The sequence below is a fragment of the Pseudomonas sp. GD03875 genome (assembly GCF_029840585.1).
GTDB classification, from domain to species: domain Bacteria; phylum Pseudomonadota; class Gammaproteobacteria; order Pseudomonadales; family Pseudomonadaceae; genus Aquipseudomonas; species Aquipseudomonas paralcaligenes.
This window is the reverse complement of record NZ_JAOCCV010000028.1, coordinates 1-57,671: the sequence shown is the minus strand read 5'-3', so window position 1 is coordinate 57,671 and position 57,671 is coordinate 1. Positions and strand designations below refer to the sequence as shown.

47 protein-coding genes (1 of these 47 running past the window's edge) are annotated in these 57,671 nt (G+C 64.0%); 16 read left to right on the top strand and 31 right to left on the bottom strand.

Going from position 1 to position 57,671, the window contains the following annotated elements; all coding sequences use genetic code 11:
• The 4 genes from N5D30_RS20395 to N5D30_RS20380 form a co-directional block, all read right to left on the bottom strand.
• Window positions 1-188: the start of a hypothetical protein gene (locus N5D30_RS20395; RefSeq protein ID WP_279910451.1), read on the bottom strand. 2,074 nt of this gene lie to the left of the window's left edge; the window shows 188 of its 2,262 coding nt (coding positions 1-188); its start codon is at window positions 186-188; its stop codon lies off the left edge, out of view.
• A gap of 85 nt (window positions 189-273) precedes the next feature.
• Entirely contained in the window at window positions 274-1,941 is a 1,668-nt protein-coding gene (locus tag N5D30_RS20390; protein WP_279910450.1) for a hypothetical protein, read from the bottom strand.
• Between the two features lie 178 nt (window positions 1,942-2,119).
• Window positions 2,120-3,571 (bottom strand): hypothetical protein, encoded by a 1,452-nt coding sequence (locus N5D30_RS20385; RefSeq protein WP_279910449.1) that lies wholly within the window; start codon window positions 3,569-3,571, stop codon window positions 2,120-2,122.
• Window positions 3,568-4,500, bottom strand: coding sequence for a hypothetical protein (locus N5D30_RS20380; RefSeq protein ID WP_279910448.1), 933 nt, complete (start codon window positions 4,498-4,500; stop codon window positions 3,568-3,570). Before N5D30_RS20380 ends, N5D30_RS20385 begins: the two co-directional genes overlap by 4 nt.
• A 70-nt stretch (window positions 4,501-4,570) precedes the next feature.
• Here N5D30_RS20380 and N5D30_RS20375 point away from each other — a divergent pair, with 70 nt between their 5' ends.
• Window positions 4,571-5,212, top strand: coding sequence for a hypothetical protein (locus tag N5D30_RS20375; protein ID WP_279910447.1), 642 nt, complete (start codon window positions 4,571-4,573; stop codon window positions 5,210-5,212).
• 144 nt (window positions 5,213-5,356) lie between these two features.
• Here the strand turns inward: N5D30_RS20375 and N5D30_RS20370 are convergent, their stop codons facing one another.
• The 3 genes from N5D30_RS20370 to N5D30_RS20360 form a co-directional block, all read right to left on the bottom strand.
• Entirely contained in the window at window positions 5,357-6,247 is an 891-nt protein-coding gene (locus N5D30_RS20370) for a peptidyl-prolyl cis-trans isomerase (protein WP_279910446.1), read from the bottom strand.
• A gap of 1,236 nt (window positions 6,248-7,483) precedes the next feature.
• Window positions 7,484-8,896, bottom strand: coding sequence for a hypothetical protein (locus N5D30_RS20365; RefSeq protein ID WP_279910445.1), 1,413 nt, complete (start codon window positions 8,894-8,896; stop codon window positions 7,484-7,486).
• Window positions 8,897-9,514: 618 nt separating this feature from the next.
• Entirely contained in the window at window positions 9,515-11,710 is a 2,196-nt protein-coding gene (locus tag N5D30_RS20360) for a glycosyltransferase (RefSeq protein WP_279910444.1), read from the bottom strand.
• Window positions 11,711-11,885: 175 nt separating this feature from the next.
• On the opposite strand from N5D30_RS20360, the gene N5D30_RS20355 reads away from it, so the two are divergent.
• The gene (locus N5D30_RS20355; RefSeq protein ID WP_279910442.1) at window positions 11,886-13,280 is read left to right on the top strand and encodes a 2OG-Fe(II) oxygenase; all 1,395 of its coding nucleotides are present in this window, start codon (window positions 11,886-11,888) and stop codon (window positions 13,278-13,280) included.
• A 119-nt stretch (window positions 13,281-13,399) separates the two neighbouring features.
• On the opposite strand, the gene N5D30_RS20350 is transcribed toward N5D30_RS20355, so the two are convergent.
• The 23 genes from N5D30_RS20350 to N5D30_RS20240 form a co-directional block, all read right to left on the bottom strand.
• Window positions 13,400-13,816: a hypothetical protein gene (locus N5D30_RS20350; protein WP_279910441.1), complete on the bottom strand. Its 417-nt coding sequence runs from the start codon at window positions 13,814-13,816 to the stop codon at window positions 13,400-13,402.
• A 29-nt stretch (window positions 13,817-13,845) separates the two neighbouring features.
• Window positions 13,846-16,002: a type II secretion system secretin GspD gene (gene gspD / locus N5D30_RS20345; RefSeq protein ID WP_279910440.1), complete on the bottom strand. Its 2,157-nt coding sequence runs from the start codon at window positions 16,000-16,002 to the stop codon at window positions 13,846-13,848.
• Between the two features lie 65 nt (window positions 16,003-16,067).
• A complete protein-coding gene (locus N5D30_RS20340; RefSeq protein WP_279910439.1) occupies window positions 16,068-16,574 on the bottom strand; it encodes a hypothetical protein in 507 nt (168 codons plus the stop codon).
• Entirely contained in the window at window positions 16,571-17,161 is a 591-nt protein-coding gene (gspM, locus tag N5D30_RS20335; RefSeq protein ID WP_279910438.1) for a type II secretion system protein GspM, read from the bottom strand. Before gspM ends, N5D30_RS20340 begins: the two co-directional genes overlap by 4 nt.
• Window positions 17,158-18,273 (bottom strand): PilN domain-containing protein, encoded by a 1,116-nt coding sequence (locus N5D30_RS20330; RefSeq protein WP_279910437.1) that lies wholly within the window; start codon window positions 18,271-18,273, stop codon window positions 17,158-17,160. The genes gspM and N5D30_RS20330 overlap by 4 nt, the downstream gene beginning before the upstream one ends.
• Before the next feature lie 5 nt (window positions 18,274-18,278).
• Window positions 18,279-19,100, bottom strand: coding sequence for a type II secretion system protein GspK (locus N5D30_RS20325; protein WP_279910436.1), 822 nt, complete (start codon window positions 19,098-19,100; stop codon window positions 18,279-18,281).
• Window positions 19,093-19,704: a prepilin-type N-terminal cleavage/methylation domain-containing protein gene (locus N5D30_RS20320; protein WP_279910435.1), complete on the bottom strand. Its 612-nt coding sequence runs from the start codon at window positions 19,702-19,704 to the stop codon at window positions 19,093-19,095. The genes N5D30_RS20325 and N5D30_RS20320 overlap by 8 nt, the downstream gene beginning before the upstream one ends.
• The gene (locus N5D30_RS20315; protein WP_279910434.1) at window positions 19,701-20,099 is read right to left on the bottom strand and encodes a type II secretion system protein; all 399 of its coding nucleotides are present in this window, start codon (window positions 20,097-20,099) and stop codon (window positions 19,701-19,703) included. Before N5D30_RS20315 ends, N5D30_RS20320 begins: the two co-directional genes overlap by 4 nt.
• 3 nt (window positions 20,100-20,102) lie before the next feature.
• A complete protein-coding gene (locus N5D30_RS20310) occupies window positions 20,103-20,576 on the bottom strand; it encodes a GspH/FimT family protein (protein WP_279910433.1) in 474 nt (157 codons plus the stop codon).
• On the bottom strand, window positions 20,551-20,967 hold the full coding sequence (gene gspG, locus N5D30_RS20305; RefSeq protein ID WP_279910456.1) for a type II secretion system major pseudopilin GspG: 417 nt from the start codon (window positions 20,965-20,967) through the stop codon (window positions 20,551-20,553). The genes N5D30_RS20310 and gspG overlap by 26 nt, the downstream gene beginning before the upstream one ends.
• Window positions 20,968-21,110: 143 nt before the next feature.
• On the bottom strand, window positions 21,111-22,334 hold the full coding sequence (locus N5D30_RS20300; RefSeq protein ID WP_279910432.1) for a type II secretion system F family protein: 1,224 nt from the start codon (window positions 22,332-22,334) through the stop codon (window positions 21,111-21,113).
• Between the two features lie 13 nt (window positions 22,335-22,347).
• Window positions 22,348-24,045, bottom strand: a complete 1,698-nt coding sequence (gspE, locus tag N5D30_RS20295; RefSeq protein WP_279910431.1) for a type II secretion system ATPase GspE — start codon at window positions 24,043-24,045, stop codon at window positions 22,348-22,350.
• Window positions 24,046-24,122: 77 nt separating this feature from the next.
• The gene (locus N5D30_RS20290; RefSeq protein ID WP_279910429.1) at window positions 24,123-27,431 is read right to left on the bottom strand and encodes a class I SAM-dependent methyltransferase; all 3,309 of its coding nucleotides are present in this window, start codon (window positions 27,429-27,431) and stop codon (window positions 24,123-24,125) included.
• Between the two features lie 152 nt (window positions 27,432-27,583).
• On the bottom strand, window positions 27,584-28,822 hold the full coding sequence (locus N5D30_RS20285) for an ABC transporter ATP-binding protein (RefSeq protein ID WP_279910428.1): 1,239 nt from the start codon (window positions 28,820-28,822) through the stop codon (window positions 27,584-27,586).
• On the bottom strand, window positions 28,812-29,588 hold the full coding sequence (locus tag N5D30_RS20280) for an ABC transporter permease (protein WP_279910427.1): 777 nt from the start codon (window positions 29,586-29,588) through the stop codon (window positions 28,812-28,814). Before N5D30_RS20280 ends, N5D30_RS20285 begins: the two co-directional genes overlap by 11 nt.
• A gap of 129 nt (window positions 29,589-29,717) precedes the next feature.
• Window positions 29,718-30,458 carry an RsiV family protein gene (locus N5D30_RS20275; RefSeq protein WP_279910425.1) on the bottom strand — a complete coding sequence of 247 codons (741 nt, stop codon included), beginning with the start codon at window positions 30,456-30,458 and terminating at the stop codon, window positions 29,718-29,720.
• Window positions 30,459-30,568: 110 nt separating this feature from the next.
• Window positions 30,569-31,774, bottom strand: a complete 1,206-nt coding sequence (locus N5D30_RS20270) for a DUF1302 family protein (protein ID WP_279910424.1) — start codon at window positions 31,772-31,774, stop codon at window positions 30,569-30,571.
• Window positions 31,774-32,556: an outer membrane lipoprotein-sorting protein gene (locus N5D30_RS20265; RefSeq protein ID WP_220814658.1), complete on the bottom strand. Its 783-nt coding sequence runs from the start codon at window positions 32,554-32,556 to the stop codon at window positions 31,774-31,776. Before N5D30_RS20265 ends, N5D30_RS20270 begins: the two co-directional genes overlap by 1 nt.
• An 11-nt stretch (window positions 32,557-32,567) precedes the next feature.
• Complete coding sequence (locus tag N5D30_RS20260) at window positions 32,568-33,455, bottom strand: hypothetical protein (RefSeq protein WP_279910423.1); 888 nt, start codon at window positions 33,453-33,455, stop codon at window positions 32,568-32,570.
• A complete protein-coding gene (locus N5D30_RS20255; protein WP_279910422.1) occupies window positions 33,448-35,979 on the bottom strand; it encodes an MMPL family transporter in 2,532 nt (843 codons plus the stop codon). Before N5D30_RS20255 ends, N5D30_RS20260 begins: the two co-directional genes overlap by 8 nt.
• Window positions 35,976-37,196, bottom strand: coding sequence for an acyl-CoA/acyl-ACP dehydrogenase (locus N5D30_RS20250; RefSeq protein WP_279901907.1), 1,221 nt, complete (start codon window positions 37,194-37,196; stop codon window positions 35,976-35,978). Before N5D30_RS20250 ends, N5D30_RS20255 begins: the two co-directional genes overlap by 4 nt.
• Before the next feature lie 2 nt (window positions 37,197-37,198).
• On the bottom strand, window positions 37,199-38,947 hold the full coding sequence (locus N5D30_RS20245) for a ThiF family adenylyltransferase (RefSeq protein WP_279910421.1): 1,749 nt from the start codon (window positions 38,945-38,947) through the stop codon (window positions 37,199-37,201).
• Between the two features lie 226 nt (window positions 38,948-39,173).
• Entirely contained in the window at window positions 39,174-40,052 is an 879-nt protein-coding gene (locus N5D30_RS20240) for a PAS domain S-box protein (protein ID WP_279910420.1), read from the bottom strand.
• 249 nt (window positions 40,053-40,301) lie between these two features.
• Between N5D30_RS20240 and N5D30_RS20235 the strand changes: the two genes are divergently transcribed.
• The 11 genes from N5D30_RS20235 to ispA all read left to right on the top strand — a co-directional run bounded on the left by N5D30_RS20235 (window position 40,302) and on the right by ispA (window position 50,649).
• Entirely contained in the window at window positions 40,302-40,901 is a 600-nt protein-coding gene (locus N5D30_RS20235; RefSeq protein WP_279910418.1) for an NUDIX domain-containing protein, read from the top strand.
• Entirely contained in the window at window positions 40,892-41,344 is a 453-nt protein-coding gene (locus N5D30_RS20230; RefSeq protein WP_220814666.1) for a DUF1249 domain-containing protein, read from the top strand. The genes N5D30_RS20235 and N5D30_RS20230 overlap by 10 nt, the downstream gene beginning before the upstream one ends.
• 96 nt (window positions 41,345-41,440) lie before the next feature.
• Window positions 41,441-42,256, top strand: coding sequence for a 3',5'-cyclic-AMP phosphodiesterase (gene cpdA / locus N5D30_RS20225; RefSeq protein WP_279910417.1), 816 nt, complete (start codon window positions 41,441-41,443; stop codon window positions 42,254-42,256).
• Between the two features lie 99 nt (window positions 42,257-42,355).
• Window positions 42,356-42,964 (top strand): YqiA/YcfP family alpha/beta fold hydrolase, encoded by a 609-nt coding sequence (locus tag N5D30_RS20220; protein WP_279910416.1) that lies wholly within the window; start codon window positions 42,356-42,358, stop codon window positions 42,962-42,964.
• A 19-nt stretch (window positions 42,965-42,983) separates the two neighbouring features.
• Window positions 42,984-44,882 carry a DNA topoisomerase IV subunit B gene (parE, locus tag N5D30_RS20215; RefSeq protein ID WP_279910415.1) on the top strand — a complete coding sequence of 633 codons (1,899 nt, stop codon included), beginning with the start codon at window positions 42,984-42,986 and terminating at the stop codon, window positions 44,880-44,882.
• Entirely contained in the window at window positions 44,879-45,871 is a 993-nt protein-coding gene (locus tag N5D30_RS20210; RefSeq protein ID WP_279910414.1) for an esterase-like activity of phytase family protein, read from the top strand. The genes parE and N5D30_RS20210 overlap by 4 nt, the downstream gene beginning before the upstream one ends.
• Window positions 45,872-45,906: 35 nt before the next feature.
• The gene (locus N5D30_RS20205) at window positions 45,907-46,395 is read left to right on the top strand and encodes a TIGR02281 family clan AA aspartic protease (RefSeq protein WP_220814732.1); all 489 of its coding nucleotides are present in this window, start codon (window positions 45,907-45,909) and stop codon (window positions 46,393-46,395) included.
• 13 nt (window positions 46,396-46,408) lie between these two features.
• Window positions 46,409-48,667 (top strand): DNA topoisomerase IV subunit A, encoded by a 2,259-nt coding sequence (gene parC / locus N5D30_RS20200; RefSeq protein WP_279910413.1) that lies wholly within the window; start codon window positions 46,409-46,411, stop codon window positions 48,665-48,667.
• 115 nt (window positions 48,668-48,782) lie between these two features.
• Window positions 48,783-49,496 (top strand): PqiC family protein, encoded by a 714-nt coding sequence (locus tag N5D30_RS20195; protein WP_220814671.1) that lies wholly within the window; start codon window positions 48,783-48,785, stop codon window positions 49,494-49,496.
• Window positions 49,497-49,522: 26 nt separating this feature from the next.
• Complete coding sequence (locus tag N5D30_RS20190; RefSeq protein WP_279901900.1) at window positions 49,523-49,765, top strand: exodeoxyribonuclease VII small subunit; 243 nt, start codon at window positions 49,523-49,525, stop codon at window positions 49,763-49,765.
• Window positions 49,762-50,649 carry a (2E,6E)-farnesyl diphosphate synthase gene (gene ispA, locus N5D30_RS20185; RefSeq protein WP_279901899.1) on the top strand — a complete coding sequence of 296 codons (888 nt, stop codon included), beginning with the start codon at window positions 49,762-49,764 and terminating at the stop codon, window positions 50,647-50,649. The genes N5D30_RS20190 and ispA overlap by 4 nt, the downstream gene beginning before the upstream one ends.
• Window positions 50,650-50,739: 90 nt before the next feature.
• Here ispA and N5D30_RS20180 read toward each other — a convergent pair whose 3' ends face one another.
• On the bottom strand, window positions 50,740-51,672 hold the full coding sequence (locus N5D30_RS20180; RefSeq protein ID WP_279910412.1) for a LysR family transcriptional regulator: 933 nt from the start codon (window positions 51,670-51,672) through the stop codon (window positions 50,740-50,742).
• A 164-nt stretch (window positions 51,673-51,836) separates the two neighbouring features.
• Here N5D30_RS20180 and N5D30_RS20175 point away from each other — a divergent pair, with 164 nt between their 5' ends.
• The 3 genes from N5D30_RS20175 to N5D30_RS20165 form a co-directional block, all read left to right on the top strand.
• Window positions 51,837-53,528, top strand: coding sequence for an AMP-binding protein (locus tag N5D30_RS20175; RefSeq protein ID WP_279910411.1), 1,692 nt, complete (start codon window positions 51,837-51,839; stop codon window positions 53,526-53,528).
• Window positions 53,525-56,803 (top strand): carboxyl transferase domain-containing protein, encoded by a 3,279-nt coding sequence (locus N5D30_RS20170; RefSeq protein ID WP_279910409.1) that lies wholly within the window; start codon window positions 53,525-53,527, stop codon window positions 56,801-56,803. The genes N5D30_RS20175 and N5D30_RS20170 overlap by 4 nt, the downstream gene beginning before the upstream one ends.
• A 12-nt stretch (window positions 56,804-56,815) precedes the next feature.
• The coding region (locus N5D30_RS20165) for an alpha/beta hydrolase (RefSeq protein ID WP_279910408.1) at window positions 56,816-57,671 on the top strand (856 nt) is incomplete at its 3' end.

Sequence of the window (57,671 nt, the reverse complement as noted above, 5' to 3'; positions counted from 1 at the left end):
TTGACTACGATCTCCACCGACTGCAGACCATCGGGATCGACCGCCCAACCGTTGAGAAAGATGTAGCCGTCAGCGAATTTGCCGTCGACCGGGTTATCGACATAACCCACGGCAGCGACATCTGGCTGCCCCTCCGAACAACCGGACATGACCAGGGAGAGCGCAAGGAACAGCAGAGTCTTTTTCATCACCAGCTTCTTAAAAACGAATCGAATATTCAGCCCCACGCACTGCATGGGACCGATGGCAAAGTCATACAAGCAGAGCCGCGACCTACAACCCAGGTCGCAGCAAGCAGGCGGGCTGCAGTCCTGCGATCTTCGCCGGTACGACACCCGCCTTCAGGTATCCGACGAAGCCGGCATACCGCGCATCGCGCCCATACACCTTGCGCAGATCGCTACGCCGCTTTCCGCTCAGCGCATATCCGGCGACCTGCCCCTGTTCGTCGAGCAGAAGAACCTGCGCAGGCACCTCCCCCTCGTCATCCAGCAACCAGCCTTCCACACGCTGCCAACCATCGGCCAGCACCACGGTCTGCTCGATCTGGCCCCGGCAGGTCGCGGAAGGAGAATCGGGCAAGGGTTTGCCCAGCAATTTGCCGGCCCCTTCGATCAGAGGATGGGCGAAGGCCGAAATATGCCGTCTCCTGGCCGTGGCGGAAACATTCTTCAGAACGGGCTGGAAGAAATAGATACGGGAGAAATACTCCTCGTCGTTCGCCCCGACCTGCAAGGCCAATGCCGTCACCATGCGCTCGAAGGTCTGCGGATGGGGTCGACGGGCATCCCACTGCCCCTTCACCAGCAGCAGGGGCACCAGGGCGAACAGCCACACCCACCGCCGCGAGAACATGGTGGCGCCATAGCGATGGGCAGCCAGCAACAGGAGCGCACACCACGCCAGCAGCTGTGGAGTCAGGTAACGGCTCGTCAACGCTTGTCCCGCGCCGTATTCGAGCCGCCCGGACGCCGTGCCCACCACGGTCCCGCCGATGTACAGGAGGAAGGTCAGCAACACCCATGGCCAAGGGGAAGACGAGCGTTCACGCCAGGCCAGCCAGGCGAACCACGCCGATCCCACGATCAGGGCGGCACCGGCAACCTTGGGGACGGTCAGCGGCAGCCCTTTAACCAGGAAGAACCACGGGCCGCCGAGATAGACCAGCACATACGAAATCAGATCCCATGGCCGCTGCAACAACGCGCTCGACAGAGACACATGGTTGGGCGGGTAGACGAAGTCATGGAAATAGACCCCATAGGTGAGCACGCCCAGCGCCGCCAGCACCATCACCCGCAGCCAGCCCTGGCGCAGCAGGGCAGCGAGCACCGCCATCAACGGCAACGCCAGGACGCCATTGGCCATGGTGACGCTGCTCAACACACCCAGCAGAGCGGCCAGGCAGAAATACCACCATCCATGGGCGCCCTGCGCCCTCGTCAGCACGATGAAGGCAAGCAGCGGCACCAGATAGGCGGAAAAGAACTGGCTCTGAAAGGCCCAGGTGAAGTTGCTTTGCTGAAGCCAGGAAAAGCACAGCACGGCCAGCAAGCCCAGAAGCACATGGCGCTGGTACGCCTCGGGCACCAGCTTGCGGGCGATGAAGGCGAACACCAGGAAATTCGCCAGCGCAAACAGCACATTGAGCGTGAACAGGAAAACCAGCGACGCATCGAAAACATGCACGTCGACCCAGAACAGCGCCTTCGCCAGGACCAGACGGTGCTCGTTATGCAGCTCCCAGAACACCTTCCAGCCCTCACCCGCCTCCATGCGGAAGACAGCCAGAAGATAGCCGTTCCACATGTCCCAATAAGGCACGGGCGTGTAGTTGATCCATGTTCCGTAAATGCTCATTGCGGCAAAGAACAAGCCAAAGAACGCGAAGAAGGCCGAAATCCAGTAGCCGCGCGCCCTAGGAAGCTGTGTAGCAGTCATCAAAGCAGTTCCTCGTCAGCGTGAAGGGTACGAGGAAGATCAGGAGAGAAAACGTTCTTGTGCATAAGCCATCCATGCGATGAGTCAACCGACGCCAGGTAAGGCGATGGGTCATTGAAAGCGTATTGTCCTAGAACCGTGAGCAAATAAGCCACCACACCGTCTGCAGCGGGCCAAATCAGACCCTCCGGGCCCAGCCACGTGCCATCAGCCAGAACCACCAGGCGGCGGCCACTACCTGAAAAGTCAGCCCCACGCCAAAGATCACCGCGTGCTTCGACATCTCGATATAGCCGTCGCCAAAGACCGATGAAAACAACGCATACAGGCTGGCGAACGCCCCCAGGAAAAGAACAGCCAGCGGCGCATTACCAGCAGAGATCCCGTCACGGCCACGGAAGCTCCTGAGCAGAATCAGAAATGCCAGCCCGCCGCCCAGCAAGCCCAGGCAGGTCAAGCCGACATAAAGACGAGGCGGCAATCCCGACAGCCAGGTACTCAGGGACATCGTGCGCACCAGCTCGAGCTTGCCCTGGGCTTCTTCTGCATCCCCAGGCTCTATGACGCCCAGATAATCGGGATACAGAGGCTTGGCCCCCAACGTGATGCGATACATGGGGACCAACAGTGTTCTCGGCTGCGAGACAAACAAGGCGAGCAACTTCATGCGGCTGACCTGAGCCACGGCCGGGCATGGCCTATGGCCTTCCTTGCTGAGCCAGCTGCTGCCGATATCCGCCAGGCACTCATCCGGTAGACCGAGCAGACGCAGCGCCGCTGGCTTGTCTGCAGCCGCAGGCAGGACCGCCCCGAAGAACGTATTGGTCTTGTTGGCCTGATCGATCGTGCGCATCAGCTCGGTGGACGAGGGGTTCATGAGGCTGAATGCAAAAAGCAGCCCCCCGCCAAGAGCAGCGTACAGCAGCGCCACGCGACCTATGCGCCAGCGCAACCAAACCACCAGAGCGAACAGCCATGACAACACCACTGCCATTGGCGCGTATTGCTGCTTGCTCATGCCCAACCATACGAGTGCGAACACCGACAGGCCTAGCAATCCAAGACCAGGGCGCTCACCTGACACCAGCAGGCAGACTCCGGTCGAAAGCGCCAGGAACGTGGCGACCACTACCGAGAACTCCATGTAGAGCGTGTTGGCATAGGCCAGATAGGCCCAGTCGGTGAACAGCACGGCAAAAATGACGCACAGCGGCAACCGCAGACGCCCCGCATACATCAACAACAGCAGCGTGCCGATGCAGAGAAATCCCAGCTTCCAGATGGCGACCTGCCAGAAGGAAAGTATCTCGCCGGGCTCGTGAAACAGCGTGGCGAGCCAGGGGAATACGTTATCGACAGAGCGCATGCAGACATCGGAGCGAACATCGCCATCGAACTGCAGAAAACGGGAGGGGAACAGGTAGTTGCCGTGGGTCTTGTCCACGCCGTCTATAAGCTGCCAAAGCCCCGTGCAAGACGACTGACGCAGAAAGTCGTAGCTGTTGGCATAGCCGATGAAGGGCAGCAGCAACACCTGCCAGGCCATATAGGCAACCACCAGCCCGAATATCAGCAGCGCAGCGCTATCGGCACGGGACCAGAGAAGCGGAAGCCCAAAAGTAGATCTCATTGCCGCCCAGACTCCGGAAAAAAGCCGGAGACCCAAGGCCACACATGCCAGGCTTCGGGATGCGAATCGAGAGCGACCTGCAGATGGTCGGCCAGGCGCTGCGCCAGCGTCTGTGCATCGAGGCCCATGACCGGCCCCTCAAGCCGCATATGGCGATGCCCATCGCGAGGGTCGATCATGATCGTATAGATCAGCACAGGGACACCAGCCTCGGACGCCATGCCGATTGCACCCGCGGGAAGACGAGCATCTCGCCCCAGCAAACGCACGGGCAGGCTCGACTGGCCCGGCTGCAGAGGTGCATCCGGCATGACCATGACCGCACGCCCCTCTGCCAAAAGGCGTCTGCGCATCCGTTCGATGCTACCACCGACGGCTATGGTGGGAGCTCCGCTCAGGCGGGCCACCTGGGCAATGCGACGATGCCCCATCCAGCCCACGAACCTCTCTCCCCAAGGCGCAACCTTGGGCGGCGGAGCATGCAGCCATGCAATGGGATAACCATGGTCGCGAAAAAAACGAAGCGCCCAGAAACCCTGCCCATAGTGAAAGGTCACCAGCATAGGAGCTGGCAACTCGCTCGGCGCGGGTAACGCATCCCCCGACACATGCAGATAGCGCTTCATCCAGGATCTGCCGTACTTGAGCGTCAGGAAGAAGTCGGCGATATCCGTCAATCGGTGCAAGGCTATCAGCCGCTCCGAATGCGGCCCCGAAGCCCCTCTCCACATCACCAGCGAGCCCAGGGCACTCTCCTGTTCTCTACCCTGGAACAGTGAATAACGGGTAATGAAACGCAAACCGCGAAACGCCAATGGCCAAGGCAGCAGGAAGACTAGAATCGCCACACAGACGACTTCCAGAGCGGCCTTGAATTCGCGCCCCAAACCGCTCCACGAAATAGACAAACGAACCTCACGCTCCAACATGCAATACGGGTATTGGCTCAGGGACGGGTAAAATCCAGGAAAGCATCCTTTCTTCCATGAGCATTCGATTGTGCGAATTATCCATCGACTGGCCGCCCACTGCCTAGGCTTGCTGCTGGCGACGCAGGGCAATGCCGCCTCGATCATCCCCCATGCAGAGCTTTCCTCCGAGCAGAACAGCACCATCAGCGGAGGCTCTGGAGCGCTGATGCCGGATGATGCAACGGGGCAGCGCCTGGAGTTCGAGTTCGAGTCCGCTGACTACTTCAGCCCCAAAAACATCGGTCACTTGACGATCGGTATTCGCGGCGAATCCATCGCTGTCGGCGGGAGAGGCATTGTCATGGGCAATCTCACCCAATATGGCTTTCCCGGTGGCCGCTGCCAGCAGACCAACCAGAATAATGTCGCAGCCATAGAGTCCTATTGGCCTGACAATAACTGCGTATATGGAGGAGAGACCCAATCCGCTCAACTACGGAACGGCGAACGCTACAAGGTCCGGGTGGAATCCCTCAGAAACGGACTGATCCGCTACTACCTATACCTGAGAGAAGATGAAGATTGGAGACTGATCACCAGCGCGGGGGTTCACGACGACTTCAACGATAAAGTGCAGGCGAATCTGGCAGGCTGGTGGATAGCCGAAGTATTCGGTACTCATCAATGGCGGGTGGATTTCTATGACATCCGGCATGGCGACATCTATTGATCAGTCGCTGAATCCCAAGACACAACTTGCCAGCTATTTCAAATACCTCAAAAAACGCACAAAGCACTTATCGTACTTTGTGCGTCAACCCTACAATATCCAACGCCTAACCGATAAGGCCAGGCTTGAACTCCAGCTGAGAAACTAGGGCTGGAGGCTCTTGAACAGCTCGCTCACCGCGTCGTTATCAGTTTTGATGTTCTTGGCAGAGGTGACCTCCTCGATCTTCTTCTTTCTTACGTCTGCCTCAAACTGCCCCTCAAGCACCTGAATAATCGAGGGCTTGACCTCTTCGAAAGATTTCATACCCTCTTTCTTTCGATCGACAAGTCGAATGATGTGATAGCCAAACGGGCTTTGTACCGGCTGGGAAATATCTCCCGGCGCCTTCAGAGCAAACGCAGCATCGGCGAAAGGCTTGACCATTTTCTCGCGGGGGAAGAAACCTAGATCCCCACCCAACGCGCCGCTTGAGGGGTCGTCCGACTTTTCCTTTGCGAGATCGGCGAAAGATGCACCAGCCACCAACTGCTTGTGCAGTTGCTCAGCCAGCTTCCGGGCCTCTTCAGCTGTGCGCTTATCGCCAGTAGCTATGAGGATATGCTCGGCGCGAACCTGCTCGGGCACCTTATAGCTTTCCTTTTCAGCCAAATAACGCTCCTTGGCGAGCTGTTCGAAATCGGGCTTTTTCGCGTCTTCGCCTAGGCGAACCAGATACAGATTGGCAAGAGTCCGCTCCTGCTCATACTGCAAGCGCTGGCGGGTCGCAGCATCCTGCCCGATACCCTTGGCAGCAGCCTCAGCCGCTAGTTCGCGAATGAGATAGTAATTGGCGAGGTACTCGCGATATTTCTGCTCGCTTCCCAACAACTCCGTCTTCTGGCTGTCGTTCAGTGTTCCTTCGATAAGCAACCGATACTCATCAGCCTTGATAGTCGCTTTCTCGCCACGAATTAGCACACCGGCGTCCCCCGCCAACGCCACGGCGGGGAAAACTGCAATTGTCAGGAGTGAAAGTACGGACCGCTTTAGCATGAAAACCTCTGAACAATACGAACAAAGAGAAAGATATTTATATAGATTAAACGGCACGGGCGCCCCATGACGAGACGCCCGCTCCGAAACAGCTGGGATTATTGGCTAGGCGTATTACTCAACTTGTAGGAGCAATTCCTACCCGACGAGCAACTGCTTACACTGGTAGCCGGGTTGATATGGGACACATTAATGTACATTGTGCCCGTCGTCGGCAGCTTGCAGTTACTGGCGCGCCTAGCCGGCGGCGAACTCTCGTGCGTCCAGTTCACACTAACCTCTGCAGCATAGCTGCTCATGCAGCGCCCCAAAGAACTAGAGAAGTCGCCAGGGTTCTGCGATATCGAAATGACCCTACTGTAAATTGGGCTAGTCGCACCATTGATGCTACTCAACTGGCCATATTTGCTGGAGTTATCGGCCAAAGCAGCCATATTGACTGGATAAGCAACATAATCGGGGCCGACTACCGCTTTCAGCACCTGAGTGAAAGGCCCCCAGAAGATGTCAGCTGTGTTGTCAATCGTCCCGCCAGGCGGTGTGGGCGTAGGCGTAGGACTCGGGGTTGGCGTCGGGCTCGGAGTGGGTGTCGGGCTCGGAGTGGGTGTCGGGCTCGGAGTGGGTGTCGGGCTCGGAGTTGGCGTCGGGCTAGGGGTCGGCGTTACACCCAGCTCACAGGCTGCATTGGTAACATTGACTCCGTCAATCGCCAAGGCCCCATCGGCCTGAACAGTGGCGCTTGCATAAGTACCACACACGACGTCATTTATCTTGAACTCGCCAGGCTGGGCGGCGGCGCTGCCGGCAGCAAGGTATACGACGGATACGCCCAGCAATGGCTTGATTATTCTCATCATTCCCACCTTTACATTAGAGAAGCGCCCACCCTAGTGTCGGGCCTCAACGCTCTAATAGTAACGGATTTTGCGCAGGAAAGCCCACAGGCAGAAATACTCCGAGCAAGGCTCGGATGAATGGCGCCCAAGAGAGGACAAAAGGAAGCAAGAAAGCCATCTACCGCCTGCGTGACGGAGGAGCCAAGCACTGCGAATACGCTGAATTCCCACCTGCTCGGAAATAACGACTCCATCAGGCATAGCACGGTGCAGCAACTCAGCACTGAGGGAAGAGTGCGCAGAATATCGGCGCACACAATACGCACAACCGGAGCATCAGCAAATAAAAAAGGGGGGCTTTCGCCCCCCCTCTTTGTTACTGCAAGAATACCGTCTGTGCTTATTGCACGCTAACGGTAGACTTGTGTACCCAAGCACCAGCGTAGTTGGACAGCAGGCCGCCAACATCACCGTTCTGGATAGCGGTCATGGCAAAGCCAACTACCGGCAGACCCAGAGCCGAAACAGTGCTACCGGTGATGACGTTGGAAGTCGGGCTTGCCAACAGACCGATACGCGCCCAGCCGGTTTCGTGAGATTTCAGGTCAACATCGCGGCGAACAAAGCCGGCACCGCCAAGCAGGTTGCTGGCGATAGAGCTGTTGCCGAAGCCGATGATGTTAGCTTCGTAGCACAGAGCCACACCTTCAGCTTCCGGTTGCGGCGAGAAGTCGTCGCTCTCTACGAAGCCCGGCAGCTCTTCGCGGTTCCAGTAGTTGATGGTTACAGGCTCGCAAGCCTCAGAAATGGCGCTATTCCAACCAGTGGTGAACGGCGGCTGAGCGAGATACTGCACGCCACCCGGCACAGTTACACCCGGGGTGCCATTCACGTAGTGACGCTTAGTCGGGAAGGTAACAACCCAGTCAGTCTGAGCGTTCAGGCCAGCGCCTACAGCGTAGTCGTTGGAGATGCTGGTCTTGGCCAGAATGGCGCTAACTGCATCGATACCGTTAGTGAAGGTATCGGTGGTGCCATCCGGGAAGGCAGCAAAGTCCTCAGACTGAACGAGGCTCGGCAGGGTATCGCCCGGCTTGGAGTGAGCCTGAAGAGTGTTGAACTCAGCCAGAGCAACGGCATCGAAGCCGATTTCAGTGCCAGCTTCAACGTTCACGATGTTGGCGGAACCGTACAGACCACCAGTCGGTGCAGCCAGCTGCGCCTGAGTAGCGTAGTTGGCCGGCAGCCAAGCCGGGCTAGCGCCGGTGAAGGTGGAGGTGATGAGACCGCAGTTACCCGGAACGCCAGCTGCAGTGTGCTTGATGGCACCTGCGAGTGCACCAGCGTTAGTGATCGGGGAACCCTCGAACACACCCATTTCAATGACTTCTACGTGACCAACACGGGTACGCGCCGGACCTTTTACGGAGTCACCAGCGAATACGATATCACGGAAGTTGACACCCGAAGAGCTGACGGTACCCACGGTGCAGGAAGTGTCAAAGGTCTTCAGCTTGGCGCCGTCAGCGGTACGCTCAACGATACCGGTCCATACGTCTTCCGGGGACAGGTACAGGTTGAAGTCGAGAACCTCTGCCGAGTTCATACCCTCAACGAAACGCACCTTGACGGCTTTGGTCAGGTTGGTGGTGTTGGTTACGTGGATAGCGGTGTAGTTGCCGTTATCAGCGGTGTATACCGGATACAGCAGAACCTGACCCAGACCATTCGGGTCTACGTTCACTGCGTGAGCAGATGCGGCGGCACCCAGGGTAGCGGCCAATGCAACGGCTTTTGCCAAAGACGTTTTCATTTTGCAGGGATTCCTTTTTAGCCTGATTTTGACGTGTTGTTACAGCTTTTTTGCAAGAGTGCTTACAAAGCGCAGATGAATGCTATCGAGCCACATCCCCCATTGCAAGCCCACATCGCGATTAAAGTACGAAAAATTGCGGGGTTACGTCAACATTCGCAGGCGAAGCCAAGGTCGCCCCAGAGCCCCGAACAAGGCAGGCATCAGGATCAAAGCACATTCGCACCCGAGTTTTTTCATCAAAGGCCACCTATGAAAGACTGCAAGGGAGGCGCGCGCGAGATACTGAAGCGCCACAGAGGAGCCCCCCCCCCGCAAGCCCATTCAGCGCAAAAAATTAAGGGCTTATCTTCCTGAGGATGTCTCCCCACTCAGATAAGCCCCTAACCAACACGCGTCATCAAAGCTTTAGCTGCTGCAAGTGCGCTGTAGCTCTTCTAGTATAGGCATGCCCCCTCGGCAGCACAACCCAAGAAGTGAAATTCAAGCTGACCAGCCTTTATGAGCCTCTGCACCTATGGCGCCGAGGCGCACACCTCTTCTGACCAAGCCGCCGCAGGCCAATCTCCCCCTAAACTACCGCCAGTCACTCACCCCGCGTAGTACCCACATCATCGGTCAATGCAAAGGCTCTACCGACAAGAAGCGCTTGATACGGCGCTGCATATTGTAAGGCACACACGAGAGCAAACCGGCCAGCGGCGCCCACGCTCGAGCACGCAGTGCGATGAGGAGCAGCTTGCGACGCCATCCACTCTGATCAAGTGGGACCCACGGGGATCGCCCATGACGCCCCAGAAAGCCACTCCCGAACATGGCCACGGGAGGCAGACAAGAAGCAGTCAGATTTGCCGCATAGCACTCTCTATAGAAAGGCTGCGGCTCTTCCTGCAACCAAGAAAGAGGAGGCCTTTCAAGCTCACGCAGGCACTTATCAATTTTCGCCAGCTTCTCGAGCCAGTCCTCGGTCGATGCGTCGTGCGCAGAGAGCCAAGTAAGGGGGCGCCCCTGGAGACGCTCCGGCAGCGCCCCGATGGCGCTTGCCAGAATTGGCAACCCGGCCTCCAAGGCGGCACTCAGGGTATAGCTCCATGTCTCTGGACATCGCACAGGGAACCAGACCACATGGGGACGATGGCGCTCAAGCAACTCCGCGAGCTCGGAGTCGGAATATTTGCCGAGCAACTGGACACCACCACCCAGCGGCATATGAGCACTACCCAGCAGCATGAAGCTGATGGGCAATTTCCGACCGCGAGCCAACAGGGCTACATCACGCAATACTTCCATGCCTTTTTCACGCCCGAGGGCGCCCAAGCACAGCACACGTAGCGGCTCTCCTCCACTCAAACGCGGAGCAACAGGCGCAGGATAGGCACCAAAGATCTCTCTGTCTGGATGGGCGTGATAGCTACAAACCAACGACGGCAGCGACTCTTGCAGCCGGCGCTTCATATCTTCGCTGGGTACAAAACAGCGAGCTGATCGCGCAACCAGCGCCCGCAGCACAGTCGACTGCTCTGCATCGATCATCTCATAAGCTCCAACAGGTGCAGCGGCACCGATGTACCCCCCCTGCCGGCCGGTCAACGTAGGGCTGCCCTGAATGATGGTGTAATCATGCAACGTCAGGTCGAGATCCACCCCCAGATCCCCCAAACATCCCCAAACGGAGGGATGGAATCCCAAGGCGTGATGAACATGGATGCGACAGACTCCCATGCCCCGAAGAAACGCCGTTAACTCTTTGCTTTCATCTGGCAACTTGAAAACCAGACGATCACTCCACTCACTGGCATCCAGGGCTATAGATACCCCTCTCCGCCCAGCCATCGGGCGCATTACCAGGCTCCAGGCCCTTGAGCACGAAACCCCGACCAACTCTTTAACATGCCGCTCAACTCCACCACCGATGCGATGCAGAACCTGCAGAATCACGGGCAACCCCGCAGATCTGATGGCCTGCAGCGTCAAGGCGATACGCGGAATACAAGCAGGATCAAAGCGTAACCATCTAGCTACATCTACATCAGGGCCTCCGGCCCTACCCCCCATCCACTCCAAGGTTAGGCGACCTCCCCGATCAATACCGCCCGAACCCAAGCAACCAGCAAAAGCATCACAGGCAAGCAAATGGAGCAACCCCGGCACATGCACCTGAAAACCCAAACCAGACTCGCCGCCATACCCCAGGGAGAAGGAGAAATCAGCCCCCTTCATCAAATTGATGCATTGACCAGTAAGAAACAGGCAGGGCCCCATCCCGAGCGGCACCTCAAGATGAACCCCTGCATTGACCTCAGCAGCCGCAGCACCAAAGCGTGAAGAGACATTGCTGTCACAGCTCAAGGCAGCCGGCACACCATACAGCCCTGCACGACTGGAGAAGGGCACAACAACCCCCACGCCGAAGCGAGATCTTGCCGCGATCCGCAAGCGGTTAACCAAGCCGCCAGCGCAGTCCACGCCCGCATCCAGCAGCAGAACATCTCCCTCCTCTACCGCCATCAGAATGGACCTGAGCGACTCGACGACTTCCACTCCCTTTTTCCGCTCTACCAAGCGAAAGCCAGTAGACATAATCGCCTGCTGCAAATCTTCGGACCACCCCCCCCAGGAAGAGGCGCCATACTCTAGAACAACCTCCATTGAGGACCGGGCAGTACCTTCCAAACCCAGCCGAAACCCCTCAACACATCGAATGATCTGAGCCTCCTCTCCCCAGAGAGGAACGATCACCGTCAGTACCGAATCCTGCAGTACTGTGCTGACATCCTGCGCACTCGCCGATTCGACTTGATAAGAGCTGGCCATGCATTCCCACCTAAAACATTCTTGGGGCATTGTAATGCAGAGGGCATTCGAGGTCTGTCCCGCCACCCTATGCGCGCAGACCACTGGCCGACCGACCGCAAGCCCCCCTCTCCCGTGCGAGATAATCCAGAGCGGTCTCATATATCATCGACTGTAAAATTGCGGAATTTTCCACATGCAAACGAGAGAGCTGGACAGTAGCTGGCGCGACTGGATCGACCACAACATCAGCCGTGGGTGCTCCAAGGAGGGCATTCTAGAAATCCTCATCGAGAACGGCTTTTCACCGGAGATTGCCCGCCTGGCATTGAATGCTCCGCCCCCCATCAGTCCGCCGCCTTCCGCTCCACGCACGTATGCCCCTGAAGAAACGGAACTCACCCACGCCCTCGATAAGGTTCACGTTCCCTTTGCCGAAGTGATGGACACTCAAGAGAAGGCGGAACTCATGCGCGTGAGACGCTTCCTGAGCGAAGAGGAGTGCATCGAGCTGATCCTCCTGGCCAACCAGCATCTTCGGGCCTCGACGACAACGAACGATAAAGGGGAGTACGAGGGATTCAGAACCAGTCGGACCTGTGATCTAGGCCTCATTCGGCACCCGCTGGTGGAAGATATCGAGAGGCGTATCTGCCAGGTCATGGGCATTGACCCATCATGGGCAGAACCCATACAGGCACAGCGCTACGATGTAGGGCAGCAGTTCAAAGCCCATACCGACTACTTCGAGCCCAATACAGCCGAGTTCGAAACCTATGCCAGAGGCAGAGGCCAGAGAACCTGGACCTTCATGATCTATCTCAACACCACACAGGAAGGAGGAGAGACATTCTTTACCGCGCTGGAACAGGAATTCAGGCCAAGCCAGGGCGACGCGGTAATCTGGAACAATCTGCTTGCCGACGGGACACCGAACCCCAATACGATGCACTGGGGCAAGCCTGTCGTAACCGGCTACAAAATGGTGCTCACCAAGTGGTTCCGTGACAAGGGCAATAGCCCCATGTTCACCAAGACCCCCAATGAATACCTGCATCCGTATACCAAGTCCGGCTTTCTCAAGACGAGAGTCCCAGATGCGCTGTTTGGCAGGATTCTCGAATTCTATAAGAACAATCAGGCCACAACTGTGGACGAGCGGGTGCCTGGCTTCATTGATGCGGCTGGCGGGAAACCAGCCAGCGAACTGATCCCCCTGCCGGACGAGCTGAAGCAGGATGTGCACAATACTCTGCAGCCAGTCGTAGAAGCCTGGATAGGAACTTCAGTCGTACCGACTTTCGTGTTTGGCATCCGACGCTATCTTTCAGGCGCGGTGCTCAAGATGCACAGGGATCGGGGCATCACTCATGTAGCTAGCGCTATTATCAATGTCTCTCAAGACATTCAATCCGCTTGGCCCCTAGAGATAGAAGACCATTATGGACGCCACTACCATTTGACTCTCGAACCAGGGGATATGGTCCTGTACGAGGGAGCGAGGCTTCTTCACGGACGCCCGCTCCCGCTGGAAGGCACACAGGTTTCCAATATGTTTGTGCATTACAAGATACCGACGGCGCAGCCTTGAGACACGCCCCGAATGGGAAAGCGCTCGCCTCAGTGATGCCGCCAGAACAAAAACGCCGCGACTCTGCGAATGAGTTGCGGCGTTTTGTTAACTGAACGACATCAGACACCACCAGATACTCATTGCATCTGGACGTACCACCATTGGCCATCGGTCTTGATCCAGCGCTCCTCATTGACACGATCAAGCAGAAGCGGCTTCCCACCCTTGAGAGCCTGCTGTTTGCCTCGATAGAAATAGCTGGCCTTGACCTGCAGGACGCAGGCGTCCTCCTCACATTGCACATCCGACACCGACGCGGACTCCAGCCGAACCACACCACCGGCATAGCTGGCCTTGAAACGCTCCAGGGTATTGGTTGACCTGTAGCCAGGCGACATGAATGCATAGGCGCCCTCGAAATCCGCGGTTTTCAAGGCATCCATTCTCGCTTGCGAGCGCTCGGCCACTACGGTTGCATCGTCTTTTGGCTGAAAAGCGCTACAGGCGGTCAATGCCAGAAGAACACAGGAAACCCCAATAAAACGCGAAACCATCAAAACCTCCAATCAATATCCAACGTAGATTAAGGACGAGCTTCAAGCTCCGCCCTGAAAGAATCCGTCACGCCACGCATTTTCTGCTGGAACTCCTGACCAATACGCTCGAAGTCCTTGTATTGGGTGACCGCACGCGGACTAATAGTCACAAGCAACTCGGTACGCAGACCATTCTCGCCCTTGGTACCGAAAAGAGGCCCAATGATGGGCAATTTATGCAAGTACGGCACGCCGCCATCGGAATCATTCTGAGAGTCTTGAATCAACCCTCCGAGAATGATCGTATCCCCACTCTGAATGGCAACCGAGCTTTCCACGGTACGCTTGAGGAAGCTGCGCTGCCTGGTAACCTCATCCTGAGCGCCGACATCAGTAACCTCTTGCTGGATATCCATCAGAACCAAACCACCAGAGTTCACACGCGGCTTGACCTTCAACTGAACGCCAGTGTCCTTCAAGGTATAGTTCTGCGTACTGGTCGCATCGCTACCACTGTTGGGATATGTAGTAGTTCCAGTAGAGATTGGCTGCTGGGTACCGACTTGAATACTTGCTTCACGATTGTCCAGAACCAGAATGGACGGAGAAGAAAGCGACTTAACCCGAGATGTGCTGGAGAGCATATTGATGACCGCTCGCCAGTCCCCGCCTGTAAAGATATAGGAGAACCCCGGAGCACTCCGCCCGACAGTCCCCCCATCATTCATGGAAAGCCGGCCGCCGCCCATAACGTTATCCCCGCCGCCCGCGTGCGTATTGAAGAACCACTCAACACCATAATTGAGCTTGTCATTGAGGGTCACTTCCCAGATGGAAACCTCTACAAGGACTTGGGCAGGCGTCTTGTCTATCTTCTCAAGCGCGGAACGAATGCTCTGCCATTCTCTGGGTGCAGCCATGACCAGAAGGCTGTTGGTGCTTTCATCCGCCACTATTCGACTGCCAGCCTCGGTCGTCGTGCTGGTAACACCGCCACTCTTCGGGCTCTGCAGGGAAGAAAGGCTCGACGAACTTCCATCCTCAGAGCCAGCCTCCGCCTGCGTCAGACCAGGTGCGGTAGAACCACTGGTGGTCGAAGCCGTATCGCCAGTGGTCTTTCCACCAAAGATCTGCCCCAGCAAATTGGCAAGAACCTTGGCCTCACCGTTCTGAACGCTATAGACATACATTTGTGCAGACTGATCGCTACTGTCGTTCATACCCAGACGATCGAGTTGCTTGATCCAGCTGCCTATAGTGACGAGCTGCTCGGAGCGGGCAGCTATGACCATCACACTGTTTATCTCCTCCATCGCCACCAGCTTGGCCGCGCCCATCGAAGAAGAACCCTCTTCATTATTATTGCCAAGCAATGAATTGAAGCGCTCGACGACCAGCTTGGCATCCAGATTAAGCACTTCATAAATGCCAAAGGACATTCCCTTGAGGACATCCACATCAAACGTCTGCAGGGTGCGCAGGGCATTCTGCATCTGCGGCGCAGAAGCCCCAAGCATGAGGATATTGCGTACTGGATCGGCCCGAAGCACATTCTCCTTCATGCCCAACGGCTCGAGGATCTTCAACGCCTCCCCTGCCGTCAGATAGCGCAGAGGGACGATCTGCACCGAGTAGCCTCGACCGGTATCAGAACTTTTGGGCACCACCGGGGCATCCTTGCGCAATTGCGCAACCGGACCGATGCGATAAATCCCCCCGTCCCCCTTGAGCATCGCGACGCCCCTGGATTCAAGCAAGGACTCCAGCATCTCTATAAGGGCAGACTCAGGCACAGGATCGCTGGAAACCAGAGTGATATTTCCCTCCACGGCACCTTCGATCGTGTAGGGAACCTTGAGCATATCGCCCAGAACTGCGGCAACCACTTCCAGCATGGGCGCCGACTCGAACTTGACATTGACCAATGGCCCTCCCTGCGTCGACTGCTCGCGCCTGACAGGGGCTACATACTGGTTATCCCCCTTCTGCTCCAACAAGGTACGCCCCACCTTCGGAGGCTCATTCAAGGGCTCGTCATTAAAGACAGGCGGCGACTCCATATTGGTGCGAACGATCTTCGGCGGCTCCTCCTTCTTCTCAGGAGCAGATGGGAGCGCCGAACAACCGGCCAGAAGAAGTGCCGCACACAGAGCACTAAGCGGAAATTGAGCCGGGCGCCAAGTCAGCATATTGATCCTGTTCATTAATCACACTCTAAACTTCGAAAAGGGTAGCCAGTGAAGAGGCCGGGCTCCGCATCTGAAATCCGTTAATTACTCAGGCGTTCCAAATGAACCGCATCACTACGCGGCCGAGTCACTTCTACCTCTGTAATACGAGAGCCATTATCCATACTTACTTTGCCAGACTTAACAGAAGTCACTTTCCATCCGCCAGGCAGCTCACTTCCCACACTTACACGCACCACTTCACCTCCAACTGAAAGCAGAGCGAAGTGAGTATTTCCCTGCAAAAGGGTACCAAGTACCTTGATACCATCGGAGCTGGCTTCCACCACCTGAGATGAAGCACCCTCCTGGATCTCCAATGGCCTGCGTCCCACCCAAAACAGGGGACGCTCGATAACCACCGCCATATTGTCTTGCCCGACTTCCGAGCCATTCAAGACCGGCAGCTGAAACTCCGGAAGCAAAGGAACCCGGACAGACTCGCTTTCGGTTTTCAACCAGAGCAGGAAAGCCAACGCCAGAAAACATGCGATCAACACAAGCAAAAGCAGCGTGAGGCGAGTCTCGGAAAGATGTACTCGCTTCATTGCACATCCTCGGCAGCCGGTATAGGGAGAAATGCCAAAATGGAAACCTGAGCATCCACAGCCTGCTGAGCTCCCTCGCCGCGCCTGCCCCGCCTCACTGCGCTCGGCGTGATAAGAAGATCGTCCAGCACAAGGAGCGGCCTGCCCTGCTCCAGCATCTGCAGACTGGACATGACCGAGCCAAGCCCCCCGCCAAACTGGGCACGCACACCGACGACCATGTAGCCGTCTCTACGCTTGGCATCTATGGGCGCGATACTACGAACATCCGCTTCAGCCGACGAGATGACCTCGGATACTCTCCGTTGTATGGCCAGTTCGACGGCCGAGGCCGACATCTCTGGCGAATACACCCATTCGGACAATCCCTGCTGGGCAAATCTTTCGGAAGCGTCCTCCAGCTCATCGCGCGAATTGGCCAGAGCCTGCAGGCGCTGTAGCAAACGCCCATCCTTGGTCAATTCGAAGCTGTACTTGTCGTGGTGCTCCAGCAAAGGCCCTGAAACAACCAACACTGCAAATAAAATGACAACACACAGCAACAGCCAACTCAGCAGCGCCTGATATTTGCCGAATACGCGACTCATCGAGAATCACCATCCGCAAGCTGCTTGCTCACCACTCCCACCAACTGAATGCTGACGGCAAACTGATCGAGGCCCGTTTGGGCATTGCGGCTGACAGGTGCGGTGAAACGCGCATCGGAGAACTTCTCCGACTCATTGAGTCGTGAAATCAGATCGACAACCCCCTTGCCAAAACCATTTATGGTCAGATTGCTGCCTTGTATACGAAGGCTCGTGATGTAGATGTCGTCAGGCACCAATCTGGTGAGCTCGGCCAGAACCTCCGAAGGCAACGGCTGGCTGGCTCGCTTGGCAACGATATGATTCAACCCCGACAGACTGGCTTCCAGGTTTTCCTTGCGGGTCATCAGGTCTCTGACACTGGCAGTCAGAGCCGTTATTTCCTGCTTGCGCTCGATGACCAGTTGCCGCTCCTTCAATAGGGGGGCAATGGCCGCCGCCACCATGGCCAGGAGCAACAGAATGAGAAGCCAGCTGTTGAGATTCAGACGCCGCCACCAGCGCCCCGGCACCCGCTGACGACCGAACAGGTTCGCACCAGGCACATCCTCCACGCCCAGACGGGAAACGCGCAGACCGGTCGCCCTCTCTATCCGCTCGATGAGGGGGTCCGGGTAGGCGCATGGCACGGCGAGAATATCGACATCCAACTGATTCTCGACCTTTTCATCAGCAACGACGTCGTAGTAGAGCTTGTCGAGAGAAAAGGGAGTCAGCCTGGGCAACTGATAACCCACGACCTCTCGCAGAGTCCCTCTCGCCTCCGCGGGCAGCACCAGTTGTTTGCGCAACACCCGGTCCGCAGGCAGGACAAGCTCCAGTTGGGCGAGCGAGGACGAAGCACGGGGCGGGAGCAGCGATGCGCGGACATGCATCTCGTCGTCGCCCAGTGCATCCATGGCAAGACGAGCGACTTCGACCATCCCGCTCCGCTCAGGGCGATAGACGACGAGCCAGGAGCCCTCGACGAAAACGAGCACCCGCGGAGAGGGGCGCAGAAAATAATCGACGATCTCGGCCGCGCGCCCGGCGCTCAAGCCCTGCCACCACCAGCGCCCCAGACGGCCGATATCGATACCGAAGAGCGTCAGGCTGCCGACCTCAAACTTCATGCCAGTCAGTCCAGATCAAAACGGGCAGTATACTCATTCCAACGAACGATCCGATAGCCGTCCTTACCCTCGCCAAACATCACGGTCACCTCGATCTTGCGACGGTCAGGCCTCTCCCCCACCTCGACCTGCAGGCGGTACAAAGAGCCCCCCGGGGCCGCTGCCAGCTCTGGCGAGACATAGTCCGTAGCCCGAAAGGACTCGTCCGCACGACGATCAGACAGATCAGCCGCCCGATCGCCTGCCAGCACGCGCAGCAATGGCCATGAGGCAAACTCGACAGCCACGCCCTCGTGGGCACTGTCGACCGTAACCAGCGGCGCCAGACGATCGAGCAATTCGCGGTTGAAGCCAGGCAGCAAAAGCAACTCGTCTATCGAACGCAGTGGGGAGAAGGGAACCTCGGAACCATCTTCATCAGGCGGTAATCCCTGGCGGCGAGCGAGAATACTCTCGACCAGCATCGCCGAGTCGACGCCATCGGGGGATATCCCTTCCAGGAGCAGACCGAGCAGTTCGGGGGATGCTCCGGCAAGGCTGACATACGCCTCCTCCGGAATCATGCGAAAGCGTGCCCGGTCAGCCCCGGGCAACAGCAGGACCTGCCCGGGAAGTTCCGTCCACTGGTCGCCACCCAGACGATGCATGGCGCTCAGGTAGGCCAGCACGGCATCGGTGGCCGCCCTCCCCTTTGCGCGAATGATCAGCTCCGAAGAAACCTGCCTGTCCACTCGAACGGAGCTGCTGAACGCCGCCAGCAGCACGACCAGCAGAGCCAGCACCCAGAGCACGACGATGAGCACCGCCCCGCGCTCGCGACTATTCACTTACCGGCTCCATCAAGCTCACAGGAAGGACCAACTCGGGCCACCCCTTGCGTACACCGTCGACCCGAACCGAAACCAGCTGCGGCACCGAGCCGATGCGACTGAAGACATCGGTCCACTGACTGCCCGAGTCATCCCACTCTTCTGCCGGCCCGAAATAACGAAAGGTCAGATGCAGAGAAGAGCTGACGAGCTGCGGCTCCACGCTGGCAAGCAGATCATCTGCAGCCTTGCCTGCCTCATAAGGCGCGAATCGCACCCAGACCCCCGAGCCATCGCTGCTCAGCTCGAAGATATAAGGAATGCCTCCTGCGGACATGGACAGAGGAGCGACATAACGCATGCGTTCCGGCTCCCCGACAAAGGCGGGGGCACCCCGCCCGGAACTGTCGGGCGGAAACTCGGCAGGCAACAGCTGCCCGAGATGGCGATAAAGGAGGGCACTGAGCTGCCGCGGCTCCTCCACGGAAGCCGTATGCTGCTCCGCCAGCTGCCAGCTGCGAATGCCCGCGCGAAAACCACCAAACAGGACGACGACGAGCAGCCCCGCAAGCACCAGGGCGATGAGCACTTCCACGAGGGTGAAGCCACGCGCCGCCTTCATGAACCCGCATCCTGATTGGCAATACGCAGGCTCGACAAGACGAAGCGACTCACCCTGCCAGCGACACGCCAGCTGACAACGACCTGCACCTGGTAAAGGACAGCCCCCTGATCTCGAAGCTGCGGAGCGAACTCCCAGTCCATGGGCACGACAGCCACCTGCCACGCATAGCCCGCTTCGTCATGCCCCTGGTAGGAGCCTTCGACCAAGGGGCTGCTGATGCCGATCTCGGCTAGCCGGGACTGGGCCACCAGCGCAGCCTGGCTATAGCGATCCGCACGCGCCAGATTCGTCATGCCGTTGGAAAAGGCACTCAGAATGACGCTGAGGAGAAGCGCACTGATCAGGAAACCGACCAGAACCTCGAGAATGGTAAATCCACGCTGCCGCGTCATGAGTCATTCATCGTTCCGATCGATGGAAACACGACCGGTCAGCCAGTCCACATTGACGTTCATGTGGCTGTCCCCACGGGCCAGACTGAACGCACCGCCCGTGGAGGAGCCATCGGGGAAAAAGCGGATGCCAGCGACACCATCTTTCAACTCAGTCTCGGCAACGCGAGCATTGAGTGCGATTGATCCGGGGAGGGAGACCTGGCGCGCGCTACGCTCCAACCTGAACTTCTTGCCTTCGACATCCAGCAGCACTGCCGTACTTCGCTGCGCCATCACCGCTTCCGAGCGGGCCTTGCGCAAGGCCAGCTGCACATCTCGGGCAGCGTCGTCCAGCGAACCGCCCACGCCCTTGCTGATGGCGGGGACGACCACCGCCATGGCAAGCGCCAGGATGACCAGAACGACCAGCACCTCGATCAGGGTGAATCCCGATTCGGGCGCCCTGTGATCACTCCCAGCTGACGATATCGGCATCTTCGCCTTCGCCACCCGGCTGCCCATCGGCGCCGTTGGAGTAGAGGTCGAATGGGCCGTGCTGACCGGGAGCGCGATAGATGTAGTCATTGCCCCAAGGGTCCTTGGGAATGTTCGACTTGCGCAGATAGGGGCCGTTCCAGCGATCGACGCCGGAGGGGCGCTCGACCAGGGCACGCAGGCCCACGTCGTTGGAAGGGTAGCGCCCGACCTCCAGATGGTACATGTCCAGAGCCGAGGCCAGCTCCTGAACCTGCATGCGGGCCGTATCGCCCTTGGCACCACCGACATACTTCATTACCCGCGGGCCGACCACGGACATCAGCAGACCTAGAATGACAAGAACGACCAGAAGCTCGATCAGAGTGAAGCCGCGCTGGCGGCGCTCGATGGATTTCATCACGATTGCGGGATCCTCGCGTACAACGAATGGGGGGCGAAAAAGGCGGCTGGCCCAGGCCGGGTATGACTGCACCCCGTCCCGTCGGTTCCTTGCCGTGCCTGTCGAAAGTCGCGGATTTTCTGAACGGAAGATCATCCGACCAGATCGTTGACGCCCAGTATACCTAGCAGGATAGAGATGATGATACCGGCGATCATCACCCCCAGACTCAGGATCAGGGCGGGCTCCAGCAGCGCCAGGAGGCGCTTGATCACCGAACTCACCTCATCCTCGTAGATGCTGGCGACCTTGAGCAGCATGTCCTCCAACCGCCCGGTTTCCTCCCCGACCTGCACCATGTGCAATGCCAGGGTGGGGAAGCGCCCGCTCTCCAGAAGTGCACCGCTGAGGGAGCGCCCCTCGCGCAGAACGGCGCTGGCGTTGTCCAGATCCTTGCGCAGGGTGCGATTGCCGATTACCTCGCGCGCAATGACCAACGCATTGACCAGCGAAACACCGCCCTGCAGCAGGACGCCCAGCGTCCGCGCAAAGCGACTGGTGTCGATATTGCGCACCAGATCGCCGATCAGCGGCCAGGTGAGGCTACGGGCGTCCAGCTTCTGGCGCAGCCCTTCGTCCTGCCACAACTTGAGCGCTCCCCAATAGAGCCCGCCGAGCAGGAGCAGCACCAGCCACCACCAGCTCGCCATGAAGTCGCCGAGGTTCATCACGAAGCGAGTGGGGCCGGGCAACTGCCCTCCCATGTCCGAGAACAGGTCGGAGAAGCTCGGCACTACATAGGCCAGCAGGAACACCAGCGACAGGATAGCGACGGTGAACAGGATCGCCGGGTAGGTCAGCGCCGAAAACACCATCTGGCGCATGGCTTTCGCCCGCTCCAGATACTCGGCCATCCTGGTCATCGACGACTCCAGGGAGCCACTCGCCTCACCGGCCTTGATCATGCTGATGTAGAACGGCGAGAACTCCTTGCGCTCGGCAAAGGCGTCCGCCAGCGTCCGCCCCTTGCGCACGGCCGCCCGGATATCGCCGACCATCTGCTTGCCGGTTTCGTCGGCAAGCTCCTCAAGGATGCTCAGGCTCCTGTCCAGCGGCAGACCGGACGAGAGCATCACCGACATCTCGCGCGTGAAATGCAGGACCCTATCGCGATCATTCATGCGCCGACGGCGAACCTTGCCCGGCCCTCCGCCCTGGGCAGCATTGGCGGCGACCCTGGTCGCCGGCTGGATGCTCAACGGCACCAGGCCCTCGCGCGCCAGCCAGTCCGCGACCTCGGATACGGAAGCCTTTTCAGCCAGCCCGTCTACGCTCTTGCCGTTGCGATCGAGAGCCTTGTACTTGAATTGAGCCATGGCAAGCCTTCGGTTAGCGGCCGGGTTGGGCTACGCGGAGAACTTCCGGGAGGGACGTCAGCCCCTGCAGGACCTTGAGGAAACCATCTTCGAACATGGTGCGCATGCCCTGCTGCCGTGCCACGCGATAGATCTGCTCGCTGCTGGCATGCTGCAGCACCAGGTTACGCACTTCATCGTTCATGATCAGCAACTCGTGTATCCCCATGCGCCCGCGATATCCCGTATGCGCACAGGCATCGCAGGCTCCCGCCGTCCATACCTCGACGCCACCATGGGAATCCTCCGGCAGCAAATGGGCAACGCCCATGTGCTCTATTTCTTCACCACCGATGTGGTGAGGCTGTCGGCAATGCGGACACAGCACGCGGACGAGCCGCTGGGCCATGATTCCGTTGATCGTGGAGGTGAGCAGATAGTCTTCCATGCCCATGTCGAGCAGGCGGGTCACACCACTGGGAGCATCGTTGGTGTGCAGGGTGGTCAGCACGATATGGCCGGTCAGGGCAGCCTGGATGGCGATGCCGGCCGTTTCCTTGTCGCGCATCTCACCGATCATCACCACATCAGGGTCCTGACGCAGGATGGAACGCAGGGCACTGGCGAAATCCAGACCGACCTTGCTCGCCGTCTGGATCTGGTTCACACCCTGGATCTGGTATTCCACCGGATCTTCGACGGTGAGTATCTTGCGGTCGACCGTGTTGAGGCGCGACAGCGCCGCATAGAGCGTCGTGGTCTTGCCGCTACCGGTAGGCCCGGTGACGAGAAAGATGCCATTGGGGCGCTCCAGCACCGATTTGAAGTCACGCAGGACGTGCTCGGAAAGCCCGATGCTCTCCAGGTCGATCGTCATGCTCTGTTTGTCCAGAATACGCATGACGACGCTCTCGCCGTGCATGGTCGGCACGGTGGAGACCCGTAGATCGATGGCCCGGCCCTGCAGGCGCAACTGGATGCGACCATCCTGGGGCAAACGGCGTTCCGCGATATTCAGCTTGGCGAGGATCTTCAAGCGCGAGATCACGGCCGGCGCCATCGCCGCAGGTGAGTTTTCCACTTCCTGCAGAACACCATCGATACGCAGACGGATGATCAGGTTGTGCTCGAAAGGCTCGATGTGGATATCGGATGCCCGGCTATCGAGCGCTCTCGAAAAGATGCCGTTGACCAGGCGTATGACTGGCGCCTCGCTGGCCATGTCCCGGAGGCGCTCGACATCGTCGACATGGGCACCGAGACTCTCGTCGCCGGCATCGATCTCGCCTTCGGGCCTCGCCGCCCCTGCGCCATAGAGGCGCTCGTAGGCATTCTCGAGTTCGGAGGCCAGCGCGAGCACCGACTCCACGCGGCGTCCGGTCGCCATGTTCAACGACTGCAGGACATATTCGTCGGACGGGTCCAGCATCGCCACCAGCAGGCGCTCGCCATCGTCGGCCAGCGGCAGCACGTGCTGCTCGCGCATGAACATCGGCGAGATCAGGTCCGCGCCGACGACCGGCTCACGGGGATAGTCGTCAACACCGATCAGGCGGTAGCCGCAATGCTCCACCTGGATCGCGGCGATATCGCGCTCGGACACCATGCCGAGGCGGACGAGGATGTTCCCGAGCTGTCCGCCAGACACCTTCTGGACCTGGATGGCCCGCTGCAGATCGGACTCGGCCAGCTTTCCCGCGGCTTTCAGCCAATCGCCCAACTGATCTTTCACTTGCAGACCTCTCGTAACCGTCGTCGTACAGGGCACGCCATGAGCGCATCAGCACCCGCTCGGGCAGAGCACCATATTCACGCGCGCCAGAGCACTCGTTTGATACTGCCTTTCCAGCTTGCAGGAACCCTGTTCACCAGTCCATGCGTCCAGCGCCATCCCAATACGCGCTGCAGAACACGCAGGATAATGGGGAAGCGGGCCGTCGGCAGCACCTGTTGCACAACGCCCAGATGCGACCAGCCTGCATGCAGACGCTCCCACTCCACCTGAGCAGGAGAGACTGGCGCGGGAGATACCACGACATAGTCGCTGCCATAGCGGAAGCCATCGGCAGCCGGCAGCCAACTTTCCTGCGGCTCCGGCGCGCGATCACTCTGTATCCGCTCGCGAATCTCCAGCAACAGCGACATCATCGTGGCGGCGTCCTGATCCGGCTCGACCAACCAGCTCCACGGCCGACCCGCCAGGCGTTCAGGGAACGCGCCGATGGCGGAAGCCACAACCGGTAGCCCTGCACGCATGCAGATAGACAGCGTGTAGCTGTAGGTTTCCGGACAGCTGCCAGGGAACCAGACCACATCGGGACGCAGCTCATCCAGCCATTCGTCTACCCGCTCGTCTTCATAGGCTCCATGCACATGCAGATTGCTGACAGGGAATGAAGAAAGGTGGCGATAGGCGAAACCCAGTAGATGAAACTCGACAGGCGCTCGCTGACGGCGCGCCTCCAGCGCACACGCTTCCAGCAGGTCCGCGCCCTTGAAGACGCTCAGCGCACCGAGCACCAACACCTTCAGTGGGCGCTCGTCCTCCAGCGGACGTATGCGGACGAGTTGAGGCAAATCATGCTCGTGCGATACATGGATGAAGTGCGCATCCGGGAAGTAACGCTTCATGCGACTCAGACTGTCGGCGCTCGGCACGAATACGCGCTCCGCCCCATTGAGCAAGCGGGTGCCGAACACCCGCCACTCGGCGATTTCAGCACCGCCCGGAGCCGGCCGGCGTTCCAGGCAGGTGTTGCAACCCGCCTCGTCAGGCGCGCCGCAGTAGCGCCCTTTCTCATCCGCCAGCGTGACCTGGGGACACGCCAGATAATAATCATGCACGGTAACGTCGTACGGAACGCCGAGCTGCTCCGGCAGCAGGAGAAACTGCAGATGCACGCCGATGGTGTGATGGAAGTGAATGCGCGATACACCCAGGTCCCGCAATGTCTCCAGCAGCAACTGGAAATCGCGCCCCGGCTCGAACAGCAGACGCGCGCGCTTGCCACCATTCAGGGGCCCCAGGGAAATGCACCCGCCCTCCTCCTGAGGCCGTAGCAGATAGATTTCTGCGTGCTCACCCACTTCATCCGCCATATCGAGCAGATGTTTTTCCGTACCGCCGCCACGTCCGTGGTTGATCATCAGAACCACCGGCCGACCGCTCTCCCGGGCACGGAGCATATCGATCGCGAATCGCATATGAGCGGCGGGATCTGCCGCGATATGCTCTCGTATCATCAGGTCGTAACCGGGATAGAGGCGCGTGAGCGCCCGGTGTCCGATCCGCTGGTTCTCGCTCTGAGTCTCGGCGAAGCTGACGCCACCCTCGTGATAGACGAATACGTCGCCGCACAGCACATGGCGCCAGCCACGGCCAGCCGAGCGCATGCAGAACTCGTTTTCCTCACCGTAGCCCTTGCCGAAGAGCTCCTCGTTAAATAGCCCACAGTCGTCCAGGCAGTCACGACGGATGTACATGCAGAAACCGACCGCAGTAGGAATATCGACCCGCTGCCCGGCATTGGCGCGCTGACAGAGGGCATCCATCGCCGCCGTATTCATTCCTTCCGGCAGGTCGTTGTCCTGGCAGAACACGGGATAGCTGCAAATGGTGGCGCTGTTGGAGAAGGGCGTGACCGACGCGATGCGCGCATGCTCGTAGGCGGCACGCTGGATCCGGTCGAGCCAGTCGCCGGCCACCTCGGTATCGCTGTTGAGCAGCAGCACGTCGCGCTCGGGGTGCAGTGTCATGCCGCGATTGACCGTGCCGACGAAGCCCAGATTCCTGTCATTGCGCAGCAGCGTGACCCGATCGGCAATCGTATCCAGCCAGGCCACCAGTTCGGGCTCGGGACTGGCGTCCTCGATCACGATCACCTCGACCTGGGTCGCCAGCGGCTGCGCCAGAACGCTCTCGATGCAGCGGCGCGTTTCCTCGAGGCCACGGTAGACCGGGATGATGATGTCGACTTGCGGCGCGGGTGCCGGCTGCCAATCCACCTCGACAACCGGGGCAGGCACCTCGACCACGCGCCGTGCCTGGCCCATCAGGCGCATCAGTGCGTTGCGGCCACGCCACAACCGACTGTTGCCGATAAGCCACAGGCGCTGCTCGACCTGTCGCCGCTGACCCTCGACATTCGCCAGGGCATCGCGCAGATGGTCCAATTGTTCGGCCAGCTGTGCCCTGCTCGCCCGCTCGACGGCCAGTTGCTCCGCTCCAATAGCGAGTTGACTGTCCCTTTCGTCGATATGCCGGTGCGCCTGTTCGAGCGTCGCGCCCAAGGCATCGCGCTGCTGGTTGTACTGTTCGAGCAGACTGTCCCGCGCTTCGACCACACGCCGCGCCTCCCCCAGATCGGCCCCCAGGCTCTCAAGCTGCGCCTGGGTCCGCTCCAGCGTTCTACCGGTACGTAGCAGGGCGATGGAGTCACCCAGGGCATGGAACAACCGGACGACGGGCTGAGGCTCCGCGCTGGCCGCTTCGAGGAAACGCAGGACAGGTTCTGGAACAGCTCGCCCCACTGCCAGCACGCCAAGACCGAAGCCATAGGGAAACTCGAACGAGGGATAGGATTGCTGCAGCTCCCCCCACAGACGCCATACCGCAAAATCCCCATGTCGCACGTTGGTGTCGTGGAAGAGCACGACCCCCCGCTCACTCATCTTGGGCAGCCATGTCTCGAAATCGTGACGCACCGCCTCGTAGGTATGCAGGCCATCGATATGCAGGAGATCGACACTGCCATCGGCAAAATGCTCCAGGGCATCATCGAAGGTCATGCGCAGCAGGGTCGAAAAACGGCTATAGCGCGGGTCGTGGTAGCCGCTCAGATCGGCAAAAATATCGTCACCGTACAGTCCGGCCTGACTGTCTCCCTGCCAGGTATCCACGGCATAGCAGCGCGTCGGCAATCCCTGGCGAACCACACCCTGGCAGAAGGCACTGTACGAATCGCCCTTGTGCGTGCCCAGCTCCACGAAAACTCGGGGCCGAGCCATGTCCAGCAATGCAAAGGCAAAGGGTATATGGCGATGCCAGGAACTGATGTCCGTCAGACGCTCGGGCATCTCGGCCGCGGCGGCACAACTCAACAAATCAAAAGGCTGCATGCAATCTCGATATATCAGGAAACGCCGCAAACATGCGGCTTAACCACGGAAGTTTCTGTTTTTCGTAGGCGCCATCGCCCCGCTCGATAGGGCGAAAGCATACCCCTGGAGCGCATGGCGGAGATACCTAGAGAGTAAGCCATCGCCAGGGCTCAATCCGCAGCCCGACCTACAGAGCAGGCCACGCCCTCGAGCTCGAACAGTCCGGTCAGACTGGGCGATGCCTGGGAGCGAAATGCCAACGCGTCATGTATCCAGTGATGCTGCACATGCTGCTGCTGGGTGCCTGCCCCCAGGGCGACACTGATGGTGTAGTCGCCGGTGGCCAGCAACGGCAGATAGAACTCGAAGGCGACGTTGCAGCGGCTTCCCGCGCTGAACCGCTTCCACTCGGGCAGCAATGCAATGCTGTTTTCGCCGCAGATGGCCTGGCTCAGGCGATCCTTGACGAAAAAACCGAGAATCGGAGAGAGGATTTCGTCACGCGCACTGCACTCGATCTCGAGGCGCACTCGCTGCGCACGCTCGAGAACGGTCACCTTGTTGCCCGCCGCATCGAACAGGCTGCATTTCTCGATCCGCCCGCCCCCCAGACCAAACTCCTTGTCCGAGACAGGCACCAGCTCGGCGGAAGACTCGGTCTGCTCCGCCAGGCGGTCCTCGTAGAAGGAGCCCAGGTAGGCATCACTGACCGTCTTGGCCTCGCCGAATCGCTGCATCCTACCACCGTCGAGCCACAGCGCCCGCTCGCAGAGATTGATCACGGAGTGGGTGTCATGGCTGACGAAAAGCAGCGTGCCCTTCTCCGCGAAACGCCGCAGAAAACGCAGGCACTTCTGGGTGAAATAGACGTCGCCCACGGCGAGGGCCTCATCTATCACCAGGATGTCGGCATCCAGGTGGGCAATCACCGCGAAGGCCAGACGCACGAACATGCCGCTCGAATAGGTCTTTACCGGCTGGTCGATGAAGTCGCCGATTTCCGCGAAGGCGAGGATGTCGGCCATGCGGGCGTCGATCTCCGCCCGGCCGAGGCCGTGGATCGCCGCGCTCATGTAGACGTTCTCGCGCCCCGTGAACTCGGGACTGAAGCCCGCGCCCAGTTCGAGCAGCGCCGCGATACGCCCATTCACCCGCACCTGCCCGGTCGTGGGCGTCAGGGTGCCGCAGATGATTTGTAGCAGCGTCGACTTGCCGGCCCCGTTGCGGCCGATGACGCCCAGGGTCTCTCCCTTGCGCACGTCGAAATCAATGCCCTGCAAGGCATGGAACTCCCGTCCCATACGGCGCCTGGAGCCGAACAGCAGATGTGCCAGGCGCTGCGCCGGAGAACTGAACACGTGGTAGGTCTTGCTGATGCCTCGCAGCGAAATGGCGACTTCAGAGGACATCGGCAAAACCTCGGCGAGTGCGCCTGAAGAACAACCCGCCCAAGAGTGCGCATGCTAGCCCCAGCGCTAAATAGAGCAGATAGTCGCCAACGGAGGGCAGATGGCCGGCCAGCACCAGCGCGCGCATCATCTCGATGGCGGGTGTCAGGGGGTTCAGGTAGAGCCAGCCCTGGTAGGCCTCCGGCAGCGCCGACACGGGGTAGAACACCGGCGCCATGAACATCATCACCGTGATGAAGACCGGGATGATCTGACCGATATCCCGCAGGAATACACCAAGGGCCGTCAGGAACCAGGAGACGCCCAGCACAACGAGCACCAGCGGCAGCATGACCAGCGGCAGGACGATCACCTGCCAGTGCACGAAGCCCTGGATCAGCAGCTGGGCCACCAGCAGCACGGCGATGCTGATCGCGGAATGGAACAGCGCCGACACCAGCACGACGGGCGGCAGTATCCAGAGGGGGAACACCACCCGCTTCACGTAGCTGACGTATTGCAGCATCAGCCCCGGCGCCCGACTGACGCATTCGGCGAAGAATCCATGCACGATGATGCCGGCGAAGACGTTCATGGCGAAGCTCGCCTTGTCATCGCCACCAATGCCCCAGCGGGCCTTGAACACCACGCTGAACACGAAGGTGTAGACCACCAGCATGATCATGGGCGACAGCAGCGACCACAGGATGCCCATGACGGAGCCGCGGTAGCGAGAAGCGATCTCGCGGCGCCCCAACTGCATGATTAGATAAAGTATGTGCATCATCGACGAACAGTCGCAGCCCCAGGGGCGGAAAAATCGCCCATTATCGGCATCCCCGCCCCCAATGCAATGCCCGCCGCCGGAAGGTAGGGGCCATCCTCCAGCCCGAGCACGCCGTGGCGTGGCCGCCGATCAGCCGCGCCCGGGGAAATAGAAGGGTTTGACGATGCCGTTGAGGCGCGAATAGGGGATGAGCAATTCAGGATGGCCGCTGGCGTAGGGTGCGATGCGGCCGACTTCGTACTTGAGCATCACCGAGCCGCGCAGCATGGCGACGTTGGCGGTGCGCTCGAACGGCCAGGTGGCCTGGTAGTCGGTGTCCTGGTCCAGCCCGCTGGCCTTGAGCCAGGCCTGGTGGGCCAGCTCCGCCTGTTGCCAGAACGCCTGCAGGCCGTCCGGCAGCAGCAGGTCGTCCAGGCCCAGTATCCGATTCAGCTGGCGGTCGTAGTTCAGGTAGGTGCGTCCGGGGATGCCGTGGGCACCTCCGGTGAAGCGGTAGCTGGACAGTTCGATCACCACCAGGCGGTCGTGCTGCTCCAGCACCTTGGCCTGCAGGTAACTCATCCAGCCCGGCCTGGCCGTGGCCAGGAAGTCCCGCTCATAGGCCTGCAGCGAGGCTGGCGGCGGGTCGCCTGGCAGCTCGATGGTCAGCTTGAGCAGCTCCCGCTCGATGCGCGCATTCAGCTCGGGCAGGCCGTCCAGCTGCTGCAGATCGATATTGACCAGCGGGCATTCCTTGCCCTCGCAGCCCGGCGTGCGGTGTTCCCAGGCCTGACGGGTGGTGGGCAGCGACGACGTGGTCTTGCCGGTCGACTGGCAACCGCTCAACAGCAACGAGAGACACAGCAGGCCGGCAATGGGGATGGGGCGCATGGACTTTCCTCGGGGACGACGACGGGCGTTTCGACTGCGCGCCGCCACGGGCGTTCCCGGGGCGGCGGCGGCCATTGTCGCCGGCCGCGCGGCGCCGTCCAAGCCCGTCTTCAGAGGCTGAAGTCGCGGCGCACCTGCAGATAGACACGGTCGCGGTCGTCGAACTGGCCGTACTGGGTGGCCTGGCCGCCACTGAAGCCGATGTAGCCCGCCTCCAGGTACCACTGGTTCCACGGCCGATAACCGAGGTTGGCCTTGACCATGTGACTGCTCTGCGCTTCGCGGTGGTAGAGCCAGAGGATGCCGGCGTTGAGGCGCTGCTTGGACCAGTCCTTGAGCACCGCCGCCGAGGCCTCCCAGCCGGTGTCCCGCTGCAGGCTGTCCGGCGCGCCGTGGCGATGGCTGACCGTGGCCTGCAGGTTCACCGTCCACTCGTTGCGGGTCAGGTCGAGGCCGAGCAGCGCCGCCGTCCTGGGCACATTGTCGGCGCCTTCCGGCGTCTGCAGCGGCTCGTGGAACAGGTGCACCAGGTCGCCACGCACCACCCAGTCGCCGGCCGGCCGGGCGAACGAGGCGCCGACCAGGCTGCGCCGGCGCTGCTGCTCGACCAGCCGCCCTTCCTTCTCTACGTAGAGCGGGTCGGGGCTGAGGCCGTCGAACAGGTAGAAGTCCAGATCGGTGCCGTCGATGAAGGTCTTGCCGCGCCAGCCGATATCCGGCCGCTCGTGCGCGTCGTCCTCGGGCAGCCCCTCCGGCCGCTCGGCGATGGCGAAGTCGGCGCCAGCCGGCGCGTGGCGGGTGGTCCGGGTCTTCGGCGCGACGACGAACTGATGCTCCAGGCTGTCGCCGTAGATTTCCACCACCGCCATCGGCCGGGTCTGCCGGCCGAGGGAGTAGTCGTCGATGTAGGGCAGCAGGAACTCGCGCAGGTCCAGCGGATTGAGCACGTCGACCAGACGGAAGTAGTCGCCGCGACCCCAGGCGATCTGCTGTTGACCGATGCGCCACTGCCAGGCATCACCGGCCCAGGTGAGGTACAGCTCGCGCAGGTCCTGGTCGGACTTCATGCGGTCTTCCAGCTTGCCGCCGGCATCGTCGTACTGGCTGCGGTAGCGGCCGAGCAGCACGCTGTCGAGGGTCCAGTTGCCTTCGCTGACGCGACTCTCCAGCAGCGCCTCGATGCGGTGCCCGGAGCTGCTGGCGCCGGTGGTGCTGTGGTGGTAGCCGTCCTCCACGTGGCCGCGACCGCTGAAGGTCACAGCCACGGCGGGCAGGCTGGCCAGACTGCCGAGCAGGCCGATGAACACTGCGCGCATCAGCGAATCCCGTTGCGCAGGGCGCGTTCGCTGAAGTTCTGGTCGGCCAGGTCCAGGTTGTAGTCGGCGGAGGTGCGCAGCAGGCGGGTCTGGCCGCCCTCGACCAGATTGCTCATCAGCGACTCGTTGACCGTCCAGAAGCCCTCCACTTCGGCTACATCCACCACCTCGAAGGTCTTGATCTGACGATCACCACGAAAAAAGTCATCGCGCAGGATCAGGTTGCGTTCGCGGTCGACGTAGACCAGGCGCTGGCTGTAGCCGGTGCGCGGATTCTCCAGGCCGTCGGCGGTGCGAGCCTCGATCACGTAGACCGGACGGCCCTTGTGCTCTTCCTCGCGCAGCAGTTTGTATTGGTAGTCGTCGACGCGCATGCGCTCGATGTCGGCGAAGGAGAAGTCGGTGCCGAGGAACGGGCCTTCCTTGGAGTTGGTGGCGATGCGCCGGGTCTTGCGCAGGGCCGGCAGGTACAGCCACTGGTCGTCCTCGCGGGCCTGGGCCTCGGCGTAACTGTGCATGAGGATGCCGGTGCCGGCGGTGTCGCTGGGGGCGGTGAAGTACAGGGTGGACTTGCGTTCCTCGCCGTACTCCTTCTCCAGCATCAGCAGCTTGCGTTCGCGGACGAAGCCGTCGGCCATGGTCTGCACCAGGGTGACTTCGGAACGGCGGTCCTGACCTTCGTCACGGTCACGCACTGAACGCATGATGGCGGTGGGGTCAAGGGCCTCGGCCAGCACCGGGAAGCTCAGCAGCAGGCCGAGGGCGAGTGGGGTGATACGCATTGGGAAACTCCTTAGCGACAGTCGACTGTCAGGTAGCTGTTCGGGGTGGACGACCAGCGGGCACTGGCGTCCTGGCGGTAGCCCGGCAGGATCGGAGCGACGGTGCGCTCACGCCCCAGGGCGACCAGCTTGAGGCGCTGGAAATCGGGCCTGGCCAGGTCCTGCAGGTCGCGACTGCGCAGGCTCTCGGCGATCAGGTAGAGCTGGCCGACCTCGTCGTCACTGGCCGGCAGGCCGGATTCGCCGTTCAGCACCTGGCGCAGGTAGATCAGGATGTCGGCGGCCGAATAGGTCTGCAGGCTGCGCTCGCGCAGAGTGGCGGTGGCCTGCTGCAACGCCTGCAGGGTGGCGGCACGCGGCGGCACCGCGCCTTCGGCCTGCAGCATCCACTCGCTGAGCTGGAAACCTTGCAGGGCACCCTCCGCACCGCTGGCGACCCGGCACTGCGGGGCGAAATCGGCGGCCAGGCGCCTGGCGTAGCTCACCATCAGCTCGGCCTTCTCGGCCTCGGGGTAGGACCGAGCCAGGCGCAGCCAGAAGTGGGTGCCGTCGCGCTGGGCAGTGACCAGGCGCGGGCCGAGCAGCGGGTGCCGCTCGACCAGCCCGGCCAGCGTCTCGAGGCCGACGGGCGTCAGCTCGCGGACCTCGATCAGCCGGCGGAAGCGCACGTCGTCGCCCTGGGTGGCGATGGCGTTGGTGCTGGCCAGGCTGTCCAGGGACTGGATCGGCGTCCGTCCCTGGGCATCCTTCACCTCCCACAGGTTCTGCGTGGCGCCCACCAGCCGTTGCAGGTGTTCGGCCTGGTACAGGTCGCCACCTGGGTAGAGGGTCAGCGCCAGCCAGTCCTGGGCGCCGGCCGGCAGGGCCACGCACAGCAGCCAGAGCAGGTGCCTACGCATTGGCCGGCTCCGGCTGCAGCGGCGCCGTGGCCACCGGCGCCTGGCGGGTGCGCACGAACACCGGCAGCACCAGCAGGGCGAACAGCGCGGCGAACAGCATGGTCAGGGAGATGAAGAAGCCCAGGTTGACCAGCGCCTCGTAGCCCGACAGGCACAGCACCAGGAAACCCAGGCCGAGGGCCAGGGTGTTGATCAGGATCGGCTTGCCGCAATGGCGCAGGGCGTACTGGGTCGCCTGCATGGCGGTGCCCGGGCTGCGCTGCATGGCGGCGATCACGTGGATGGCGTAGTCGATGCCGATGCCGAAGGAGATGGCCGCGATGATCGAGGTGCCGATGTCCAGGTCAGTCCGGGTCAGCGCCATCAGCCCGCTGATGCCCACCAGGGTGAACATCAGTGGCAGCAGGGCGACGAAGCCCAGGCGTACCGAGTGGAACATGGCCATGACCATCACGATGATCATCGCCGGCGACGACAGGATGCTGTTGATCTGCCCCCACACCACCGCGTCGGTGGTGGCCACCAGCACTTCGCCGTAGCCGGACACGCGCACGGTCAGGCCCGCCGGCAGCACGTCGCGGGCGAAGGCCAGGGTGTCCTCCATCACCGCCGCCACTTCCGAGGAGCGGTCGGTGTGCAGGATCGCCAGCACCCGGCCGTTCTGAAAGCGGCGGTCGACCACGTCGAACAGGTCGCGACCGTTGGCGTTCTCGTAGAGCAGGAAGTACTGCGCCAGCAGGGTGCCGCTGATGTCGTCCGGCAGGCGGTACTGGTCGGCGGCGAACTCGTCCTGGGTCACCTGGTGCAGGCGCTTGACGAAGTCGGCCGACGAGTAGGTGAAACCGACCAGCTGCTGCTGGTGCAGGTGTTCCTGCAACCTGGCGACGGCCTGGATCACCGCCGGGTCCTTGAAGGCGTCGACCCGGTCGCTCTCGATCATCACGCTGATCGGCGTGGTGCCGCCGAACTTGGCGTTGATCGCCGCGTCATCCTGGCGGATGCGGCTGTCTTCCTCGAAGTAGCCGATCACCTGGTTGTCCACGGTGAGGTTTTCCACCACGTACCAGCTGCACAGCACGATGGCCACCAGCATGCCCAGCGCCAGCTTCCTGCCGTAGCGGGCCAGGTGGCCGAGCGAGGCGATCATGCGGTCCAGGCGGTCGCTGACCAGCAGGCCGTGGCGCGGCGGCTCGGCCTTCCACAGGATGACGATGGCCGGCAGGAAGACGATGGTGATCAGCCAGGCGAAGAAGATGCCGAAGCCGGTGAACACGCCGAATTCGAGGATGAAGATGACGTCGGTCCAGGCCAGCGAGAAGAAGCCGACCAGGGTGGTCATGCAGGTCACGAACATCGGCCAGAACAGCTGCTGCATCACCTTGAAGGCGGTGTCGATGCGCGCCTGGCGGTCCGGGTTGGGCGGCAGGTTGCGGTAGTAGTCGGAGAGGAAGTGGATGGCGTCGCACACCGCGATGGAGATGATGAACACCGGCATCATTGAGGTGATGATGTTCTGCTTCACGCCGCAGGCGGCCATCAGGCCGATGGTCCAGATCAGGCTGAAGATGGCGATCAGCAGCGGCGCCACCACGCCCTGCAGGCGACCGAAACTGACGAACAGCACCAGCAGGATCACCAGCAGCACGGCCGGCAGCAGGGTCTGGTTGTCCTGCTCCATGTTCGACGCGGTCTGCGCGGCGATCATCGGCGGGCCGCTGAGGTAGATGCGGTCGTCGCTGTGCACCTGGTCGGTGATCGCGACGATGGCCTGGTAGGCCTGGAGCATGGCAGGCGAGTCGTCCTGGGCGATGTTGAACTCGACCTGGATGGTGGTGGCGCTGCCGTCGCGCGACACAAGGCTGTCGAGGAACAGCGGGTTGCCCATGGCCTCCTCGCGCAAGGCGTCGAGCCCGGCCTGGTCGGTCGGCACGCGCGGCATCAGCGGATGCACGTCGAGCGCCTCGTCGACGGTCAGCATGCTCTCGATGGTGACCAGGCTGCGCACCTTGCGGATCGGCACCAGGCGGGTCTGCAGGCTGTCCAGCCAGGCTTCCTGGGTGTGGCCGAGCGCGCCGCTCTCGCCCAGGCGCTGCCTGAGGGCAGCCAGGCGCGGCTGGTCGGCCGGGGTGAGGCCGCCTTCGAGGATGGCGTCGATATCGGCCTGCAACGCGGGATCGGCCTTCAGCGCCTGGAGCTTGTCGGTGTCGCTCGGCTGCACCAGTTCGATGGCCTGGAACGCGCGGGTCAGCTCGGCCACCCGCTTGAGGCTGTCGGGGTTGAAGATATTGCCCTGTGGATTCTCCAGGGCGACGAAGGCCTGCTCGCCGGTGTTGGAGAACAGGCGCTTGTTGTCGGCGTCGGCCACCCGGCTGGGGTGGCTCTTGTCGATCATGTAGGGGGTGCTGTTGATCTCCAGGCGGCCGGCGCTGACCACCGCCAGGGCGGTGATCAGCAGCAGCACGGCGAGCATCAGCCAGGGCCGATGCAGCATCCAGGAGAGCAGCGCGACGGCGCGGGTCTTCATGCGGCGACTCCTTCGCTCTCGCCGGTGTAGGCGTCGAGACGCAGGCCGTCCTTGGTCTTGCTGAGGTTCTGCGCCTCGGCCACCAGGTTGGTCCAGATCACGTGCTTGTGGATCTCGCTGGTGCCGCCGGCGAAGAACAGGCCGATGGAGTCGCGCAGCAGGCGCTCGTAGTAGTTGTCGCGACGGTAGCCGTAGTTGCCGTGGATGCGCATCGCGTTCAGGCAGGTCTCGTGCAGCGCCTCGCTGGCCAGCATCTTGATGATCGAGGCCAGGGTCGAGCAGTCGCGACCCTGCTCCAGCTCGGTGAGGCCGCGCACCAGCACACCGCGCAGCAGTTCGAGCTGGGTATAGGCCTGGACGATGTGGCCCTGAACGTACTGGTTATCGCTGATCGGGCGGCCGAAGGCCTGGCGCTTGAGGCTGTACTGCAGGCATTCGTCGATCAGCGGCTGCATGCAGCCGGACACCACGACGCCGGTGAAGATGCGCTCCACCAGGAAGCCGAAGTACAGCACGCGCAGGCCATGGCCCTCGGCGCCGATCAGGCTGTCGGCATCCAGCGCCACTTCATCGAAGCTCAGGCTGCCGATCGGCGTGCCGCGGTTGCCCATCAGTTCGAAGGGCGCGGACTGCACCAGGCCGGGCTTGGCGGTCTCGGTGATGAAGCAGGAGATGGCGTTGGGGCCGGCCTCCTCGAGGCGGGCGAAAGTCATGCAGATGTCGGCGACCGGGGCGTTGGTGATGTTCCACTTCAGCCCGTTCAGGCGGTAGCCGCTGCCGTCGCGGCGGGCGGCGAGCTTCAGCGAGCGCACGTCGGAGCCGCAGCCCTGCTCGGTGATCGCGAAGCAGCCGATCTTGTCGCCGCTGATCAGCGACGGCAGCCAGCGCTGGCGCTGTTCCTCGCTGCCGTAGCCGAGCAGCGCGGACTGCACCAGCGCCACCTGGGCGACGAAGGAGACCAGCACGCCCATGTCCTGGCAGCCCTCGGAGAAACCTTCCAGCGCGGCGGAGAATTCCCAGATGCTCAGCCCCTGGCCGCCGTACTGGACCGGCATGTGTACGCCGAACAGGCCGCTGCTGCCGAGGGCCTGCCAGAGCTGGCGGTCGAAGCCGAGCTCCTGGTCACGCAGGGCGGAAGTGGGCCGCACCAGTTCGCGGGCGACTTCCAGGTAGTGGGCGCGAATCGCGCGCTGTTGCTCGTTCCATGTGCTGTTCATGTTCATGCTCCTATGTGCAGGGTGCTCTGCTGTTTGATGGCGCGCAGTCGGGAAAGGAATTCGTCGCCGTCGAGTTCGATCAGCGCCTCCACCTGGGCGACCCGCTCGCGGTCCATGTCGTCGAGCAGCAGCCAGAAGGGATGCACTTCGCGCCCCTGGTAGCGATTGGCGTAGAGGTGCTGGGGAGGAATGCAGGCGTCGCGTGACGGCAGGACCTGCGGGCGGAAGCCGAAGAAGCCGAGGTTGCGCAGCGTCACCTGGCGCTCGCCATCACCGACCATGGCCACCACGCCGCTGTCGGCCTTGCCCAGCAGCTTGCCGTAGGCGCTGAGCAACAGCAGGCCGGCCTTGGCTTCCAGCACCGGGTCGCCGATCTGTGCCTTGGTCACCCGGCCGATCTCGCGGACCTGCTCCGCCGGCAGGGCGCGCAGCTCGTCGACCTGCTCGTAGAGGTCACGACCGAAGGCTGTCTCCACGCCGAAGGCGGGGCGCTGCGGGTCGTCGAAACGCTTGCCGCGGATGATCGGCGCCTTGAGGGTCGAGTAGGCCAGCAGTTGCTGGTCGCTCTCGCGCACCAGGACGATGTGCACGTCTTCCTGGGCCAGGTGCTCCAGCGGCTCGGCGTGCAGCTGGCGACAGGCTGCGACCTGCGGGTTGATGAAGCCGACCTTGGCGTAGTGGACGAAGGCGAACCGCAGCAGCTGGCGGGTCAGGTTGTTGTCCAACTGGTAGTTGGGGATGGCGTAGGTGGCGATGCCGGCGCGACGGTCGATGCAGAACAGCGGGTAGCTCGCCAGGCCACTCAGCTGCGGCGGCTGGTAGTGGGCCACGGAGCGTTCGAGGAAGAACGCATCGGGCCGGTCCGGCGGCAGCTGGCGCCACTGGGCGAGCGCCTGGCGGCCCTGGTCCAGCCGGTACTGGTGGTCACGCTCGGCCTGGGCGTCGCGGCGGCGGATCAGCTCCCAAACGTCGACGTAGATGGCGTCGCGCACCGGACGGCCGTTGACCAGGTCGAGGATCAGCGCCGTCGCCAGGGTGCCGAACAGGTGGGCGGCGATGCCCAGCTGCGAGGTGTAGTCCTTGCCGGCCAGGTGGCGGTCCAGTTCGGCGTACATTTCCAGCGGCACGCACTCGACCGGGATCAGGAAGGTGCAGGCCTGCAGCGGATCGAGGGTGGCCACCTGCTCCGCGCTGAGCAGATCGCCCAGCACCGCCAGGTCCGGGTTGCGGTAGTCGAACACCGGGATGTACTGGGCCGCAGCCATGTCGTAGCCGCACACCACCGGCTTGTACTGGCGCTGGCAGACACGGTGCAGCAGGTATTTCATCTCCAGGCCGGAGCGGCCGGTGACGTCGATGGCATCCACCACCACGTCGGCCTGGGCCACCATGGCCTCGACGTTGTCGGGCGTGACGCCATGCTCGTGCAGTTGCAGCCGGATGTGCGGGTTGATCTGCCGCACACGTTCGGCGAACACCTCGACCTTGGAGCGACCGATGTCATCCAGCACCATGTTCTGCCGGTTGGCGTTGTTCAGCTCGTAGCCGCCGTTGTCGGCGAGGATCAGGTTTTCCGCGCCGCTGCGCACCAGCAGCTCGATCACGCTGCCACCCGTGGAGCCGCAGCCTGCGATGAGGATCACGGCCTCGCGCAGGCCACACTGGTCGTCGGCACTGATGAATCCGGCATTGCGCAAGGTGAGTTCACGATAGAACTGGTCGTGATCCAGAGGGGGCTGTGGGTGGCTCATCGTCGCATCCTGCTGAGTAGAGAGGGGGGCATCCTATTCAGCGGTTTAATGGCACAACAAGTACCAAAAGCCCCTCGCTGTCATTAACGATGGAAAGACATAAGCTTATGTTTTAAATGAGATTTTTATCTGTGATCACAGATATCGAAGGCGCAGAAACGACGACCGCCCCGGATTGGGGCGGTCGGTCACGGAACCGTCATGGAAAAAACGGGTCGCGGGTGCTCTAGCTCACGAGTTTGTGCAGGTTCTGCGGCACCTTCGCCAGTTCCCAGAGGAAGCTGTCGAGCTTGAAGGTGGACGTACGGATATTTTCCTCGATCCCCTGCAGCTCGCGGCACACATCCTGATAGCGCTGTTCGCGGCGCACGGAGGCCAGGGCCTCGTTGATGCGCTCGGGCTGCGCGCCGATGTATTCGCGCACCCGCTTGCCGTCCTTCTGCGGACGCACCAGATAGAGGTAGCGCTGCTGGTGCCAGTAGGGCGTGGCGGCGATGCGCGGCGAACCCTGCAGCGCCTCGAACTCCGCCAGCAGGTTGACCCGCAGGGACTTGAGGCTGTCGAGCTGTTCGGAGATGCGCCAGACCTTCTGCCCCAGGCTCTCCTGGTCGCCGAGCTTCTGCGCGTGGGTCTCGCGGTGGGAGATGTCGGTGACCGTCAGCAGGCTGCCGCGGTCGCTGTCGTCGGCGCTGGGGATCGGCGCCGCGCTCATCTGCACCGAGCGCACGCTGCCATCGCGGGCCTGGATGCGCATCGGATAGCGCTCCGCCGTCGGGCCCTGGCGGCGCTGCATCAGCACTACCTCCACCAGATCGGCGGACAGCACCTGGGACACCGGCCGGCCGAGGGCCTCGGCCGGTGAATAGTCGAGGAACTGCTGCATGAAGGGGTTCATGTAGGTGATGCGGCCGAACGGGTCGAGCACCACCAGCCCTTCCTGGGCCTGCTCCACCAGGTTCTGGTAGCAGCGCGTGTCGCCAGTGCTGTAGCAGCTGGCCACCCGCAGCTGGGGTTCTTCGCCGAATTCGGCGTCGGTGTAGGCCACCGGGATATCCGTGTCCGGGTCATATTGCCGGAGCAGATCGATCAGCTCTGCAGCGCGCATTGCCCCACCTCCATGTTGAAGTCGATACCGACGGCCCCGAGTATACTCACGGGTAGCCAATGAAAAAGACTTCCATTCGAGTAAGCGCCGAACGGCTCGGCATATTCGGCGTCACAGTGTCGTGATCGCGCCTCTGTGAAGCACGTCGCCAGCGGGCCGTGCGGGCCCTTGCCAAAGGCCCTTCGCGGCGCGCACATTCAGCGCAACCGGATTTTCTGCAGGGCCCGGCCCTGCCAAGGGGAGAGTCGCATGTCCAATGCCGATGTCGAGGTACTCCAGCGCGAGACCTGCTTCAAGGGTTTCTACCGCCTGGATCGCCTGCATCTGCGCCATCGCCAGTTCGCCGGCGGCATGGGTCCGCAGCTCAGCCGCGAGCTGTTCGTGCGCCACGACGCCGTCTGCGTGCTGCCCTACGACCCGCGACGCGACAGCGTGGTGCTGATCGAGCAGTTCCGCGTCGGCGCCATGGACAAGAGCGCCAACCCCTGGCTGCTGGAACTGGTGGCCGGCCTGATCGACAAGGACGAGCAGCCCGAGGAGGTGGCGCATCGCGAGGCCGAGGAAGAGGCCGACCTGCAACTGACCGCGCTGTGGCCGATCACCCAGTACTACCCCTCCCCCGGCGGCTCCGACGAGCGCGTGCACCTCTACCTGGGCCGCTGCGACAGCGAAGGAGTCGGCGGCGTCCATGGTCTGGCCGAGGAAGGCGAGGACATCCGCGTGCACGTCTGGCCGCTGGAGGACGCCCTGTGGGCGGTGAGGGACGGGCGCATCGACAACGCCGCCAGCATCATCGCCCTGCAATGGCTGGCGCTGAACCGCGCGGAAGTGCGGGGGCTGTGGTCATGAACCTGCTGCGCGAGCGCTACCGGGTCGATCTGGTCGAACTGCAGGCCGCCTGCGAAGCCAACTACGCGCGCCTGCTGCGCCTGCTGCCGGACATGCGCGAGGCCCAGGGCGAACGCCGCGTGGCGCTGAGCCAGGGCGACCTGCTGCTCGGCGTGCTGCTGATCCGCGTGGTGGAGAACTGCCCCTACACCACCACCCTGGAAGTGCGTCAGGAGCACAGCCTGCCGTGGCTGCCGGTGCCGCGCCTGGAAGTGCGCGCCTACCACGACGCGCGCATGGCCGAGGTGATCGGCGCGGAAAACGCCCGACGCTTCCGCGGCATCTATCCCTATCCCAATGCCGCCATGCACCAGCCGGACGAGAAGACCCAGCTCAACCTGTTCCTCGGTGAATGGCTGAGCCACTGCATCGCCTGCGGTCACGAACTGGTGACGGTACTGTGATCACAACCGCGCAAATGTGACAGGTTCACGTTTGCCGGGTTTACCGAATCCCGTTTCACCCACCATAATCCTGAGAACCCGCTCAGGAGTAGGCCCTTGTCGCGCCCGTCGTCCCTTGCCCCCGATCGCCCGGTGCTGCTCGTGCAGCTGTCGGACAGTCACCTGTTTGCCGAAGCGGACGGCAAACTGCTGGGCATGAACACCCGCGACAGCCTGGAAAAGGTCATCGAACGGGTCCAGGTGGAGCAGCCCGAGATCGACCTGATCCTCGCCACCGGCGACCTCTCCCAGGACGGCAGCCTCGAGTCCTACCAGCGCTTCCGCCAGCTCACCGAGCCCTTCCGGACCGCCGCCCGCTGGTTCCCCGGCAACCATGACGAACTGCCCGCCATGCAGCAGGCCTGCGCCGGCAGCGACCTGCTGCAGCCGGTGATCGACCTGGGCGGCTGGCGCATCGTGCTGCTCGACTCCTCCATCCCTGGCGCGGTGCCCGGCTACCTGGCCGACGACCAGTTGGCACTGCTGGAAAAGGCGCTGGACGAGGCCCCCGAACGCCACCACCTGGTGTGCTTCCACCACCACCCGGTCTCCATCGGCTGCCGCTGGATGGAGCCGATCGGCATCCGCAACCCGGACGCCCTGTTCGCCGTGCTGGAGCGTCATGCCCAGGTCAGGGCGGTGCTCTGGGGTCACGTCCACCAGGAGTTCGACCAGCTGCGCGGCGGCATCCGCCTGCTCGCCTCGCCCTCCACCTGCGTGCAGTTCGCCCCCGGCAGCGAGGAATTCCAGGTCGGCAGCGAGGCCCCCGGCTACCGCTGGCTGCGCCTGCACCCGGACGGCCGCCTGGAGACCGGCGTGTCGCGGGTCACCGGCATCCACTTCGAGGTGGACTACAGCGTCAAGGGCTATTGAGGCGTAATCGCGGTTCCCGACCGCCCCAGGCCCAAACCGCCTTTAACTTGCAGCTTGAGGCTTGTCGCTTACGGCTCTTGCCTAGTAGCCTCCCGCTCCATGAATTCCAGCATCCTCTATATCCATGGCCTCAACAGCTCGCCCGCCTCGACCAAGGCCAGCCAGCTGCTGAAGGTAGCCGAACATTGCGGTATCGAACGGCATCTGCGTGTGCCGGCCCTGCACCATCATCCGCGCCAGGCCATGCAACAGTTGCAGGCAGCCATCGCCGAACTGGGCCGGCCACTGCTGGTCGGCAGCTCGCTTGGCGGCTACTACGCCACCCACCTCGCCCAGCAGCATGGCCTGGATGCCGTGCTGATCAACCCGGCGGTGCGCCCGCACCGGTTGTTCGGCGGCCAGGAAGTCGAGCAGACCAACTACTACACCGACGAGACCTGGCTGCTGACCCACGACCACGTCGCCGCCCTGCGCGAGCTGGAAGTGGCCGAGCCGCGCGACGCCGCGCGCTACGCGGTGTGGCTGCAGACCGCCGACGAGACCCTGGACTACCGCCAGGCCGAGGCCTTCTATGAGGGTTGCACCCTGGACATCCGCCAGGGCGGCGACCACAGCTACCAGGGCTTCGCCGCGCGCATCCCCGAGATACTCGCGCGGGCCGGCTTCGCTCCCGCCCTCTGGGCCGATTTCGACTTTTCCACCCTTTAGCAGAAGACCCGAATCGCTTATGGCTCAACAGAACGCCTACAACGCCGATGCCATTGAAGTACTGTCCGGTCTGGACCCGGTGCGCAAGCGCCCGGGCATGTACACCGATACCGCGCGGCCCAACCACCTGGCCCAGGAGGTCATCGACAACAGCGTCGACGAAGCGCTGGCCGGCCACGCCACGGCGATCCAGGTGATCCTCCACGAGGACAACTCGCTGGAAGTGACCGACGACGGCCGCGGCATGCCGGTGGACATCCACCCGGAAGAAGGCATCCCCGGCGTCGAGCTGATCCTCACCAAGCTGCACGCCGGCGGCAAGTTCTCCAACAAGAACTACCAGTTCTCCGGCGGCCTGCACGGGGTCGGCATCTCGGTGGTGAACGCCCTCTCCAACCAGGTGGAGGTGAAGGTCAAGCGCGAGGGCAGCGAGTACCGCATGACCTTCGCCGACGGCTTCAAGGCCACCGACCTGGAAGTGATCGGCAGCGTCGGCAAGCGCAACACCGGCACCAGCGTGCGCTTCTGGCCCGACCCGCAGTACTTCGACTCGCCCAAGTTCTCCATCAGCCGCCTCAAGCACGTGCTCAAGGCCAAGGCCGTGCTCTGCCCCGGTCTGGAAGTCATCTTCGCCGACAAGAACAACGGCGAGACCACCCGCTGGTACTACGAGGACGGCCTGCGCTCCTACCTCACCGACGCGGTGAGCGAATACGCCCGCCTGCCCGACGAGCCGTTCTGCGGCTCGCTGGCCGGCACCAAGGAGGCGGTGGACTGGGCCCTGCTGTGGCTGCCGGAAGGCGGCGAGTCGCTGCAGGAGAGCTACGTCAACCTGATTCCCACCGCCCAGGGCGGCACCCACGTCAATGGCCTGCGCCAGGGCCTGCTGGACGCCATGCGCGAGTTCTGCGAGTTCCGCAACCTGCTGCCGCGCGGCGTCAAGCTGGCCCCGGAGGATGTCTGGGAACGCATCGCCTTCGTCCTCTCGATGAAGATGCAGGAGGCGCAGTTCTCCGGCCAGACCAAGGAGCGCCTGTCCTCGCGCGAGGCGGCCGCCTTCGTCTCCGGGGTGGTCAAGGACGCCTTCAGCCTGTGGCTCAACGCCCACCCGGAAACCGGCCTGCTGCTGGCCGAACAGGCCATCGGCAACGCCGGCCGGCGCCTCAAGGCCGGCAAGAAGGTCGAGCGCAAGAAGATCACCCAGGGCCCGGCGCTGCCCGGCAAGCTGGCCGACTGCGCGGGCCAGGACCCGATGCGTTCCGAGCTGTTCCTGGTCGAGGGTGACTCCGCCGGCGGCTCCGCCAAGCAGGCCCGCGACAAGGAATTCCAGGCGATCATGCCGCTGCGCGGCAAGATCCTGAACACCTGGGAAGTGGACGGCGGCGAAGTGCTCGCCTCGCAGGAGGTGCACGACATCGCCGTGGCCATCGGCATCGACCCGGGTTCGAGCGACCTTTCCCAGCTGCGCTACGGCAAGATCTGCATCCTCGCCGACGCCGACTCCGACGGCCTGCACATCGCCACCCTGCTCTGCGCCCTGTTCGTCCGCCACTTCCGCCCGCTGGTGGAAGCCGGCCACGTCTACGTCGCCATGCCGCCGCTGTACCGCATCGACCTGGGCAAGGAAATCTTCTACGCCCTCGACGACGCCGAGCGCGACGGCATCCTCGACCGCCTGGTGGCCGAGAAGCGCCGCGGCAAGCCGCAGGTCACCCGCTTCAAGGGCCTCGGCGAGATGAACCCGCCGCAGCTGCGCGAAACCACCATGGACCCGAACACCCGCCGCCTGGTGCAGCTGGGCCTGGACGACTTCGAGGCGACCCGCGAAGTGATGGACATGCTGCTGGCCAAGAAGCGCGCCAGCGACCGCAAGAGCTGGCTGGAAACCAAGGGCAACCTGGCCGAGGTACTGGTGTGAGGCTCGCCGTCTCGCTCGCCGGGCTGCTGTTCGCCGGCGCGGCGATCGCGGCCGACAAGCCGACCGAACTGGCCCAGCTGGAGCTGCTCGCCGAACACCCGATCGAAGGCATGGCCGCCGGCAACCTGTCCGGCCTGACCCGCTGCGGCGAGGAATGGCTGGCCGTGTCCGACCGCGAGGACGACCGTTTCTACCGCCTGCGCCCCGGCGACGGCGCCTGGCAGGCCGAGGCGGAGACCTTCGACGCCCCGCCGGTGCCGCCCAGCGCCCTGCCCTGGGGCCTGCGCATGCGCACCTGGACGGCTAACCTGCTGCGCGGCGGCGAGCTGGACTTCGAGAGCATCAGCTGCGACGAGAAGGGCAACCGCTACCTGCTCAGCGAGGCGCACACCGCCCTGCTGCAGGTCGGCCCCAGCGGCATCGCCGAATGGCTGGCGCTGCCCGAGGGGCTGGTCCGCCAGGCCCGCGCCAGCGGCATGCTGCTGCGCCACAACGCCCTGCTCGAAGGGCTGGTCGTCGACCCGGCCGGCGAGCGCCTGTGGCTGGCCGCCGAACGCGAGCGCCGCGGCCTGCTGGTGCTGCACAAGGACAAGGGCCGCTGGCGCTGCACCGGCGGCTGCGTGCTGATGTCCGAGGCCGGCCAGGTGCGCTCGCCGCTCACCCCGCAGAGCGACAAGCGCTACCCGCGCAGCTTCGGCGACCTGGCTCTGCTCGACGGCAAGCTGTTCACTCTGGAGCGCCTGCAACACCGCATCTGCCGGCGCAGCCCGACCACCGGCGCCGAAGAAAAGTGCTGGTCCTTCAGCGCCGCCGCGGTGGCCGACGGCCGCCTCTACCCCGAGCCCTACGGCAACGCCGAGGCGTTCTGGCTGGAGAAGGGCAACGCCTGGCTGGGGCTGGACAACAACGACCTGCCCCGCGCCGACGGCGAACGCCGGCCGCTGCTCTGGCACTTCAAGGCACCCGCCGGTGGCTGGGGCGCGCCGTGAGCGACAAACCCGCCGGCCAGGGCACCGCCCGCATCATGCTGATCCTGGCCTGGGTGGCCGCCCTGGCGCTCGCCACCCACTGGTTCGGCGGTTTCGAGGAGCGGCGCGCCAACCCCAACCGGCAGCCGGCGTCGGTACACGGCGACGGCTACATCGAGGTCAGCCTGGCCAGCAGCCAGGGCGGCCACTACGTGCTGGACGGCCGCATCGACGGCCATACCGTGACCTTCCTGCTCGACACCGGCGCCACCGCCGTGGCCGTGCCGCAGGAGCTGGCCGGAACGCTCGGCCTGAAGCCCGGCGCACCGGTGCAGATCCGCACCGCCAACGGCACCGTCACCGGCTGGCGCACCCGCCTGGCGCTGCTGCAGCTCGGCGACATCCACCTGCGCGACGTGGCGGCGCTGATCACCCCCGGCATGGAGGGCGATCAGGTGCTGCTCGGCATGAGCGCCCTCAAGCAGCTCGAATTCACCCAGAAGGGCGGCACCCTGGTGCTGCGCCAATCGACTTCTCTGAAATGACCATGAGGCACGCATGAGCGACACCCTCGACCTGAGCCTGGAAGGCGTGGAGCGCCGGTCGCTGGCCGACTTCACCGAACAGGCCTACCTCAACTACTCCATGTACGTGATCATGGACCGCGCCCTGCCGCACATCGGCGACGGCCTCAAGCCGGTGCAGCGGCGCATCGTCTACGCCATGAGCGAGCTGGGCCTGGACGCCGACTCCAAGCACAAGAAGTCGGCGCGCACCGTCGGCGACGTGCTCGGCAAGTACCACCCCCACGGCGACAGCGCCTGCTACGAGGCCATGGTGCTGATGGCCCAGCCGTTCAGCTATCGCTACACCCTGGTCGACGGCCAGGGCAACTGGGGCGCCCCGGACGATCCCAAGTCCTTCGCCGCCATGCGCTACACCGAGGCGCGCCTGTCGCGCTACTCCGAAGTGCTGCTGGCCGAACTGGGCCAGGGCACCGTGGACTGGGTGCCGAACTTCGACGGCACCATGGACGAGCCGGCGACCCTGCCGGCGCGGCTGCCCAACCTCCTGCTCAACGGCACCACCGGCATCGCCGTGGGCATGGCCACCGACGTGCCGCCGCACAACCTGCGCGAAGTGGCCAGCGCCTGCGTGCGCCTGCTGGACGAGCCGGGCGCCACGGTCGAGCAGCTCACCGAGCACGTGCCGGGCCCGGACTTCCCCACCGAGGCGGAGATCATCACCCCGCGCGCCGACCTGCTGAAGATCTACGAGACCGGTCGCGGCTCGGTGCGCATGCGCGCCGTGTACCGCGTCGAGGACGGCGACATCGTGGTCACCGCCCTGCCGCACCAGGTCTCCGGGGCCAAGGTGCTGGAACAGATCGCCGCGCAGATGCAGGCCAAGAAGCTGCCGATGGTCGCCGACCTGCGCGACGAGTCGGACCACGAGAACCCCTGCCGCATCGTCATCGTGCCGCGCTCCAACCGGATCGACGCCGAAGAGCTGATGACCCACCTGTTCGCCACCACCGACCTGGAGTCCAGCTACCGGGTCAACGTCAACGTCATCGGCCTGGACGGCAAGCCGCAGGTCAAGGACCTGCGCACCCTGCTCACCGAGTGGCTGGTGTACCGCGTCGGCACCGTGCGGCGCCGCCTGCAGTTCCGCCTGGACAAGGTGGAGCGCCGCCTGCACCTGTTGGAAGGCCTGTTGATCGCCTTCCTCAACCTGGACGAAGTGATCCGTATCATCCGTACCGAGGACCAGCCCAAGCCGGTGCTGATGGAAACCTTCGGCCTGACCGACGTGCAGGCCGACTACATCCTCGACACCCGCCTGCGCCAGCTGGCCCGCCTGGAAGAAATGAAGATCCGCGGCGAGCAGGACGAACTGGCCAAGGAGCGCGACAAGCTGCTGGGCCTGCTCGGCAGCGAGGCCAAGCTGAAGAAACTGGTGCGCAAGGAAATCCTCGAGGACGCCGAGAAGTACGGCGACGACCGCCGCTCGCCCATCGTCGCCCGCGCCGAGGCCCGCGCTCTGTCGGAAACCGAGCTGATGCCGACCGAGCCGGTCACCGTGGTGCTCTCCGAGAAGGGCTGGGTGCGCTGCGCCAAGGGCCACGACATCGACGCCACCGGCCTGTCGTACAAGGCCGGCGACGGCTTCAAGACCGCCACGCCAGGCCGCTCTAACCAGTACGCGGTGTTCATCGACTCGACCGGTAGAAGTTATTCCCTCGCGGCCCACAGCCTGCCGTCGGCCCGTGGCCAGGGCGAACCTCTGACCGGCCGCCTGCAACCGCCGCCGGGCGCCAGCTTCGACTGCGTGCTGCTGCCGGACGACAGCGCCCTGTACGTGATCGCCTCCGACGCCGGCTACGGCTTCGTGGTCAAGGGCGAGGATCTGCAGGCCAAGAACAAGGCCGGCAAGGCCCTGCTGACCCTGCCCAACGGCGCCCTGGTGGTACCGCCCAAGCCGGTGGCCAGCGTCGAGAACGACTGGCTGGCGGCGGTGACCACCGAGGGCCGCCTGCTGCTGTTCCCGGTGCGCGACCTGCCGCAGCTGGGCAAAGGCAAGGGCAACAAGATCATCGGCATCCCCGGCGAGCGGGTCGCCAGCCGCGAGGAATACCTCACCGACCTGGCCGTGCTGCCCGCCGGCGCCGCCCTGGTGCTGCAGGCCGGCAAACGCACCCTGACCCTCAAGGCCGACGACCTGGAACACTACAAGGGCGAGCGCGGGCGGCGCGGCAACAAGCTGCCGCGCGGCTTCCAGCGGGTCGACTCGCTGCTGGTGGAAGGCCCGGCCTGATCGACGGAATGCATGCCGTAGAGCGCCGCGGGCTGGAGTCCGCGGCCGCTTTGGCGGATCATACGCGGCTTTGACACAGGACTGCCGGTCGCTGCCGCGACCCCCAGGGTGAAACATGAGACTGCTGCGCCTTTCTTCGGTACTGCTGCTGACCGGCCTGCTCGGCCTGGCCGGTTGCACGGCGCACAAGCCGATACCGCTGTACCAGCTGGACAACGGCACCGCCGAACTCCCGACCCAGGCCAAGGGCCTGGCCGTGCTGCTCGGCCCCGTGTCGGTGGCCGACTACCTGCAACACGAAACCCTGCTGCAACGCCAGAGTGACAGCAGCCTGCTGGCCGCCGCCGACGCCCGCTGGGCCGGCAGCCTGGCCGCCGACATCGACCAGGTGCTGCTGCGCCAGCTGGCCTGGCGCCTGGACAGCCAGCGCACTGTCCTGGCCCCGCTCAACGCCGAGTTCAAGCCTGACGTCCAGGTGCAACTGAACATCATCCGCCTGGATTCCGGCCCCACCTACCCGGCCGTGCTGGAAGCCCAGTGGCGCCTGCTGGACAGGAGCGGCCAGCTGCGCGACAGCCAGCTGCTGCGCCTGGAAGAGGCCCACAGCGGCACCACCGCCGACCAGGTGCAGGCGCAGAGCCGCCTGCTGCAGCAACTGGCGACCCGCCTGGCCGAGGCCATCGAGCCGCTGCGCAACCAGCAGCCGGTCGCCGAGGCGCCCAAGCCGGCCCAGGCCACGCCGAAACCGGCCAAGCCCAAGGCCGAGCAGCAGCCGCAGATTCCGCTGGTGGCGCCGACCCGCAGCAGCGGCGAAGTGCTGCGCTTCTGAACCCCGTATCCGTCGAGAGTCCGCCCATGGCCCGCAAGAAAGCCGCCGTCGATTTCGAGAAGTCCCTCGCCGACCTGCAGACCCTGGTCGAGCGCCTGGAGAGCGGCGAGCTGTCGCTGGAAGATTCGCTGACCGCCTTCGAGCAGGGCATCCGCCTGACCCGCGACTGCCAGGCCTCCCTCAGCCAGGCCGAGCAGAAGGTGCAGATCCTCCTCGAACGCGACGGCGAACTGGACGAGGCGCCCTTCGACCCGGACCAACAGGCATGATCGGCGCCTACCAGCAGCGCTGCCAGGCGCGGGTCGACGCCGCCCTGGAGCAGCTCTTCGACGCCCCGAGCGCCGAGCTGGCCCGGCTCTACCAGGCGATGCGCTACAGCGTGGTCAACGGCGGTAAGCGCGTGCGCCCGCTGCTGGTCTACGCCGCCTGCGAGGCGCTGGAAGGCGACCTCGACCGGGCCGACGGCGCCGCCTGCGCGGTGGAGCTGATCCACGCCTACTCGCTGGTCCACGACGACCTGCCTGCGATGGACGACGACGACCTGCGTCGCGGCCAGCCGACCACCCACAAGGCGTTCGACGAGGCCTGCGCGATCCTCGCCGGCGACGGCCTGCAGAGCCTGGCCTTCGAGGCCCTGGCCGACGCCCGCCGCAACCCCCGGGACCCGGACCTGCGCCTGTCCATGGTCATGGGCCTGGCCCGCGCCGCCGGCCCGGCCGGCATGGTCGGCGGCCAGGCCATCGACCTGGAGTCGGTGGGCCAGCGACTCGACCAGCAGGCGCTGGAAACCATGCACCGGCACAAGACCGGCGCGCTGATCGAGGCCAGCGTGCAGCTCGGCGCCCTGGCCAGCGGCAAGGCCGACACCGCCGGCCTGCGCGCGCTGCAGCAGTATGCGCGAGCCGTCGGCCTGGCGTTCCAGGTGCAGGACGACATCCTCGACGTGGAGAGCGACACAGCCACCCTGGGCAAGACCCAGGGCAAGGACGAAGCCAACCACAAGCCCACCTACCCCGCCCTGCTCGGCCTGGAACAGGCCAAGGCCTACGCGCTGGAACTGCGCGACCAGGCCCTGCACGCCCTGCGCCCCTTCGGCGACAGCGCCGAACCGCTGCGCGAGCTGGCCCGCTACATCGTCGCGCGCCGCAGCTGACCCGCCCCCGATACCACACACTGGCCTGTAGGGCGGGTGCAACCCGCGCGATGCAAGCCAAGCCGCGGGTTTCACCCGCCCTACACCGATCTACACAGCGCCAGGAAGAAAGGTGCGCGCCAGCGTCAGCAGCTCGTCGCGCAGCCAGCGGTGGGCCGCGTCGTTCTCGGCCTGGCGCGACCAGTACAGGCTCAGGCTCACCGGCGGCAACGCCAGGGGCATCGCCAGCCGACGGATGCCCAGGCCCAGGTCGAGCAGCTCGGCGTAGCCGCGCGGCAGGGTCAGCAGCCAGTCGCCCTGGGCCACCAGCAGCGCCGCCGTCAGGTAGTTGCGGCAGTGCTGGCGCACCTCGCGGGAGAGGCCGAGCTGGCCCAGTGCGAGGTCCTCGGCGCACAGCCCACGGCGCAGCGAACTGACCGCCACGTGCCCGGCGGCTAGGTAGCGCTCGGCACTCAGCTCGCCCTCGAAGCGCGGCCCGGCCAGCACGCAGAACGCATCGCTGAACAACGGGCTCTGGCGCAGCTCGGCGTCGGTCGAACGGGTGATCTCGATCGCCAGGTCGACCCTGCCCACGGCCATGTCACGCTGCAGCTCGGCCCAGTGCAGGCCGCTGCTGCGCACCTCCACCCCGGGCGCCACCGACGCCAGGTGGGCCAGCACCCGGGGCAGCAGCAGCGGCTCCATCTGCTCCGGCATGTTCAGGCAGAAGCTGCGCCGGTCGCGCCCGGGGTCGAAGGCGCGTCCCGCGCCCAGGCTGCGGCGCAGGCCGTCCAGCGCATCCTGGATGCCCGGCGCCAGCCGCTCCGCCAGGGCGCTCGGCACCACACCGCGGCCGTCGCGCACGAACAGGGGATCGCCGATCTGCTCGCGCAGCCGCGCCAGGGCATGGCTGACCGCCGACTGGCTCAGGTGCAACCGGGCCGCCGCGCGGGTCAGGTTACGCTCGCGGTAGATCACCTCGAAGACGCGCAGCAGGTTCAGATCGAGCCGGCTTAGCTCCGGCCATTCATGTGGTTGATTCATGATTCTTCGGGGATACCGGGCGAACACCCCGCACTCTAGCAGGCAGGGCCTTCGGAGCAATCATGCATGACATTCATGTATGCGGATGAATAAGCGTCAGTTCTGGTGCCTCCGCCGCCCGCCTAAGATGCCCGCTGCACAAGAACAACAACGGGAGCGCCAGCATGTCCCTCGACGTCTACCTCGAACACCTCGACGGCCTGCACGCCGCCGCCTGGCCCGCCGGCGCGGCGCGCGAGCCGCAATACCCCCACGGCCGCCAGCCGCTGACCGAATACCTGCGCGCCTGGGCCGGGAGCAAGCCCGATGCGGTCGCCCTGGACTTCTACGGCCACGCGCTGAGCTGGGCCGAGCTGGACCGCCTGGCCGACCGCTGCGCCGCCCTGCTGGCCGAACTCGGCGTGCGACCCGGCGAGCGCGTGGCGGTGTTCATGCCCAACTGCCCGCAGCTGCATGTCGCCTTCTACGGCATCCTCCGCGCCGGCGCGGTCTACGTGCCGGTCAGCCCGCTGTCGAAGGGCCTGGAGCTGAGCTACCAGCTGGGCGACAGCGGCGCCGAGACCCTGATCTGCTTCGACCAGCTGCTGCCGATCGTGCGCCAGGTGCGCGTCGAAACCCCGCTGCGCCGCGTACTGGCCACCAGCCTCAGCGAACTGCGCCCCAGCGTGCCGAGCCTGCCGCTGCCCGACCTGCTGCTGGCGCCGAAGCTGGCGGGCGACGACTTCATCGACTTCCTGCCGGCGCTGGATGCCTGCCAGGCGGCCGCGCCCGCACATCGCCCCCGGCTCGACGACATCGCCGCGCTCAACTACACCGGCGGCACCACCGGCCTGCCCAAGGGCTGCGTGCATACCCACGGCAACATGCTCTACACCTGCGCCAGCTTCGTGCCGACCGCGCTCGGCCTGACGCCCGAGCACACCGTGCTCAACTTCCTGCCCGAGTTCTGGATCGCCGGCGAGAACGCCGGGCTGCTCGCCCCCGTGTACGCGGGCTGCCGCCTGGTGCTGCTGGCGCGCTGGGACGCCGAGGCCTTCATGGCCGCCGTGCAGCACTACCGTGTCAGCCACTGCGGCCTGCTGGTCGACAGCGCCGCCGAAGTGCTCGACCACCCGCGCCTGGCCGACTATGACCTGCGCTCGCTGGAGCGCACCGGCGCAATCTCCTTCATCAAGAAGCTCACCGTCGACTACCGCCGCCGCTGGCGCGAGACGACCGGCACCACCCTGTTCGAATTCAGCTTCGGCATGACCGAGACCCACACCAGCGACACCTTCACCTTCGGCCTGCAGGGCGACGACTTCGACCTCAACAGCGCGCCGACCTTCGTCGGCCTGCCGGTGCCCGGCACCCGCTTCAAGGTCTGCGACTTCACCAGCGGCGAGCTGCTGCCGCTGGGCGCCGAGGGCGAATTGTGCGTGCGCAGCCCGTCACTGATGCACGGCTACTGGCAGCGCCCGGAGGAAAGCGCCACCACCCTGCAGGGCGGCTGGCTGCACACCGGCGACCTCGGCCAGATCACCGAGCAGGGCTTCATCCGCTACCTCGGGCGACGCAAGGAAATGCTCAAGGTCAACGGCATGAGCGTATTCCCCAGCGAGATCGAGGCGCTGCTCGGCCAGCACCCGGCCATCCTCGCCAGCGCGGTGATCGGCCGCGCCGACGACAGGCGCGGCCAGCAGCCGGTGGCCTTCGTCGTGCTCAAGCCGGGCAGCGCGGAAAGCGCCGACAGCCTGCGCGCCTGGTGCGCGGACGCCATGGCCGTCTACAAGGTGCCGGAGATCCGCCTGGCCGAATCCCTGCCGATGACCGCCACCGGCAAGGTGAAGAAGAACGAACTGGAGAACCTGCTGTGAAACCGCCCTTTGCCAGCCTGCTGATCGCCAACCGCGGCGAGATCGCCATCCGCATCGCCCAGGCCTGCGCGGACCTCGGCATCCGCGCTGTCGCCGTGTACGCCGAGGACGACGGCGCCAGCCTGCACACGCGCAAGGCCGACCTCGCCGTGCCGCTCAAGGGGCGCGGCGTGCCCGCCTACCTGGACATGGACCAGCTGATCGCCCTGGCCGGCGAGCACGGCTGCGATGCCGTGCACCCGGGCTACGGCTTCCTCGCCGAGAACGCCGGGTTCGCCCGTCGCTGCCAGGCCGCCGGCCTGGTCTTCGTCGGCCCGTCGCCCGAAGTGCTGGAGCTGTTCGGTGACAAGGCGGCCGCCCGCGCGCTGGCCGAGCGCTGCGCGGTGCCGCTGGTGCCGGGCCTCAACCGCGCCGTCGACCTCGACCAGGCCCTGGCCTTCCAGGCCGAGCACGGCGCGGTGATGCTCAAGGCCCTGGCCGGCGGTGGCGGGCGCGGCATGCGCGCGGTCGCCAGCGCCGACGAGCTGGTCGAGGCCTACGCGCGCTGCCAGTCCGAAGCGCAGACCGCCTTCGGTAACGGCGAGCTGTATGTCGAGCAACTGGTGCAGAACGCGCGCCACATCGAGGTGCAGGTGCTCGGCGACGGCAGCGCCGTCAGCCACCTGTGGGAGCGCGACTGCAGCCTGCAGCGGCGCAACCAGAAACTGGTGGAGATCGCCCCCAGCCCGGACCTGGACGGCGCCACCCGCGAGGCGATCATCGCCTGTGCCCTGCGCCTGGCCGGCGAGGTGGGCTATCGCGGCATCGGCACCTTCGAATTCCTCCTCGATCTGGACCGCCCGGGACGCTTCTACTTCATGGAGGCCAACCCGCGGGTGCAGGTGGAGCACACCGTCACCGAGCAGGTCACCGGCGTCGACCTGCTGCACACCCAGCTGCGCCTGGCCGCCGGCAGCCGCCTGGCCGACCTCGGCCTGGACAGCCCACCGCCGCCGCAGGGCTGCGCCGTGCAACTGCGCCTGAACCTGGAGACCCTGCAGGCCGACGGCAGCACCCGCCCCGCCGCCGGGGTGCTGAGCGCCTACCAGCCGCCCTCCGGCCCCGGCCTGCGCGTGGACGGCTACGGCTACGCCGGCTACCCGGTCAGCCCGGCCTACGACTCGCTGCTGGCCAAGCTGATCGCCACCGCGCCGGACTACCCGAGCGCCCTGCGCCGCGCCTACCGCGCCCTGTGCGAATTCCGCCTGGAAGGCGTGGCGAGCAACCTGCACCTGCTGCAGAACCTGCTGCAGCGCGAGGAAGTCGCCACCAACCGGGTCGACACCCGCTTCGTCGAGCGCCACCTGGCCGAGCTGCTGGCCGCCCGTGGCGAGGCCCACCCGCACCGCTACTTCAGCGGCGGCGGCGCGGCGGCGGACGCCCGCCGCGAGAGCGTCGACGCCCCGCCCGGCACCGTCGCCCTGAACACGCCGAGCACCGGCGTGCTGGTCTGCCTGGAGGTCGCCGAGGGCGACGCCGTGGCCGCCGGCCAGACCCTGGCCGTGCTCGAAGCGATGAAGATGGAGTTCGAGGTGCGCGCCGAGCGCGGCGGCATCGTCCGCGCCCTGGCCGCGGCCCCCGGCGACGCCCTGGCCGAGGGCCAGGCCCTGCTGTTCCTCGAACCGGCCGAGGTGGACGGCGGCGCAGCGCAGAACGAGCAGGCGGTCGACCTCGAACACATCCGCGCCGACCTGGCCGAGGTGCTGGAGCGCCATGAACGCCTGACCGACGCGCGCCGCCCCGAGGCAGTGGCCAAGCGGCGCAGGACCGGCCAGCGCACCACCCGCGAGAACCTCGCCGACCTGCTCGACGAGGGCAGCTTCATCGAATACGGCGCCATGGCCCTGGCCGCCCAGCGCCGCCGGCGCAGCGCCGAGGAACTGCTGGAGCTGAGCCCGGCCGACGGCCTGGTGGCCGGCATCGGCACGGTCGGCGCCGCACAGTTCGGCGAGCAGGCCGCGCGCTGCATGGCCATCGCCTACGACTACACGGTGTTCGCCGGCACCCAGGGCGTGATGAACCACAAGAAGACCGACCGCATGCTCGGCCTGGCCGAGCAGTGGCGCCTGCCGCTGGTGCTGTTCGCCGAAGGCGGCGGCGGCCGGCCGGGCGACACCGACTTCGTCGGCGTGGCCGGGCTGGACTGCCACACCTTCGTCGGCCTGGCCCGGTTGTCCGGCCTGGTGCCGCTGGTCGGCGTAGTCTCCGGCCGCTGCTTCGCCGGCAACGCCGCCCTGCTCGGCTGCTGCGACGTGATCATCGCCACCCGCAACGCCAGCATCGGCATGGCCGGCCCGGCGATGATCGAGGGCGGCGGCCTGGGCAGCTACAAGCCCGAGGAAGTCGGCCCCACCGCCGTACAAGGCCCCAACGGGGTGATCGACGTGCTGGTGGAGGACGAGGACGAGGCGGTGCGGGTGGCGAAACAGTACCTGTCCTACTTCCAGGGCTGGCTGGCGGACTGGCGCTGCGCCGACCAGCGCGAGCTGCGCCACCTGATCCCGGAGAACCGCCTGCGCGTCTACGACATCCGCCAGGTGATCGCCACCCTGGCCGACGAAGGCAGCGTGCTGGAGCTGCGTCGCCAGTTCGCCCCCGGCCTGGTCACCGCGCTGATCCGCATCGAGGGCCAGCCGTTCGGCCTGATCGCCAACAACCCAGCGCACCTGGGCGGCGCCATAGACGCGGTGGCGGGCGACAAGGCCGCGCGCTTCATGCAGCTGTGCGAGGCCCATGACCTGCCCATCGTCTCGCTGTGCGACACGCCCGGTTTCATGGTCGGCCCGGAGGCAGAGAAGCAGGGCACGGTGCGCCACGTGTCGCGCATGTTCGTCACCGCCGCCAGCCTCAACGTGCCATTCTTCACCCTGGTGCTGCGCAAGGGCTACGGCCTGGGCGCCCAGGCGATGGCCGCCGGCAGCTTCCACTCGCCGTTGTTCACCGCCGCCTGGCCCAGCGGCGAGTTCGGCGCCATGGGCCTGGAGGGCGCGGTGCGCCTGGGCTTCGCCAAGGAGCTGGCGGCCCAGCCGGACGACACCGCGCGCCAGGCGCTGTTCGACAAACTGGTCGGCAAGGCCTACGAACAGGGCAAGGCGCTGAACATGGCCAGCTACCTGGAGATCGACGCCGTGATCGACCCGGCCGAGAGCCGCGCCTGGCTGCTGCGCGGGCTCAACGCCGCACCCAGACCGCCTGCCCGCGAGGGCAAGAAGCGGCCCTTCGTCGACACCTGGTAAGGAGAGCATTTCATGCAGATCGAACATCGGCTGCTGGCGGTCAACGGCATCGACCTCAGCCTCTACAGCGCAGGTCCCGAGAACGGCCGCCCGGTGTGGCTGCTGCACGGCTTCCCCGAGTGCTGGTACGCCTGGCACCCGCAGATCGAGGCGCTGGCCGCCGCCGGTTACCGGGTGCTGGCCCCGGAGATGCGCGGCTACGGGCAGAGCAGCGCGCCGAGCGATCCCGCGGCCTACGACCTGATCACCCTGTGCGGCGACATCCAGGGCGCCATGGACGCCCTCGGCCAGGATCGCGTCGCCGTGATCGGCCACGACTGGGGCGCGCCGGTGGCCTGGCACCTGGCGCTGCTGGAGCCCGAGCGGGTGCAGGCGCTGGGCGCGCTGTCCGTGCCCTTCGGCGGCCGGCCCAGGCGGCCGGCCATCGAGATGATGCGCGAGGCCTACGCCGGGCGCTTCCACTACATCCTCTACTTCCAGCAGCCGGGGCTGGCCGAGGCCGAGCTGGACGCCGACATCGGCCGCAGCCTGCGCCTGCTGCTCGGCGGCCTGGAAGGCGCGCTGTTGCAGGACAAGCCGGCCGACGCCCGGCTGTTCGACGGCATGGGCGACCTGCCGCTGCCGGCCTGGTGCCCGCCCGAGCTGTTCGCGGTGTACGAACGCACCTTCGCCGGCCGCGGTTTCCACGGCACGCTGAACTGGTACCGCAACTTCGAGCGCAACTGGCAGCGCACCGAGCCCCTGGCCGGGCTGCGGGTGGAACAGCCGACCCTGTTCCTGCTCGGCGAGCGCGACCCGGTCGGCCGTTTCGAGGCGCCTACCCTCAAGCGCATGGCCGACAAGGTGCCGCGCCTGGAGCAGCACCTGC

Coding starts and splice junctions, on each gene's coding strand:
- N5D30_RS20390 (WP_279910450.1), bottom strand. CDS start 1,941: ATGACTGCTACACAGCTTCCTAGGGCGCGCGGCTACTGGATTTCGGCC.
- N5D30_RS20385 (WP_279910449.1), bottom strand. CDS start 3,571: ATGAGATCTACTTTTGGGCTTCCGCTTCTCTGGTCCCGTGCCGATAGC.
- N5D30_RS20380 (WP_279910448.1), bottom strand. CDS start 4,500: ATGTTGGAGCGTGAGGTTCGTTTGTCTATTTCGTGGAGCGGTTTGGGG.
- N5D30_RS20370 (WP_279910446.1), bottom strand. CDS start 6,247: ATGCTAAAGCGGTCCGTACTTTCACTCCTGACAATTGCAGTTTTCCCC.
- N5D30_RS20365 (WP_279910445.1), bottom strand. CDS start 8,896: ATGAAAACGTCTTTGGCAAAAGCCGTTGCATTGGCCGCTACCCTGGGT.
- N5D30_RS20360 (WP_279910444.1), bottom strand. CDS start 11,710: ATGGCCAGCTCTTATCAAGTCGAATCGGCGAGTGCGCAGGATGTCAGC.
- N5D30_RS20355 (WP_279910442.1), top strand. CDS start 11,886: ATGCAAACGAGAGAGCTGGACAGTAGCTGGCGCGACTGGATCGACCAC.
- N5D30_RS20350 (WP_279910441.1), bottom strand. CDS start 13,816: ATGGTTTCGCGTTTTATTGGGGTTTCCTGTGTTCTTCTGGCATTGACC.
- gspD (WP_279910440.1), bottom strand. CDS start 16,002: ATGAACAGGATCAATATGCTGACTTGGCGCCCGGCTCAATTTCCGCTT.
- N5D30_RS20340 (WP_279910439.1), bottom strand. CDS start 16,574: ATGAAGCGAGTACATCTTTCCGAGACTCGCCTCACGCTGCTTTTGCTT.
- gspM (WP_279910438.1), bottom strand. CDS start 17,161: ATGAGTCGCGTATTCGGCAAATATCAGGCGCTGCTGAGTTGGCTGTTG.
- N5D30_RS20330 (WP_279910437.1), bottom strand. CDS start 18,273: ATGAAGTTTGAGGTCGGCAGCCTGACGCTCTTCGGTATCGATATCGGC.
- N5D30_RS20320 (WP_279910435.1), bottom strand. CDS start 19,704: ATGAAGGCGGCGCGTGGCTTCACCCTCGTGGAAGTGCTCATCGCCCTG.
- N5D30_RS20315 (WP_279910434.1), bottom strand. CDS start 20,099: ATGACGCGGCAGCGTGGATTTACCATTCTCGAGGTTCTGGTCGGTTTC.
- N5D30_RS20310 (WP_279910433.1), bottom strand. CDS start 20,576: ATGCCGATATCGTCAGCTGGGAGTGATCACAGGGCGCCCGAATCGGGA.
- N5D30_RS20300 (WP_279910432.1), bottom strand. CDS start 22,334: ATGGCTCAATTCAAGTACAAGGCTCTCGATCGCAACGGCAAGAGCGTA.
- N5D30_RS20290 (WP_279910429.1), bottom strand. CDS start 27,431: ATGCAGCCTTTTGATTTGTTGAGTTGTGCCGCCGCGGCCGAGATGCCC.
- N5D30_RS20285 (WP_279910428.1), bottom strand. CDS start 28,822: ATGTCCTCTGAAGTCGCCATTTCGCTGCGAGGCATCAGCAAGACCTAC.
- N5D30_RS20280 (WP_279910427.1), bottom strand. CDS start 29,588: ATGATGCACATACTTTATCTAATCATGCAGTTGGGGCGCCGCGAGATC.
- N5D30_RS20275 (WP_279910425.1), bottom strand. CDS start 30,458: ATGCGCCCCATCCCCATTGCCGGCCTGCTGTGTCTCTCGTTGCTGTTG.
- N5D30_RS20270 (WP_279910424.1), bottom strand. CDS start 31,774: ATGCGCGCAGTGTTCATCGGCCTGCTCGGCAGTCTGGCCAGCCTGCCC.
- N5D30_RS20265 (WP_220814658.1), bottom strand. CDS start 32,556: ATGCGTATCACCCCACTCGCCCTCGGCCTGCTGCTGAGCTTCCCGGTG.
- N5D30_RS20260 (WP_279910423.1), bottom strand. CDS start 33,455: ATGCGTAGGCACCTGCTCTGGCTGCTGTGCGTGGCCCTGCCGGCCGGC.
- N5D30_RS20255 (WP_279910422.1), bottom strand. CDS start 35,979: ATGAAGACCCGCGCCGTCGCGCTGCTCTCCTGGATGCTGCATCGGCCC.
- N5D30_RS20250 (WP_279901907.1), bottom strand. CDS start 37,196: ATGAACAGCACATGGAACGAGCAACAGCGCGCGATTCGCGCCCACTAC.
- N5D30_RS20245 (WP_279910421.1), bottom strand. CDS start 38,947: ATGAGCCACCCACAGCCCCCTCTGGATCACGACCAGTTCTATCGTGAA.
- N5D30_RS20240 (WP_279910420.1), bottom strand. CDS start 40,052: ATGCGCGCTGCAGAGCTGATCGATCTGCTCCGGCAATATGACCCGGAC.
- N5D30_RS20235 (WP_279910418.1), top strand. CDS start 40,302: ATGTCCAATGCCGATGTCGAGGTACTCCAGCGCGAGACCTGCTTCAAG.
- N5D30_RS20220 (WP_279910416.1), top strand. CDS start 42,356: ATGAATTCCAGCATCCTCTATATCCATGGCCTCAACAGCTCGCCCGCC.
- parE (WP_279910415.1), top strand. CDS start 42,984: ATGGCTCAACAGAACGCCTACAACGCCGATGCCATTGAAGTACTGTCC.
- N5D30_RS20205 (WP_220814732.1), top strand. CDS start 45,907: ATGCTGATCCTGGCCTGGGTGGCCGCCCTGGCGCTCGCCACCCACTGG.
- parC (WP_279910413.1), top strand. CDS start 46,409: ATGAGCGACACCCTCGACCTGAGCCTGGAAGGCGTGGAGCGCCGGTCG.
- N5D30_RS20195 (WP_220814671.1), top strand. CDS start 48,783: ATGAGACTGCTGCGCCTTTCTTCGGTACTGCTGCTGACCGGCCTGCTC.
- N5D30_RS20190 (WP_279901900.1), top strand. CDS start 49,523: ATGGCCCGCAAGAAAGCCGCCGTCGATTTCGAGAAGTCCCTCGCCGAC.
- ispA (WP_279901899.1), top strand. CDS start 49,762: ATGATCGGCGCCTACCAGCAGCGCTGCCAGGCGCGGGTCGACGCCGCC.
- N5D30_RS20180 (WP_279910412.1), bottom strand. CDS start 51,672: ATGAATCAACCACATGAATGGCCGGAGCTAAGCCGGCTCGATCTGAAC.
- N5D30_RS20175 (WP_279910411.1), top strand. CDS start 51,837: ATGTCCCTCGACGTCTACCTCGAACACCTCGACGGCCTGCACGCCGCC.